The following is a 57671-nucleotide window of genomic DNA, read 5'->3' as shown; positions in this document are numbered from 1 at the left end:
GCGCTGGCTGCGCCAGGAGTTCGCCACCTCGCCGCGTTCCAGCACCACGTGGTCGATGGACCGCTCGGTGAGGAAGTGGCTCGCGGCGAGGCCCGCGTGACCGGCGCCTATGACGACGGTGGTGGTGTGGCGCTCGATGACGATCGTGCCTTTCAGGCGACCTCGACGGTGACGTCCGTCGGGTTGGTGAGGGCGTCGAACACGGCCGAGCGCTTCTGGGACTGGGCGACCAGAGCCTCGATCTCCTGCTTGGAGGCGTCCGCGTCGATGGTGAAGGTGACCTTGATGTCGTTGAAGCCGTTGCGGACGTCGCTGTCGGCGCCGAGGATGCCGCGGATGTCGTGCGAGCCTTCGAGCTTGGCCTCGACGGAGCGCAGCTGGATGCCGCGGTTCTGGGCGACGGAGGCGACGCCGGCCGTCAGGCAGCTCGCCAGGCCGACGAGGAGGTACTCGATCGGGGTGATGGCGTTGTCCTGGGCGGCGAACGTCTCGGGGTGGTCGGCGTCGAGGACGGTCTCGGTCTTGTGGCTCTGCTCCTCGCCGAGGCCGTAGTACTCCTTGATGGTGGTGGTGCTGTGGGTGCCGTCCTTCCACCTGGTGGTGGCGCGCCAGACGAACTGCCCGGCCTCTGGCTTGGACTTCAGCACCTCGCGGGCGTCCAGCAGCGCCTGTACGTTCACTCCGTTGGAGACCGTCGTCATGTCCGGTACCTCTCCCGTGCTCCAGGTAATTCAGATAGGTATTTGAACATACCCTGAGCGTGGCGGCTAGCATGGGGGCCATGTCTCAGCCAGCTACGACGCTCCCCGCCGGTGCCGTCGGTTCCGTCGGCGTCGTGGAAACGCAGTACCTCGACCTGCCGCGGCCGGTGAAACTCGACTGCGGCCGGGAGCTTCATCCGGTTCGTGTCGCATATGAAACCTATGGCACGCTATCGCCCCAGCGCGACAACGTGATCCTGGTGTGCCACGCGCTCAGCGGTGACGCTCACGCGGCGGGCCTGGCGAAGGCCCCGGAAGAGGAGAGCGCCCGCGACGGGTTCGGCGCCGAGGGCAGCGCCAAGGGGCTCGGCTGGTGGGACGGGATGATCGGTCCCGGCAAGGCGTTCGACACCGACCGCTTCTTCGTCGTCTCCACGAACCTGCTCGGCGGCTGCCGCGGGACGACGGGCCCGTCGTCGATCAACCCCGAGACGGGCCGGCCGTACGGGCCGGACTTCCCGGTCATCACCGTCTCCGACATGGTACGTACGCAGCGCGCGTTCCTGGACGAGCTGGGCATCGAACGGCTCGCGGCGGTGGCCGGGGGCTCGCTCGGCGGCATGCAGGCCCTGGAATGGAGCGTTCTCTACCCCGACCAGGTCGACGCCGTGGTGGCGATCGCCAGCACGCACGCGCTCCACCCGCAGGGGGTGGCCTGGAACGCGATCGCGCGCGAGGCGATCATGCGCGACCCGGCCTGGCAGGGCGGCCGCTACCACGGCACCGGCCGGACGCCCGACGGCGGCATGGGGGTGGCCCGGATGGTCGGCCACATCACCTACCTGTCCGCGCCCGCGCTGGAGCAGAAGTTCGCGCGCAGGCTGCAGTTCGCCGACGACATCCGCCACACGATCACCGAGCCGGAGTTCGAGGTGGAGAACTACCTCCGCCACCAGGCCGCCTCGTTCGTGAAGCGCTTCGACGCCAACACCTACCTCTACACCTCGCGCGCGCTGACCTACTTCGACCTCGCCCGCCAGCACGGCGGCGGATCCCTCACCCGGGCGCTGGAGAACGTGACCGCCCGGACGCTGCTGATCGCCTTCACCTCCGACTGGCTCTACCCGCCCTCCGCCTCGGAGGAGATCGAGCGGGCGCTACGCTCCCTCGGCAAGCCCGTCGAGCTCCAGGTGATCGACGCGCCGTACGGCCACGACTGCTTCCTGCTGGAGGAGGCGCGGCAGACGCCGATCATCCGCCGGTTCCTGAGCCCCGGCGAAGCCCGATGACGTCGAAGAAGAGGAATCCGTTGACCGACCAGCTCCCCGACACCGAGGAAGCCCGCGAGTTCGGCTTCGAGACCCGGCAGCTCCACGCCGGGCAGCGGCCGGACCCCAACACGGGCGCCCGCGCGGTGCCGATCTTCCAGACGACCAGCTACGTCTTCGAGGATCCCGAGTCCGCCGCGGCCTATTTCAACCTCAAGGAGTACGGGAACACGTACTCGCGCATCATGAACCCGACCGTCGCCGTCTTCGAGGAGCGGGTGGCGAACCTCGAAGGCGGCAGCGGCGCGGTCGCGTTCGCCAGCGGCATCGCCGCCCAGGCGGCCGCCCTGTTCACGCTGCTGGAGCCGGGCGACCACATCGTCTCGTCCTCGGCCCTGTACGGCGGCACGGTGAACCAGCTCAAGCACCTGCTGCGCAAGATGGGCGTGGAGCTGAGCTGGGCCGACCCCGACGACCCGGAGGCGTGGCGCAAGGCGGTCCGGCCGAACACCAAGGCGTTCTTCGGCGAGACGATCGGCAACCCCTCCGGGAACGTGCTCGACATCGAGACCCTGGCGGGCATCGCGCACGAGCACGAGCTGCCGCTGATCGTCGACAACACGTTCGCGACCCCGTACCTGTGCCGCCCGATCGAGTGGGGCGCCGACATCGTGATCCACTCGGCGACCAAGTTCATCGGCGGCCACGGCACCAGCATCGGCGGGGTCGTCGTCGAGGCGGGCACATTCGACTGGTCCAACGGGCGTTTCCCGGTGATCGCCGAGCCGTCGCCCGCCTACCACGGCCTGAAGTTCCACGAGACGTTCGGCGAGTACGGCTACCTGATGAAGCTGCGCGCCGAGACCCTGCGCGACCTGGGCGCGGCGCTCTCCCCGTTCAACGCCTTCATGTTCCTGCAGGGTCTGGAGACGCTGTCGCTGCGGATGGACCGGCACGTCCAGAACGCGCTGAAGGTGGCGGCGTTCCTGGAGTCGCACGAGCTGGCCTCCAACGTCAACTACCCGGGCCTGCCGGACAGCAAGTACCGGCCGCTGGTCGAGAAGTACCTGCCGCGCGGCGCCGGGGCGGTGTTCTCCTTCGACTGCGCCGGGGGCCGGGCCGGCGGGCAGAATTTCATCGCCGGTCTGACGCTCTGGTCGCACCTGGCGAACGTCGGCGACGCGAAGAGCCTGGTCATCCACCCGGGCAGCACCACGCACCGCCAGCTGAGCGACGACGAGCTGCGCGCGGCCGGCGTCGGGCCGGGCACGGTGCGCCTGTCGGTGGGCCTGGAGGACGCCGACGACCTCATCTGGGACCTGGAGCAGGGTTTCGCCCGGGTCGCCGCGACGGCCGGGAAGGCGGACAAGGCATGATCGAGCTCGACCGCTACCAGGACGCGCTGACCATCCAGCGCGTCCTGCACTCCAGCAAGACGATCGCCGTCGTGGGGCTGTCCGGCAACGAGCTGCGGGCCAGCTACTTCGTCGGCTACTACCTCAAGCGGCACGGCTACCGGGTGATCCCGGTCAACCCCCGCGAGACCGAGGTGCTCGGCGAGACCAGCTACCCGAGCCTGCTCGACGTGCCCGACCGGGTCGACCTGGTGAACGTGTTCCGGGCGCCGGACGCGCTGCCGGGCATCGCGCGGGAGGCCGTGCAGATCGGCGCCCGCTCCCTGTGGTGCCAGTTCGGCGTGATCAACGAGGAGGGCGCCCGGATCGCCGAGGACGGCGGCCTGAGCGTGGTCATGGACCGGTGCATCAAGGTCGAGCACGCCCGCTACGTGGGCCGGATGCACTGGCTCGGCTTCAACACCAAGCGGATCACCTCGGTCCGGGGCGGGATCCAGTAGGCACCTCAGCCCGTGCCGGTGGCGGCCAGGAGGCGGTCACGTCAGTCTGGTCGGCGCCTCAGTCCGTGTCGGTCGCGGCCAGGACGTGCAGCAGCAGGCGGTCGGTGTCGAGGGCCGCGACGCCCACGTCCCAGGCCACCTGGTGGAACCAGGCGGTCGAGGCGTCGAACAGCGCCCAAGACCGGTCGGCGGCCTCCTCGATGCGGGAGCCACCGGCCAGCGCCGTCATCGACTGCCAGGCCAGCAGCCGCCCGTAGGCGCCGCCCCGGCCGCCGCCGTAGGCGCCGCCGTGGGCGGCCGCCGCGAACAGCACCCGCATCACCTCCGACGGGGTGGCGGTGCGCACGCTCAGCTCGCCCTCGCCGTCGAGGCAGGCCAGCCCGAGCCCTTCCAGCAGGTCCGCGTCCAGCTCGGCCGGCATCGCCAGCCGGAACGCGCGCGCCTCGACGCGGCCGTTGGAGTCGCGCACCCAGTTCTCCACGGCGGCGGCGAGCAGGGCGGGGGCCAGCAGCTCGACGGCGGGCATCCGGTGACCCGGCCGCCGGGGGAAGCCGGAGCGCTCGTCGGGGCCGAACGGCATCGCGTGGGAGGCGCCGCGCACGCTGTAGGAGGGCAGGTCGAGCGCGTCCTCGAAGTCGAGCAGGGCGAGCGGGAGCACGGCCAGCGGGTGGTTGGCGTCGGCCAGGTGGGCGGCCACCCGGCGGGCGGCCCCCTCCTGGCCGATGTACGGGTGACGGAGCACCAGCTCCTGCGTCAGGCAGGCGAACAGTTCGGGCGCTCGCTCGTACTCCTCGAAGAGCGGCAGCAGGTGTTCGGGCGGCTGGGCCGAGGCGAGCAGCGCCGCGACCCGCCGGATCCGCGCCCCGCCGTCTTCCCGGTTCTCCTCGGCGGACGGCCCGCCTTCTTCTGGGTTCTCCTGGGAGGCCAGGCGTACGGACAGGGCCGCGAACTCGGCGCCCGGGGTCAGCGCCAGGGCCCGCTCGACATGGTCCAGGACGGCGTCGCGCTGCCAGCCGGGCTCGCCGCCGCGCAGGGCCAGGGCGAGCTCGTACAGCTCCCCGGCCCGGCCCTCGGCGGCGGCCCGTTCGACCAGGTCGCAGTGGCGACTGACGTCCTCGGCGCCGGCCAGGCCGGCCGGCAGCTCGTTCAGCGGCATGGGCGTCCTTGAGGTTGATCGGGAACGCAGCATACAAGCCGCCCCGATCTTCGGCGAGCCCCTGCCGATCAGGGGGTGAACGCCCCCGAGACGAGCTCGTCGAAGCGGTCCAGGTCCTCGGCGGGGCGGTCGAGGCCGCGCAGCGGGCCGTGGTCGGCCAGGTGCGCCTCGGCGTAGAGGCGGGCGACCAGGGCCTTGCGCGTGCCGTGACCCGCGCGCTCCTCCCAGCCCGCCTGCTCGACCAGCAGCGCGGCCGCGTACACGTCGGCCATGAACTGGGCCAGCGGGTACAGCCGGGCCTCGGCCACCTCCGGGCCGAGCGAGGACCACACGGTGATCGCCTTGCGCAGGTCGTCGATCCGGTCCCGGACCAGCGACCAGTCGCCGGACGGCGCGCCCTCGACGGCCTTGGTCAGGCGCTCCAGGAAGGGCTCGTGGGCGTTCTCGCGGTGCATGGCGCGGCGGACGTCGAGGCAGAGGATGTGGTCGCCGCCCTCCCAGACGGGGTTGACCTGGGCGTCGCGGAGCAGCCTGGCGACCGGCCACTGCTCGATGTAGCCGTTGCCGCCGTGCACCTCGATGGCGTCGCTGGCGGCGGTGACGCCGAGCCGGGAGGCGCGCAGCTTGACGAGGGCGGGGGCGAGGCGGAGGCGGGGGCCGACGTGGGCGTCGAAGACGAGGGTCTGGACGGCCTCGGCCTCCACGATCAGCTCGGCCAGCTTGCGGCGCATGAGCGGCTGATCGGCGAGCGGGCGGCCGAACGCCTCGCGGGCCCGGGCGTAGCAGAGCGACTCGACCAGGGCGCGCCGGGCGACGCCCGCGCCCATCATGGCGACGCCGAGCCGGGAGGCGTTGGTGAGCTTCATCATCGTGCCGAGCCCGGAGCCGGAGCCGGGGCCGGCCAGCAGGAACGCCTCGGCGCCGGTGAACTCGACCTCGGCGGAGGCGACGGAGCGGGTGCCGAGCTTGTCCTTCAGCCGCCTGATCCGCACCCCGTTGCGGGTGCCGTCGCGGCGCTCCCACAGCACCAGGAACGGCGCCACCGAGCCGTCGTGGCGGGCCAGCACCACGAACGCGGACCCGTTGGCGTTGGAGGCGAACCACTTCAGGCCGGTCAGTTTGAAGGCGTCGCCGTCGGGCTCGGCGACCGTCTCCAGGGCGGCCAGGTCGGATCCGCCGGTCCGCTCGGTGAACATCTGGGCGGCCTCGCCGGAGTAGTCGCCGTGCGCGAAGATCTCCCGTACCCGCTGTCTGACGTCCTCGGGGGCGAACCGTTCGGCGAGCGAGACGACCATCTCGCCGCCGGTGCCGAGCGCGCAGCCCATGCCGATGTCGGCCTGGTCGAGCAGGTAGGTCCAGGCGGCGGCGAGCGCGTCCGGGTCGGCGCCGTGCGCGCGGGCCTGCTCGGCGAAGGCGGGAGAGGTGAAGTTGTCGGCCAGGATCGCCTCGCGGGCGGCGTGGAACGAGGGCGGCATGACGACCTCGCTGATGTCGCGCCCCCACTTGTCATATTTCTCCAGCCTTGGCGGGTTGCGGTCGGTCTCCTCCGCGTAGGCGGCGACCGGGCCGCCCATGAGCGCGCCGAGCCGGTCGAGGTGCGGCTCGGCCCAGGCGTAGCCGTCGCCGAGGTAGCGGCGCATGAGCAGCTGGAGCGACGGGTCGCAGCGCCACCAGTTGCGCCCGGCGGCGCCCTGGTAGCGCTCGGTCGCGTAACGGTCGCTGGAGTCGAACGGTTCCACGAGATAACGGTTGTGACGCCCCATACCTCCGAACATTGTCAAAGACGGACGCCGAACACCACCCGCTTGCCCTGGTACTCGGTGAGGCTCCACACCTTGGTGCCGCGCACGGTCAGGTCCTCCGGGCCGATCGGCCACGGCCGCCGGTCCACCTTGCCGTCCTCGTACACGTACAGGGTGCCGTTGTTGCGCGAGCCGTTGGACTGGCTCAGGTACCAGCGGCCGTCGCGGGAGACGGCGCCCTGGATCTTCTCGTGCCCCATCACGTACGCGTCCCTGGGCTCGCCGTCGAGGTCCAGGTTCCAGCGGACGACCCGGCCGCGCGGGTGGTCGGCGGCGTACTCGCCGGAGATCAGCGTGTGCGGGGTGGTGCTGCGGTCCAGCCCGACGAAGGAGAACCGGGCGCCTTTGTCCGCGACGCGCCAGAAGTCGGTCTGCGGGATGACGTAGCGGTAGCCGAAGGCGTGCAGCCGGCCTCCGTGCCGGCCGACCCGCTGTCCGTCGCCGAGGTCGGGCTGGGCGCTGCTCAGGTCGAGGATCTTGCCGAGGTCGAAGACGCGCAGGCCCCTGCTGGTGTCGGCGACGTAGAGCAGGTCGCCGTAGCAGGCGACGCCGCCCGCGTGGATGTCGATCGGTCTGTACGAGCCGTCGGGGGCGGCCTCGACCAGCAGCGCGTGCCGGTACTTGAGCGTCGAGGGGCTGAGGAACGTCACCCTGATGCCGCGCTCGCCCTGCTCGGGCCGGTAGTACCAGGTGGCGAGGAAGACCGAGACCGGGAGCGTGCCGGAGTCCGCTCCGCAGGTCAGGCCCTGCGGGAACCAGTCGGCGGTCTCCTGGTCGCCCCGGTCGAACGCGTACCACACCGACGGCTTGGGCATCGAGCCGAACGCGGCGGGCGCGCCCCTGCGCACCGCGGTCCGGTTCGCGTCGGCCAGGACCTGTTTCACGGGCGTCGCGCGCAGCTCCCCGGCCAGCTTCGCCGCGCCCTCCGCGAGGGTCCCGGTGTCTTGTAAGAGCCGGAAGGGGGCCGGGTCGGTCGGCGTCATCCCCGTGTCAGCCATGAGTCCTCCGTTTTCCCATCTGTCCCAAGAGTCTGACGGAGGGGGTGACGAGATGGTTGCGTCACTCAGGGCCACAGGTGCACCGGGAGTCCCGACAGCGCCAGCTCGCGGTAGCGGCGCACCATGCGGCCCCGGTCGCCGCCGTACTCGGCCAGCTTCTCCCGCTGCCAGGCCGAGCCGGTGCGGCGCAGCCGGGTGCGCTGCTCGATCACGCCGAGCGCCCAGTCGACGTCGGTGACGGAGACGCCGTGGGCCAGCAGCGCGGCGCGCGCCTCGGGCAGCAGGCTCAGCACCAGGTCGGCGGCCTCGAACTCGCCGTCGCGGCCGGGCCACGACAGCTTGGCGCCCAGCCCGTGCATGGCGGCCCGGTAGAAGTTCTGGTACGCCTCCGCGAACCGGTAGCCGGTGAGGTCGCGCTCGGCCTGCGCCAGCGTGAGCCCGAGCAGGAACGCGGTGTTGGCGGCCATGTCGGCGCAGGACGGCCCGGCGGGCAGGGCGCGCATCTCGATGCGCAGGTGGCCGCCCTCGGCGGGGTCGTAGACGGGCCGGTTCCACTGCCAGATCGTGCCCTGGTGCAGCCGCAGCTCGGGCACGTCCGTCCGCTCGCCCTCCTCGGCGAGGTACGGGACGACCGGGTCGTAGTCGTTGACGTAGCGTTCGAAGAGCTCGTACGCGCCCTCGCGCACCCAGTCGGAGCCGAACGTCACCCGGCCGTCCCTGCGGTAGAGCCGCTCCACGTCGCGGTCGTCGGCCGCCTCCTCGAACAGCGCGATCCTGGTCTCCTCCCAGAGCGGGCGCCCCAGGAACATCGGGGCGTTGCCGCACGCGGCCAGGACCGGGCCGATGGCGAGCTGTGCGGCGTTGAACAGGCGGGCGAACCGGTCCGGCGGGACCCGCAGGTGCACCTGCCAGGAGGTGTTGGCGCTCTCCAGGACGACGTTCTCCACCCGCAGCTCCAGGTCCTCGATCTTGACCAGGAACGGTTCCAGCCGCAGCCGCCGCAGGCCCCTGCTCAGCGCATCGTAACGGTTCTCCTCGCTCATCGCGTCGAGGGTGAAGTCCTCGGTGTCCAACGTGGGCAGGATGCCGATGGGCAGCGCGCCGCCGCCCTCGACGGCCTCGTCCACCTTGCAGAGCGTCTCCTGGATCTCCGCCCCCATCCGCTCGAACGGCTGCCCGGCCAGCGGGATGGGGGTGAGGTTGACCTCCATGTTGTAGCGGCCCAGCTCCAGCACCACCCGCGGGTCGCCGAGGCGGTCGCGCACCTGGCTGTTGCGGGGCAGCGGGCGGCCCTTCCCGTCGATGAGGAAGAGCTCCAGCTCGGCGCCGATGGTGACCGGCCCCTCGCCGAAGCCGGGGCGGTCCAGCAGCTCCCGGAGCACGGCGAGCTGGTCGTGGAGCCGCTCGCCGAACTGCTGGAACTCGTTTTCCGTAAACCGTGCTTTATCCAGATCCTGTCCCATGCCCTGCCCTCTGTCCTGGGACGGGGGGTTGACACCTGCTTATCCCGCTCCGACCAGGCTTTGCGCAGGCTTCAGCGGGTCTAAGCTCAGGGGATGCGTGCTGTTGCCTTCGACGTCTTCGGCGGCGAGCTCGACCTGCGCGAGCTGCCCGACCCCGCGCCCGCCCCGCACGGGGCGGTGATCCGGGTCGAGTCCACCGGGCTGTGCCGCAGCGACTGGCACGGCTGGCAGGGCCACGACCCCGACATCCGCGCCCTGCCGCACGTGCCCGGCCACGAGCTGGCCGGAGTGGTGGAGGCCGTCGGCGCCGAGGTGCGCGAGTGGCGGCCCGGGGCGCGGGTGACGGTCCCGTTCGTCTGCGGGTGCGGGTCGTGCGCGGCCTGCCGGGCCGGCGAGCAGCAGGTGTGCGAGCGGCAGACGCAGCCGGGGTTCACCCACTGGGGCTCCTTCGCCGAGCTGGTGGCCGTCGACCACGCCGACGTCAACCTGATCGCGCTGCCGGAGGAGATGCCGTACGCGACCGCGGCCTCGCTCGGCTGCCGGTTCGCCACCGCGTTCCGGGCCGTCGACCAGGTCGCCGGGGTGCGGCCGGGCGAGTGGGTCGCGGTGCACGGCTGCGGCGGGGTCGGCCTGTCCGCCATCATGATCGCCACCGCGATGGGAGCCCGGGTGGTGGCCGTCGACATCAGCGCCGACGCCCTCCACCTGGCCGAACGGGCGGGGGCGACGCACTTCGTCGACGGCTCCGCGGGCGACTCGGCGAGCCAGGTGCGCGAGCTGACCAGGGGCGGCGCGCACGTGTCGATCGACGCGCTGGGCAGCCCCGCCACCTGCGCGGCGTCGGTGGAGAGCCTGCGCCGCCGGGGCCGCCACGTCCAGGTCGGGCTGCTGCCGGGCGGGGCGACGCCGGTGCCGATGAGCCGGGTGATCGCGCTGGAGCTGCGGGTGCTGGGCAGCCACGGCATGGCCGCTCACACGTACCCGCGGATGCTCGAGCTGATCAGGGCCGGCGTGCTCCACCCCGACCAGCTCGTCACCCGGACCATCGGGCTGGGCGACGCCGGCAAGGCGCTCGCCTCGATCGGCTCGGTTCCCGGCGTCACGATGATCAATCCGCGCTGCTGAAGGCGGCCCGCCAGCGGTGTTTCCGCCGGGTCTAGGGTGTGCCCATGGAATACATCCGGCTTGGTAGGACCGGTCTGCAGGTTTCGCGCGTCTGCCTCGGCATGATGAGCTACGGCGACCCGGCGAAACAGGAATGGGCGCTCACCCAGGACGCGGCCGAGCCGATCGTCCGCCGGGCGGCCGACGCGGGCGTGACGTTCTTCGACACCGCCGACGTCTACTCCGCCGGCGCCAGCGAGGTCGTCACCGGCAGCCTGCTGCGCAAGATCTTCCGCAGCCGCGACGACTACGTGCTGGCGACCAAGGTGTTCTTCCCGACCGGCCGCGGCGTCAACGACCGGGGCCTGTCGCGCAAGCACATTCACGCCGCGATCGACGCCTCCCTGCGGCGGCTCGGCACCGACCACGTGGACCTCTACCAGATCCACCGGTGGGACCCCGACACGCCCATCGAGGAGACGATGGAGGCGCTGCACGACGTGGTGAAGGCGGGCAAGGCCCGCTACATCGGCGCGTCCAGCATGTGGGCGTGGCAGTTCGCCAAGGCGCAGCACGTCGCCGAGGTGAACGGCTGGACGCGGTTCGTGTCGATGCAGAACCACTACAACCTGCTCTACCGCGAGGAGGAGCGGGAGATGCTGCCGCTCTGCCTCGACCAGGGCGTGGGCGTGATCCCGTGGAGCCCGCTGGCCCGCGGCGTGCTGGCCCGGGCGGGCGCCCCCGCCGACACCACCCGGACGGGCTCCGACGCGCGCATCGACGCCCTGTACGAGCCGGACGCCGACCGGCAGGTGCTGGACCGGGTGGCGGAGCTTTCGCGCGAGCGCGGCCTGCCCGCCGCGCAGATCGCGCTGGCCTGGCTGCTGCACCAGCCGGCGGTCACCGCGCCGATCGTGGGCGCGACCAAGGACCGCCACGTGGACGACGCGGTGGCGGCCGTGGCGGTGTCGCTGTCGGAGAAGGAACTGGCCTACCTGGCCGAGCCGTACCGGCCGCGCGAGGTCCGTTTCTGACACGTCCGATCGGTACAAGACGCGCGGGGGGCGGCTACCGGAGCATGGCGGTATGAGTCACGACCGTTCCGCGGCCGCCTCCTTCATGGCGGGCCATGCCCGGATTCTGGACCGGCGCCGGTTCGAGCTGCTGGAGGGCGGCGGCGACGTGGCCGGCGTGCTGTCCGCGCTCGACGCGTACCGCAACCCCGACGGCGGCTACGGGTGGGGGCTGGAGCCCGACCTGCGCTCGCCGGAGAGCCAGCCGGGCGCGGCGCTGCACGCCTTCGAGGTGATGGCGGAGATCGCGCCCGCGACGACGCCGCGGGCGGCGGCGCTCTGCGCCTGGCTGGAGTCGGTGACGTGCGACGACGGCGGGCTGCCGTTCGCGCTGCCGCTCGGCCTGCCCGCCGCGACCGCGCCCTGGTGGGCGGGCGCCGACCCGTCCGTCTCGTCGCTCCAGATCACCAGCGTGTCGGCGGCCGCGGCGCACCGGGTGGCCGCGCACGACCCCGCCGTGGCCGCCCACCCGTGGCCGCGCCGGGCCACCGCCTACTGCCTGGAGGCGATCGGCGCGCTGCGGGAGCCGCCGGGGGCGTACGTGCTGGCGTTCGCGGTGCGTTTCCTGGACGCCGTGTACGAGTCGTACCCCGAGGCGGCGGAGCTGCTGGCGCGGCTGGGAGAGCTGGTGCCCGCCGACGGAAGGGTCCCGGTGGAGGGCGGCACCGCGGACGAGGCGCTGCGCCCGCTCGACTTCGCCCCGTACCCGGACCGGCCGGCGCGCGAGCTGTTCGCGCCCGGCGTGATCGAGGCGGACCTGGACCGGCTGGCGGCCGAGCAGCGCGAGGACGGCGGGTGGACGGTCGACTACGCGCGCATCTCGCCCGCCGGGGCGCTGGAATGGCGGGGCGCGATCACCGTGTGGGCGATGGACGTGCTGCGCCGCAACGGCCGCTGATTTGTCGCGCCGATTTGTCTGAGGCGTTGCCTAAGCTGAGGCGCATGGCACGGGCAAACGAGGAGGCGGCCGCCGCCCTCCAGGAGTACGCGGAGCTGTTCGCGCTGACCGGCGGCGACGCCTTCCGGGTGCGCAGCTACCAGAAGGCCGCCAAGGCCATCGCCGGCTTCCCCGACGACATCGCGACGGCCGACGTGCGCAGCGTGCCCGGGGTGGGCCAGGCGATCGCGAAGAAGGTGGCGGAGTTCCTGGAGCGCGGGAGCTTCCGCCAGCTCGACGACCTGCGCGGCCGGGTGCCCGAGGGGGTCAGGCGGCTGACGCGGGTGCCCACGCTCGGGCCGAAGACGGCGATCCTGCTGTACGAGGAGTTCGGCGTCGACTCGCCGGCCGCGCTCCGCGAGGCGATCGAGGCCGGCCGGCTCAAGGGGGTCAAGGGGTTCGGCCCGAAGACGCTGGCCAACCTGCTCAAGGGCGTCGAGGAGCTGGAGCGGTCGGGGCTGCGGGTCCACATCGGCGTCGCGACGGCCCTGGCCGAGCAGGTGATGGCCTCGCTGCGGGCCGAGCGCGTCGCCTGCGCCGGGTCGCTGCGCCGGATGCGCGACACGATCGGCGACATCGACATCCTCGCCGTCGCGCCGCCGTCGATCATGGCGGAGTTCCGCGCCCAGCCGTACGTCGCCGAGGTGATCGCGGCGGGTGAGAAGAAGACGTCCGTCCGCACCACCTCCGGCGTCCAGGTCGACCTGCGGGTGGTGCCCGCCGAGTCGTGGGGCGCGGCGCTGCAGTACTTCACCGGCTCCATGGAGCACAACGTCGCCGTCCGGGAGCTGGCGGTCAAGAAGGGCTGGAAGCTCTCGGAGTACGGGCTGTTCGAGGGCGACCGGGTGATCGCCGCCGAGACGGAGGAGGACATCTACGCGGCGCTCGGCATGCAGTACGTGCCGCCGCCGCTGCGCGAGGACGGCGGCGAGGTGCGGGCGGCGCTGGCCGGCGAGCTGCCCGACCTGGTGGAGCTCGCCGACCTGCGCGGCGACCTGCACACCCACACCGACCTGACCGACGGCGTCGCCTCGCTGGAGGAGATGGTGGCGGCCGCCCAGGCCCGGGGCTACTCCTACTTCGCCGTCACCGACCACGCGCCCGACCTGACGATGCAGCGGATGACCCTCGACAAGGCGCTGGAGCAGCGCGAGCGGCTGGCCAAGCTGCAGGACCGCCATCCGGGGATGCGGCTGCTGCACGGCACCGAGCTCAACATCGCGCCCGACGGCTCGGTCGACTGGCCCGGCGAGGTCCTGCGCGGCTTCGACGTGCGGGTGGCCTCGATCCACTCCCACTTCACGATGGGCCGCGACGAGATGACCCGGCGCCTCATCGCCGCCTGCGAGAACCCGTACGTCGACATCATCGGCCACCCGACCACCCGCAAGATCGGCAGGCGCGGCATGATCGACGCCGACTGGGACGCCGTCTTCCGCGCCGCCGCCCGCACCGGCACCGCGATGGAGATCGACTCCTACCCCGACCGGTCCGACCTGCCGGCCGAGCTGGTGCGGCGGGCCCGGCACCACGGGGTGAAGTTCTCGATCGACAGCGACGCGCACGCGGTGCCGCACCTGGCCCACCAGCGGTTCGGCATCGGCATCGCGCAGCGGGCGTGGCTGACGGCCGACGACGTGATCAACACCTGGCCGCTGGACCGGCTGACGCGGTTCCTGGAGCGCTGATCCGGCCCGGTCCCGGGGATGTCCGGCCTCGGCCGTTCGGCGACCGCTGATTCGGGTATGTCCCCCTCCGTACTCCGGCTGAAGCGGTCCACTTCGCCGGCTCCCCCATGTCCGGACGCCCGCGGTGACTCAGGGGGAGGTGAAGGCGTTGAGGGGGACGCTGAGCGCGATCGTCAAACCGCTGCCGGCCGAGCTGTTCATCCGGCGCCCCGCCGACGCCGACAGCGGGCAGGCCGACAACGCGTATGACGACACCCTGGCGCACCGGAGCGGGAACGCCGAGATGCGCTGGGAGAGCATGGCCGGGCAGGGCTACCACACGCCCACCGACCGGTTCTTCGTGCGCCACCACACCCTCACCCCCCGGATCGACGCTGCCGAGTGGCGGCTGCGCGTTCACGGCGACGGGGTGCGGCGGCCGGTCGCGTTCGGCTACGACGAGCTGCTGAGCATGCCCGCCCGCACGATGGACGCGGCCGTCGAGTGCGCGGGCAACGGCAGGCGCTTCTACGGCACCCAGCAGGGCCTGCGGGCGCCGGGCGCGCAGTGGGGGCTCGGCGCGATCGGGGTGGCCCGGTGGCGCGGCGTGCCGCTGCGGGAGCTGCTGCGCGAGGCGGGGGTGCGCGAGGAGGCGGTCGACGTGGTGCCGGCCGGGCTCGACCCGCCGTTCGAGAGGTACGGGCGGGTACGCCGGCCGCTGCCCGTCTGGAAAGCGATGGACGATGTGCTGGTGGCCTATGAAATGAATGGCGAGCCGCTGCCGCCGGATCATGGATTTCCGGCCCGGCTGGTCGTTCCTGGATGGGCCGGAATCGCGTCGATCAAATGGCTCGGAGAAATTGAAGTATCCACTAACGCGGTTTTCACGGCGTGGAACACGGTCTTTTACCGGGGCATCGCCCGGCAGCCGGTGAAGAGCGCTTTCGAGCTCGCCTGGGACGCGCGGCTGCCGCTCGGCGAGCACCTGGTGCTGCGCGGCCGATCATGGTCCGGACGGGGGCGGATCGTCCGGGCCGAGGTCAGCTTCGACGGCGGCTGGAGCTGGCGTGACGCCGATCACCGGGGCGAACACCTGGTCGCGGCCTGGCTGCCGTGGCATGTGACGTGGGTGCCCGAGCATCCGGGGCGGCACGTGCTCATGGCCAGGGCCACCGACTCCTCGGGCGTCACGCAGCCGCTCGTCACCCCCTGGCATCCGGCCGGTTATCACTTCGACGCCGTGGTGCAACACCCCGTTCAGGTGGTGCTGGGTTAGGAAAATGTCACGCATCTCGGCTGAGCTGGGTATTCGGTCACCGCGCGGGCGACCCCCGGCAATTCATCTGAAAGACTCGCGCAGAAACACCATGGAAATACCCGTATGTGACGCTGACCACAATCTAGGAAAAGGGGAGAGCAGATGCGCCAGCTGACCGCGCTCGACGCGCAGTTCCTCGCCGTCGAGTCCGCGACGACCGCCGCGCACGTGGCCGGCCTGGCGATCCTGGACGCCGCCGACGGCCGCCTGAACCGCAGCGCGCTCGCCGAGCTCCTGCTGGAGCGCCTGCACCTGGCGCCCGCGCTCCGCCTCCGGCTGGTCGAGGTGCCGCTCGGCCTGGACCTGCCCTACTGGGCCGAGGACCCGGAGTTCGACATCGGCAACCACCTGTTCGAGCTGACGCTCCCCGCGCCGGGGGACGAGCGGCAGCTCGCGGAGGCGGTGGCGGAGATCCACGCCCGGCGGCTGGACCGGACCCGCCCGCTCTGGGAGATGCATCTGATCAACGGGCTGGCGGGCGGGAAGGCCGGCCTCTACACGAAGGTCCACCACGCGGCGATCGACGGGGTGTCGGGCGCGGAGACGCTCGCCGCCCTCCTCGACCTCTCCCCCGACGCGCCCCGCGCCCCCTCCCGGGGCGAGGGGGTGGTGTGCGAGCTGCCCGTCAAGATCGCGGGCGCGGACGAGACGCCGGGGCTGCTGGAGATGCTGGCCGGGGCCGCCGTGCACGGGGTGACCCAGCCGGTCCGGGCGCTGCGGTCGGCCGTGCGGGCGGCCGGCGACCTGGACGCCATCCCGCTGGCCGCGAACCTGCCCGGGGCCGGGCTGATCGCCAAAGCGGCCCGCCTGGTGACGCGCGAGCCGCGCGAACGGCCGCCGCTGCCCAGCCTGGCCGCGCCGAAGACCCCGTTCAACGGGCCGGTCAGCGGGCGGCGTCACCTGGCGTTCGGCTCGGTGTCCTGGAAGGACGTCAAGCTCGTCGCCCGGGCCAACGGCATGAGCGGCAACGACGTGGTCATGGCGATCTGCGCGACGGCGCTGCGGTCCTGGCTGGAGGAGCGGGCTGCGCTGCCGGACGAGCCGCTGGTCGCCGCCGTCCCCGTGGCGATGCGTACGCGCGACCGGCAGCGCATCGGCAACCACATCTCGGCCATGATCGCCCCGCTGCCGACGAACCTGCCCGACCCGAAGGAGCGGCTGCGGACGGTCGGCGCGACGATGAGCGCGGCCAAGCGCCGCTTCGCCGTCGCCCCGGCGAGCTGGGTGGGCGAGCTGTGCGCGCTGCTGCCCGCCCCGGTCACCGGGCTGGTCACCCCGGCGCTGTTCCGGTTCGCCGCGGCGGCCCGCCCGCCGGTCAACCTGATCATCAGCAACGTGCCGGGGCCGCAGTTCCCGCTCTACCTGTGCGGGAGCCGGGTGCTGTCCTACTACCCGATGTCGGTGGTGAGCGACGCGACGGGCGGGGTGACCATCACCTGCTTCTCCTACGACGGCATGCTCGACTTCGGCGTGGTGGCCTGCCCCGAGCGGATGGACGACGTGTGGAGCCTGCTCGGGCACCTGCGCCGGGCGCTGGACGAGCTGGTGGACAGGCCGGACGAGTACCGCGAGGAGGCGTCCTCCTGAGGCCGTGCCCCGGGAGTCCGCTATGAGAGCGATCGGCACCACGGACCTGACGGTGCACCCCGTGGCGCTGGGCACCAACGTGTTCGGCTGGACCGCGGGCCGGGAGGCGTCCTGGGCGGTGCTCGACGCCTACACCGGCGCCGGCGGGAACTTCGTCGACACCGCCGACAGCTACCCGTACTGGGCGACGGGCGAGTCCACCTCCGAGGCGCTGATCGGCGAGTGGATGGAGCGGCGCGGCAACCGCGACCGGCTCGTGCTGGCCACCAAGGTCGGCATGCTGGAAGGGCTCAAGGGGCTGGCGCCGCGGACGATCCGGACGGCGGTGGAGGCGTCGCTGCGCCGGTTGCGCACCGACCGCATCGACCTCTACTGGGCGCACGTCGACGACCGGGACACGCCGTTGGAGGAGACGCTGGGGACGTTCGGGGAGCTGATCCGCGAGGGCAAGGTGCGGCACGTCGGGGCGTCCAACTACGGTCCCGAGCGGCTGGCCGAGGCGCTGCGGGTGGCCGACTCGTGCGGGCTGCCCCGGTACGTGGCGCTGCAGCAGCCGTACAACCTGGTCGAGCGGACGTACGAGGGAGAGCTGCGGGACGTGGTCGCCCGGGAGGGGCTGTCCAGCACGCCCTACTACGGGCTGGCCCGCGGGTTCCTGACCGGCAAGTACCGGGACGGGGCGGAGGTCGACAGCCCGCGGGCGGCGACGGCGGCCCGCTACCTGCACACATCGCACGGGCGACGGACCCTGGAGGCGCTGGACGAGGTGGCGGCCGGGCGGCGGGCCGCGCCTGCCACGGTCGCCCTGGCGTGGCTGATCGCCCAGCCCACGGTCGCGGCGCCCATCACCAGCGCGCGCAGCGTCGAGCAGCTGCGGCCCCTGCTGGCCGCCGCGACCCTGACGCTGACGCCGGAGGAGCTGCGGCTGCTGGACCACGCGTCGCGCCCCACCCCGGAGGACCAGCCGTAGGACGGCGCGACCGGCGGTGACAGCCACAGGGGACGGCGCGACCCGCGACAACAGCCGCAGGGGGCGACGCGACCGGCGGTGACAGCCGCGGGGAACGGCGGGAGGGGTCAGCGGATGCGGCCGATCAGGGAGTCGCAGACCGCGCGCAGGGCGGCGGTGTCCGGGAGGCAGGCGTCCATGGTGGCCAGGGCGGCGGACAGGTGGCGACCGGCCAGGGTTTCGGCGGCGTCGCGGCCGCCGGCCTCCTCGACGAGGCGGGCCGCGCGCCGGACGGCCTCCTCGTCTCCGGGGGCGTCGTCGAGGAGGGCGGCCAGTTCGCGGGCGGGGGCGCCGCCGGCGGCGAGGGCGGCGAGCACGGGGTAGGTCTTCTTGCCGCGCCGCAGGTCGCTGTCGGCGGGCTTGCCGGTGACGCGGGGGTCGCCCCAGATGCCGAGGACGTCGTCCGCGAGCTGGAAGGCGACGCCCAGCTCGCGGCCCATCTCCCACAGGCGCGGGGCCAGCTCGGGCGCGCCGCCGAGGACGACGCCCGTGGCCGCGGCGGCGCCGAGCAGGGCGCCGGTCTTGCCGGCGGCCATCTCGGTGTACTCGGCGGTGGTCACCGCGCCGGTCCCGTGCCACGGGCGGTCCTCGAAGGCCATGTCGGCGGTCTGGCCCTGGACCAGCTCGACGAGGGCGTCCGACAGGTAGCGCATGGCCTCGCCGTCGCCGGCGAGCTGGGCGACGCCGAGCGCGAGCAGGGCGTCCCCGGCCAGCAGGGCCGGCCCCATGCCGTAAGCCTTCCAGAGGGCGGGGCGGTGCCTGCGCCGCTCGTCGTGGTCGATGATGTCGTCGTGGACGAGTGAGAAGGCGTGCACCAGCTCGACCGCGACGGCTGCGGGGATCGCGGATTCGGCGGTGCCACCGGCGGCCTCGGCGCTGAGGAGCGCGACGGCGGGGCGCACGCTCTTGCCGGAGTTGCCCTCGTACGGCCTGCCGTCGACGTCCGACCAGCCGAGGGAGAAGGCGGCCATCCTGGCGCTCCACGGATGCAGCCGCGACACCGCCGCACGCAGGGCTGGCTCGAACAGCCGCCGGCAGCGGCCGATCACCTCATCGCTGGCCGGTGCGGCCTGTTGTCCGAGTTCCACAGGTGCTCCTTCTCCTACGATCTTGAATCCACCTCCAAGATCATGTGATACTCCATACTAGATTCGGCTTTTGTCGGTATATGTCCCACCAGGTACCAGAGGGGACTGTGAGGTTGGAGGCACGGCAGTGGCGAACGACGCCACCGTGATCAGGACAGTCCCCTTCCTCACCCGACTCGCCCGGCACCGGAAGAACCCCGTGCACGCCCTGGAAGAGGTGGGCAGACAGGCCGGCGGCGCGCTGGTCCGGCTGGGTATGGGACCATTTCGACCCTACCTGGCGACCCACCCCGACCACGTACGGCACGTCCTCAGGACGAACCAGCCCAACTACGTACGCGAGGGAATGTTCTGGGATCCCTTGGTCCCGCTCATCGGCGAGGGCATCCTGTCGGACGGCCCCGACTGGGCGGAGAGCCGCCGGATCATCCAGCCGCTGTTCACCGCCCGGCACCTGAACACGCTGGCCGGCCGGCTGTCGGTGATCGTGGACGAGCTGATCGACGAGACCCTGGTGCCGGGCCGGCCGTTCGACGTGGCCGAGGCGGTCACCGCCATCGTCCACCCGGCGACCGTGCGGCTGTTCCTCGGCTCGTCGATCTCCGAGGCGGACATCGACCGGCTCGCCCCCGCCTACGACACGGGGGTCACGGCACGGGCGATCAGGCTCGCGCTGCCGTTCGTGCCCGAGCGGTGCCCGCTCCCCGGCGACCGGGCCTTCAACCGGGCGATCAAGACGATCGACGACGTGGTGTACCCGCGCATCCGGCACGCCAGGGCCCACGCGCACGAGGACGGCGACCTGGTGTCGCAGCTGTGCCGCGCCCCGTACACCGACCCGGGCGACCGGCGGGTCCGCGACGACATGGTGGCCGTGCACGGAGCCGCGACCGAGACCTCGGCCACCGCCCTCACCTGGGTGTGGCCGGTGCTGGACGCGCATCCGGCGATCGCCGCCAAGGTGTTCGAGGAGGTCGAGCGGGTCGTCGGGCGCGGGCCGGTCACGGTCGGCCACCTGCCGGACCTCACGTACCTGCGGATGTTCCTGGACGAATTACTCAGGCTCTACCCGCCGGGCTGGATCCTGCCGCGCAAGACGCTCGCCGCCGACGTCATCGGCGGCGTCGAGATCGAGGCGGGCGCGACGGTGGTGCTCAGCCCGTACCTCACCCACCGGCTCCCCCAGGTGTGGGAGCGGCCGGGCGAGTTCGACCCGGAGCGCTTCGCGCCGCAGGCCGCCGCCGAGCGCCCGCGCTACGCCTACTTCCCGTTCGCCGCCGGACCGCACGCGTGCGTGGGACCGCACCTGTTCATGATGGAGGCGCAGCTGGTGATCGCGGGAATCCTCAGCCGCTACCGGCCCGTGCTGCACGCCCCACGGCCGATCACCCCGCGGCTGACCTCGACGCTGCGCCCGCCGGCGGGCCTGTCCATGACCCTCGTGCCGGTGGGCCGCGCGTGACGTCTCATCCGTTTCCCCCGGCTCCCCCGTACGCCTCCCAGGACGGCTTGGAGCTGGGCAGGTGCAGCGCCCTGGCCGTGGCCTGCGCACGCGACCTGATCGGGCACGCCCGGCGGTACGAGGAGCTGTTCCCCGGCCGGACGTTCGACCAGGGCTTCTTCCTGGCGCTGGGGCTGGTCGGCGCGTTCGGGTCGCCGTGGGCCACGGCGGCGGAGCTGCGCGTGACCGGCCGGGCGTCGCTCTGGGTGTTCGCGGTGGACCGGCTGATCGACCACGTGGCCTCCTCCCGCGCCGAGGCCGCCGCGCTGGCCGCCGACTGCCTCGCCGTGGCGGACGGGGCCACGCCCCGGGAGCCCGTCACCCGGTTCCTCGCCGAACTGCGCGACGAGGTGGCCGCCGGGACCTCGGTGGACGCCTGGCGGGACCAGCTCGGGCGCATGCTGACGGCCATGATCCGCGAGTGGGACTGGCGCTCCGGCGAGCGGCCCTCGCTGGACGGATACCTGGACAACGCCGACAGCACCGGCTCGTCCTTCGTCAACGTGTCCCACTGGCTGGCCACCGGCGACGCCTGGACGCTGGACCACCTGGACCTGGTACGGGCGGCGAGCCAGGCGGCGCAGCGATATCTGCGGCTGCTGAACGACCTGGCCACCGCCGGACGGGAACGCGGCCACGGCGACGTGAACGCGCTCTCCCTCGGCGCCGGCCGCGACGAGGTCACCGCCCGGCTGGGCGAACTCTCGGACGCGGCCGTGCGGCTCATCGAACCACTCCGCGCGGGCAGCCCGCGCACCGCCCTCTACCTCGAACGGCAACTCACCTTCAACACCGGCTTCTACGGCCTGTCCGACTACTGGGGAGCGTTGTGAACGTCACCGGCCAAGCCTCCGACCTGCTGACCGGCCTGATGGCGCAGCCGTGGGGCCAAGTCACCGTCTCGATCTACGAGACCGGGCGCCTGGTCGCGCTGGCCCCGCGGCTCACCGGTCATCGCGAGCGTGTCGCCTACCTGCTGGCCCACCAGCGGCCCGACGGCTCCTGGGGCGCGCCCGACGGTTACGGTCTGGTGCCCACGCTGAGCGCCACCGACGCCCTGCTCGGCCTGGACCCGGCGGACGGGCCGCGCGGCGTGGCCGCGGCGGCGCGCGCGGGGCTGGCCGCGCTGCGCACGCTCCTTTCGCGCCCGGTCACGCTGCCCGACATGCCCGCGGCCGACCTGATCGTGCCCGCCCTCATCGAGCGGGTGAACGCGCACGGCGCCGCCGATCCGCTGCCGCTGCCCGCCGGGATGGACGCGGGCCGCCTCGGCCGGGTCAGACAGGTGGTCGCGTCGGGCGCGCCCCTGCCCCAGAAGCTCCTGCACGCCCTGGAAGTGGCCGGGGCGACCGTAATCGGCACGGTGCGGCCGACCCCCATCGGCACCGTCGGCGCCTCCCCCGCCGCCACCGCCGCCTGGATGACCACCGCGCAGACGACCGCCGTCCCGCCCGTCGGCGCTTGGGACGGCGGCTCTCCCGGCAGCGCTGGGAATGGCGGCTCTCCCGGCGGCGCCCGGGATGGCGGCCCTTCCGGCGGCGCCCGGGACGACGGCTCTCCCGGCAGCGCCCGGGATGGCGGCCCTTCCGGTGCCGTGCGGGTCGCGGAGGCGGAACTGGCGCGGGGTCATCTGGAGGCCGTGGTGGCGCGGTACGGCGGGCCCGTGCCGGTGGGGTTGCCGATCACCGTGTTCGAGCGCGGCTGGGTGCTGAGCTGGCTGGCGCGGGCCGGGGTGCCGGCGCAGGTGCCGCCGGAGATGACCGCCGATCTGCGGGCCGCCATCGGTCCCGCCGGGACGCCCGCGGGGTCCGGGCTGCCCGCCGACGCGGACACCACGTCGGTGGCCCTGTACGCGCTGGCGCTGCTCGGCCTGCCGTGCGAGCCGGACAGCCTGCTGGCGTTCGACACGGGCACGCACTTCTGCACCTGGCAGGGGGAGGACGGCTTCTCCGTCAGCGTGAACGCGCACGCGCTGGACGCCCTCGGCGCGTACGCGGCCGCGCGGCCCGACCGGGCCGAGGCGTACGCGCCGCTCGTGGCGCGGCAGGCGGCGCTGCTGGCCGAGCGCCAGCGTCCGGACGGGTGCTGGGACGACCGCTGGCACGCCTCCCCGTACTACGCGACGCTGAGCTGCGCGCTGGCCCTGGGCGAGTTCGGCGGGCCCGGCCACACCGAGCCGGTCCGGCGGGCGCGCGAGTGGGTGCTGTCCACGCAGCGTCCCGACGGCTCGTGGGGCCGCTGGGCGGGCACCGCGGAGGAGACGGCCTACGCCCTGCAGACGCTGCTCCTGCCGGTGGATCTTGACGGTGGCGGGGACATGGAAGCCGTCAGGCAAGGGTACGCATTTCTGCGACAAGTCGCTGATATGTATGACTACCCGGCCCTGTGGCATGACAAGGACCTTTACGCTCCCATAGCAGTGGTGCGCGCCGCAATTCTGGCCGCCCTCCATCTTGCACAGTCGCGAATGAAGATAGGACAAAGCCGGACATAGCGCACCAATCGGTGTTTTTCTTCCTTGAGCAGGGCTTCCAGCGTTGCTAGCCTGTTGCGGGCTCGAAATGGATCTTCGGCATCAATTCTGACATCGAGCTTGACACAATCCCCTCAACTGGACGGCATATATGCGTGTGCGCAACTCGCGCGTGCGGACGAAGGTGACAGCCCTGCTGGTGTCCCTGGTCGCGCTCTGGGCTTTCGCCGCGTGGGTCACGCTGCGCGAAGGTGTGAACCTGCTCGGCACCACCACGGTCGACAGCGGAGCGGTGGAGCCGAGCGAGCGGCTCCTGGCCGACCTGCAGCGCGAGCGCCGGCTCACCATGGCCGCGCTCGGCTCCGGGGCCGAAATGCCCGAGCGGTCCGTACGCGAGCAGCGGGCCAGGACCGACGCGACCCTGGCGGCCTCCAGGGAGGCCGCCGAGGGAGGTGCGCTGCGGTTCATGGCCGACAAGGCCCTGCTGGACCGCCTGGACGAGGCGTTGACAGCCGCCGAGGGCCTGGCCGCGACCCGCGAGGCGGTCGACGCCGGGCGGCTCGGCCGCACCCGGCTGGCCGCCGCCTACAACGACGCCATCGACTCCCTCTACCTGATGTTCGAGTCGGTGGCCGCGCTGGACGACAAGGAGATCGCCAGGGACGCCCGCACGCTCCTGGCGCTCAGCCGGGCCAGCGAGAACTTCGCCCGCGAGGACGCGCTGATGGCGAGCGTGCTGGCCGGGGGCGAGCTCACGCCCGCCGAGCACCTCGCCTTCGTGCAGGAGAACGCCGTCGCGCGCTTCACGCTGGAGACCACCGCCGCCCAGCTGCCCCCGGAGGAGAAGGCGGCCTACGACGCCTGGGAGCGGAGCCGCACCGTCACGCAGCTGCGCGAGCTGGAGCGGCGCCTGATCGGGCAGCTCGGCAGCGCCGCGCCGCCGCCGGTCTCGGCGGACGAGTGGCGCTCGGCCGCCGAGTCGGCCAGGGCCGGCCTCGAGGAGATCATCGAGGCGGGCGGCGACCGGCTGGTCGACCGGTCGATCCCGGGCGCGGTCGGCGTGGTCGTCCGCCTCGTCCTGGCCGGCGGCCTGGGCCTGGTGGCGGTCATCGCCTCGATCGTGCTGTCGATCACCACGACCCGTCAGCTGCTCGCCCAGCTCAGGAAGCTGCGCGACGCCGCGCACGAGCTGTCGGACCGGCGGCTGCCGGACGTGGTGGAGCGGATCGGCCACGGCGAGGTGGTGGACGTCTCCAAGGAGGTGCCCGACCTCGACTTCGGCGACGACGAGATCGGCCAGGTGGGGCAGGCGTTCAACACCGTGCAGCACACCGCGGTCCGCGTCGCCGCCGAGCAGGCCGAGCTGCGCCGGAGCATCCGCGACATCCTGCTCAGCCTGGCCCGCCGGACGCAGGGCCTGGTGCACCGGCAGCTCACCGTGCTGGACGTGATGGAGCGGCGCGAGACCGACCCGGAGGAGCTGAAGGAGCTGTTCCGGCTGGACCACCTGGCCATCCGGATGCGCCGCAACGCCGAGAACCTCATCGTGCTGTCCGGCTCCACCCCGGCCCGCACCTGGCGGCGCTCGGTGCCGATGCTGGACGTGGTGCGCGGCGCGCTGACCGAGGTGGAGGACTACACCCGGGTGACGATCGCCCCGATGGGCGACGTGGTGCTGGTCGGCCGCGCGGTCGGCGACGTCATCCACCTGCTGGCCGAGCTGATCGAGAACGCGGTCTCGTTCTCCCCGCCGTACACCTCGGTGCAGGTCAGCGGGCAGCTCGTGGCCAACGGGTACGTGATCGAGATCGAGGACCGCGGCCTGGGCATGAAGCCGGAGGACCTGGCCGCCGCCAACGAGCGGATCGCCGACCCGCCGGAGTTCCGCATCACCGGCACCGCCCGGCTGGGCCTGTACGTGGTGAGCCAGCTGGCCAGGCGGCACGACATCCAGGTCAGGCTGAAGGCCTCCCCGTACGGCGGCACGACGGTCGTGGTGCTGCTGCCGCAGGACCTGGTCGAGGTCGACGCCGGGCCGCCGCCGTCCGAGGAGGAGCCGCCGCCGGCCCTGCCGCGCAGGACGGTCGCGGTGGCGGAGCGGCCGGCCACGGCACACAACGTGCGCCGGCTCAAGGTCGCGGCCGAGCCCGCGCGCACGCCCGGCGTACCCGGGCCGCGGCCCGCGCCGAGCGAGCCTCCGCAGGACACGCGGCCGGCCGCGGAGCCCCGGGAGAGCGCCGAGCCGGAGGAGGCCGCGCCCGAGCAGCCGGGTTTCACGCCCGGCGGCCTGCCGATGCGGGTGCCGCAGGCCAACCTGGCCCCCGCCCTGCGGGAGGAGGGGCCGAACACGTCAGACGACACCGAGGAGGACGATGAGCGTTCGCCTGAGGAGATCCGCGCGATGATGGGATCGCTGCAGTCGGGGACACGCCTGGGCAGGTCCGAGGCGGCCAAACTGATGGACGATCAGGGAGGTGACACATGACCCCCGGCGCCGGCACCGACCTCAACTGGCTCCTCGACGACCTGGTGAAACGGATCGGCGACGTCGAGCACGCGATCGTGCTCTCCTCTGACGGGCTGCTGATGGCCTCGTCCGCCGGTCTGGTACGGACCGACGGGGAGCACCTGTCGGCCGTGGCCTCCGGGTTGCAGAGCCTGGCCAGAGGGGTCTCCGACCACGTGGGCGGCGGCCCGGTCAAGCAGACCGTGGTGGAGTGGAAATCGCAGTTCCTCATCGTGACCACGGCGGGCGAGCGCGCCTGCCTGGCCGTGCTCTGCGGCCCCCGGGCCGACATCGGGCTGGTCGCCTACGAGATGGCGATGATGGTGGCCCGCGTCGGCCAGTACCTGACCTCCGGGGCGCGGATCAAGACGGGGACCGAGCGGTGAGCGCCACGGACGGTCCCACCGACGAGCACTGGATAGACCCGGAGATCATCCGCCCGTACGTGGTGACGCGCGGGCGGACGGCGCCCACCAGCGGCAAGTTCGATCTCATCTCGATGGCGCTGGCGATCGGCCCGCCGCCGGGGCCGGAGGCCGGGCTGGACCCCGAGCACCATTCGGTCCTGCGGCTCTGCCGTGAGCCCAAGTCCGTGGCGGAGATCGCCGCCCACCTGAACCTGCCCGCGGGGACCATCCGCGTGCTGCTCGGCGACCTGTTCGACAGGGAACTCGTCTCGGCCCAGGAACCGCAACCCGAGGTTGACATGCATGACATGAAGATGTACAGGGCGGTGCTCGATGGCCTTCGATCGCTCTGAGCGGCCCCGCGTGCCGCGGGCCATCAAGATCCTCATCGCCGGCGGCTTCGGGGCGGGCAAGACCACCATGGTCGGCGCGGTCTCCGAGACCCGGCCGCTGCGCACCGAGGAGATCCTCACCGACCGCAGCGTCGGCATCGACGACCTGACCAGCGTCGAGGGCAAGCGGACCACGACCGTGGCGATGGACTTCGGCCGCATCACGCTCAACGACGAGTACGTGCTCTACCTGTTCGGGACGCCGGGCCAGGAGCGGTTCTGGTTCGTCTGGGACGAGCTGGCCGAGGGGGCGCTGGGCGCGGTCATCCTGGCCGACACCCGGCGGCTGTCCGACTGCTTTCCCTCGGTCGACTACTTCGAGCGGCGCGGCACGCCGTTCGTGGTGGCGGTCAACTGCTTCGACGGCGCTCCCTCGTACGAGGTCGACGAGGTGCGGCTGGCGCTGCAGCTCGCCCCCTCGATCCCGATCCTGCTGTGCGACGCGCGCAAGCGCGACTCCAGCCGCGAGGTGCTGATCACGCTGGTGAAGCACTCGGCGCGGCTGCGCGCGGAACCGGTGGGCTGACGACGAGCGGGGGCGGGCCGAAGCGGCCCGCCCCCGTGGTCTTCCAGGTGATCAGTCCTTGGCGGCCTTCTCCGCGCCGACGCCGGTGAGGGACCGGACCTCGATCTCGGCGAACTTGGCGGCGTTGTACTCCTTGCTCAGGACCGTGCCGAGGTAGCCGCAGAGGAAACCGACGGGGATCGAGATGATGCCCGGGTTGCTCAGCGGGAACCACGCGAAGTCCACGTCGGGGAGCAGGGCCCGCTCCGTGCCGGAGACGACCGGCGAGAAGATGACCAGCAGCAGGGCGGACACCAGACCGCCGTATATGGCGCTGACCGCGCCCGCCGTGTTGAACCTCTTCCAGAACAGGCTGTAGAGGATCGCCGGCAGGTTGCCCGAGGCCGCCACCGCGAAGGCCAGGGCCACCAGGAAGGCGACGTTCTGGTCCTGCGCGAGGATGCTCAGGCCGATCGCCACGGCGCCGATGACCAGGGCGGAGATCCGCGCCACCACGACCTCCTGCCGCTCGCTCGCCTGGCCGCGCCGGAAGACGTGCGCGTACAGGTCGTGGGCGAAGCTGGAGGAGGAGGCGAGCGTGAGCCCGGCCACCACCGCGAGGATCGTGGCGAAGGCGACGGCGCCGATGAAGGCCAGCAGGATCGTGCCGCCCACCGTGCCGAAGATCTCCTCACCGACCCGGAGCGCGAGCAGCGGCGCGGCCGTGTTGCCTCCCGGATCCTGGGCGGTGATCTCCTCCCTGCCGACGATGGCGGCGGCGCCGAAGCCGAGCACGAGCGTCAGCAGGTAGAAGATGCCGATGATGCCGATGCCCCAGAGCACGGACTTGCGCGCGTCCTTGGCGGTCGGGACCGTGTAGAAGCGGATGAGGATGTGCGGCAGGCCGGCGGTGCCGAGCACGAGCGCGAGGCCGAGGCTGATCAGGTCGATCTTGCCGGCGATGCCCTGCGCCTCGGTGCCGTACCGCATGCCGGGAATCAGGAACTGGTCGGGGTTGCCCGCGGGTCCGCTGGTCGCGGCGGCCTGGCCGAGCAGGCCCGACAGGTTGAAGCCGAAGTCGATGAGCACCAGCAGGGTCACCAGGGCCGCGCCGCTCATGAGGAGGACGGCCTTGACGATCTGGACCCAGGTCGTGCCCTTCATGCCGCCGAAGACCACGTAGATGATCATGAGGGCGCCGACGGCGACGATCGTCCACACCTTGCCCGCTTCGGAGGTGACGCCGAGCAGCAGGCCGACCAGCGCGCCGGCGCCGACCATCTGGGCCAGCAGGTAGAAGATGCTCACCACGATCGTCGAGGCGCCGGCGGCGGTGCGGACCGGGCGCGGGCTCATCCGGAAGGCGAGCACGTCGGCCATGGTGAACTTGCCGGAGTTCCGCATCAGCTCGGCCACCAGCAGCAGCGCGACCAGCCACGCCACCAGGAAGCCGATCGAGTACAGGAACCCGTCGTAGCCGTTGAGGGCGATGATGCCCGCGATGCCCAGGAACGAGGCGGCCGACATGTAGTCGCCGCCGATGGCCAGGCCGTTCTGCGCCCCGCTGAAGGACCGGCCGCCCGCGTAGTAGTCGGCGGCGGTCTTGGTCTGGCGGCTGGCCCAGACCGTGATGCCGAGGGTGGCCGCGACGAACGCCAGGAAGAGGATCGTCGACAGCGTGGTTGAGCTCACTGGGCCTTCTCCTCCACCTGGTTGCGCAGCTTGTCGGCGATCGGGTCCAGCTTCTTCTCCGCGTGGCGCGAGTACGCGTAGGCGATCCAGAAGGTGGACACGAACTGGAGCAGTCCCAGGATCAGCCCCACGTTGATGTCACCGAGCAGTTTGATCCCCATGAAGCCGCGCGCCCAGCCGGACAACACCACGTACAGCAGGTACCAAACCAGGAACGCCACCGTCATCGGGAACGTCCACCGCCGGAACCGCCGCTTCAGCTCTTGGAATTCACTACTCTCCTGTACCTGTTCATAGACAGACGCGTCGTGTTCTCTGGTCGTCACGAGACCTCCACAGTGATGAGGATCACGCTCACGTTAAGAGCGCGGGCTACCCTCCGAGGAGGTCCCGTGCGACGCCTATCGCCGAGCCGCCGACGAGCGGCGGTCAACTGGGAAGCGGCTGCGGTGAATGGTCAATCTCGCACGACGAACGGTAACTCAGCCCTTGACTGGGCCGGCCGTCGATCCTTCGACGATGAACCGGCGCACCGCCGCGAACAGCACCGACGTGGGGATCAGCGAGCCCGCCCGGCCGTAGTCGCCGCCCATGACCTGCTGGATGATGTCGGTGCTCCCCGCCGGGCCGCCCCCGGTCATCGCGTAGATCAGGTCTTCTGGTCGGCGCCGTCGAACGGGGGCGAGACCAGCTCGACGGTGACATAAGACAGTGTCCGAAGAGACAACGCTGTCAAGCGTCAGGGGTGTTTCAGCCGATCCGCTCCAGCGCTCCTCCGAGATCCTTGATCAGCGCCTCGGCCGGTTCGAGGCCGACCGCCAGCCGCACCAGCCCCACCGGGATGCCCATCGTGGCCCGCACGCTCTCCTCGGTGGTCAGCGCCGGCGCGTTGACCAGGCTCTCGAAGCCGCCCCACGAGACGCCGACGCGGAAGTGGCGCAGCGCGTCCAGGAAGGCCGCGACCTCGTCCCGGGCGCCGGTGGCCAGCTCGATGCTGAACAGGCTGGAGAAGCCGGACATCTGGCGCCGCGCCAGCGCGTGGCCGGGATGCGACGGCAGCCCGGGGTGGTTGACCCTGCGCACCGCCGGGTGGTCCTCCAGGAAGGCCGCCACCGCCAGCCCGCGCTCCTGGTGGGCGGCCATCCGCACCGGCAGGGTGCGCAGGCCCCGGATGACCTTGGCCGCGTCGTGCGGCGACATGGCGGCCCCGTAGAGCTGGTACTCGGTCCTGGCGAGCGGCCTGACCAGCCGGGACGGGCCCGCGACCACCCCGCCGACCAGGTCGCTGTGGCCGCCGGCGTACTTCGACAGCGAGTGCACGACCAGGTCCACGCCCAGGGTGAGCGGCTTCTGGAAGATCGGGGTGGACCAGGTGTTGTCCATCACGGTGACCAGGCCGTGCCCGGCCGCCCAGCGGGTGACGGCGGCGATGTCGAAGATCTCGTAGCGCATGTACGAGGGAGACTCGAAGTAGAGTAGGCGGGTGCTCTTCCTGATAGCGCTGTCACACGCGTCGAGATCGGCCGCATGCGTATGCGCCACACCGAACTTCTCCAGGTAGCGCAGGAACTGGGTGGTCGGCCCGTACACCGCGCCCAGCACCAGCACGTGGTCGCCCGCCGACACCAGCGAGGAGATCGTCGCCGAGATCGCGCCCATGCCGGAGCCGAAGCACTTGGCCCGCTCGGCCCGCTCCAGCGCGGCCAGCTTGCGCTGCGCGAGGTCGACGGTGGGGTTGGTGCCGCGCCAGTAGACGTACCGCTCGTCCTCGTCCTTGATCGCCTCGCCCAGCTCGCCCGCGGTCGCGAAGGTGAACAGGGAGTTCTCGAAGATCGGGGGGTTGACCGCACCCAGCATCCAGGGCTCGTCCTCGCCGAGGCGGCCGCAGATCCACTCATCGTCCATGGGGGCACACTATGACAGGGCCAGGAAACGGCCGGAACCCGACCATGGTGGACGTCGCACGCCACGCCGGCGTCAGCCTGAAGACCGTCTCGCGGGTGGTCAACCACGAGCCGCACGTGAGCGCCGCGCTGCGGCAGCGGGTGCAGGCGTCGATCAGCGCGCTCGGCTTCCGCCGCAACGAGGCGGCCAGCCGGCTGGCCCGCGGCGCCACCATGCTGACCCTCGGGCTGATCATGGAGAACATCTCCAACGAGTTCTACTCGCGGCTGGCCAAGGCGGTCGAGGCGGCGGCGGCCTACCACGAGGCGCTGGTGGTGTTCGGCTCCTACGAGGAGCGGCCCGAGCGCGAGCGGATGCTGGTGGAGTCCATGTACGCGCGGGGCGTGGACGAGCTCATCATCGTCCCCTCCCCCGCCGACCACTCCTGGCTGGCCGAGCACCCGGGGCTGCGCACGGTGTTCGTGGACCGGGTGCCGGCCGGGCTGGAGCGGGCCGACGTGGTGGCGCTCGACGACGCCCGGGGCGGGCGGATGGCCACCGAGCACCTGCTCGCCCGCGGCCACCGCCGCATCGCGCTCATCTCCGACGACGACGGGCTCAGCTCGGTGCACGACCGCGCGCGGGGCTACCGTGCGGCGCTGGCGGCGGCGGGCGTGCCGGTGGACGAGTCGCTGGTGGTGCGGGGCGTCTTCGACCCGTGGCGGGTCTCCGGCGAGGTGACCCGGCTGCTGGACCTGCCCGCGCCGCCGACGGCCTTCTTCGCCACCAACAACCGGGCCGCGATCGGCATCCTCCAGGCGCTCCGCGAGCGCCCGGAGCGTCCCGCGTACGTGGGCTTCGACGACTTCGCGCTGGCCGAGGTGTTCAGCCCGGGCGTCACCGTGGTCCGCTACGACGTCGCCCGGCTGGCGCGCAGCGCGGTGGACCTGCTGCTGGACCGCTCGGACGCGGGCCGCCGGGTCAAGGTGCCGGTGGAGCTGGTCGCCCGCGGCTCCGGCGAGGTCCCGCCGCCCTAGCGCGGGCCGTCGCGGTCGAAGGCGGTGGCGTAGCCGGTGCCGGGGTCGACGAGCACGCCGTAGCCCTCGGGGACGAGGTCGAGCAGGTCGCGGCCGGTGGCCGAGAAGTAGCGCGGCGGCTCGGTCTCGCCCTTGCCCGCCGCGTATCCGGCCAGCGCCTCGGGCATGGTGAACGCCGGCACCAGCCGCCCGACGGCGACGACGCCGGGGCTCCCGGTGGCCTGGCAGTAGAGCCGGGTGCGCAGGAACACCCGGAACGGCACGGTGCCGGGGCCGTCCAGCGAGACCTCGCGGCGCAGCATGTAGGCGAGCCAGCCGGTGCGCGCGCCGCCGGTGGAGGCCGGGTTCGCGCCGCCGGTGAGGTCCTGCACCTCGCCGGGGGTGAGGCCGGTGGTGAACAGGAAGGCCGCGAGCACGTCCTCCGGGGCGCGGCCGGGCTCGGGCCGCGTCAGGACGTCGACCCGGCCGCCCCGCTCGACCAGGGCGACCTCGTCGCCGGAGCTCAGCCGCAGCAGCAGCCGGGCAGGCGCGTCGTCGCCGGTCTCGGGGCGCTGGAAGTGCCGGCGGATGCGCTCGGTGACCTCCATGTGGCCCATCCGCACCCGCCCGATCACGGCGGAGTCCTCCCAGAGCGGGCCGAGCCGGGTGACGAAGGGCAGGTCGGGCCAGGGCCGCAGCTCGTCCATGTGGCGTCGTACCCGCTCCGCGAAGTCGCGCAGCTCCTCCTCGGCGCGGGGCGTCTCCGGCGGCGGGGGCAGGATCTCCGACAGCGGGGCGGCGGACTCCAGCGCCGCGCCGAGCGCGGCGTGCTCCTCCTCGGGCGAGAAGCCGTGCACGGGCTCCAGGATCAGGGCGAGCGCGCGGGAGCGGGCGAGGGCGTCGGTGAGCCGCTGCTCGTACTGGACGCTGTAGAGCAGCGCCCAGAGCACCCGCTGCCACGATTCCGGCGCGCTAGTCATCCCGGTAATCCTCTCTCCGCACGTCCCGGAAGTCGATGCCCGCCCGGCGCAGCACGTCGATGACCCGGTCCAGGTCCCCGGCGTCCGGCCGGTAGTGGCCGCTGTGGCGGGAGATGAGCTCCAGCACCCCGTCCCTGACCCGCAGGTCGCCGGCGCCCGCGACCTGCCTCCCGCGCAGGAAGCTGGAGTGGTGGAAGACGCCGACCTCGTGGTGGGTGCTGGCGTACAGGTTGCCGTACCGGTCCATCACGAAGATCGCCCGTTCGTCGTCCGGGGCCCAGTGCGAGGTGCCGCCGTCCGTGGAGTACGGGCGGCCGCGCACGTCGTACAGCCTGCCCTCATGGACGACGAGGCGGGTGGCCTCCAGCGAGCCGGGGTCCAGGTACTGGACGCCCCAGATGGTCTCGCCCTCGAACCTGCGGTCCATCCGGATCGTGTTCAGCGGCGGGCCGTCGGCGGCCGTCCTGGGCGGCGGGATCGGGGAGCCGCCGGGCAGCCGGGGGCCGGTGGCCGCCGCGTCGGCGATCCGTCCGGTACGGGTCGCGACGCCGCCGCCGACGAGCAGGTCGGGCAGGAGGCGGCCGAACCAGCGGGCCGGGTCCTCCGTCAGCGTCTCCCAGCCGGCGACCTCCTTGGCGAACTCCACCGGGTGCTCGGCGGCGAACTCCCCCGCCGCGTAGGCCCCGTGCAGCCGGTCCGTCATGCCGGAGGGGTCGGTGAGCAGCCCGCCGATCGAGTGTTCCCAGCCGAAGCGGGCCGCGCCGGCGACGGCCTCGGCCACGCCCTGGACGAGGGGTACGGCCACGTGCTCGGCGTAGTCGCGGGCCAGTTCCCCGGCGGCGGGCAGCCCGGCGAACGAGGCGACGCCGGCGACGTGCCCGGCCCAGGTGGCGCCGATGCCGGCCGCGGCGTCGGCGACCGCCTCGGCGACGGTGTCGAAGGGCGAGGACGGGGGCGGCTCCGGCCGCGGCGGGGGCGGGGTCTTGAGCAACTCGGCGCGGCGGCGGCGCAGGTCGGGGCGCTGGTCGGCGAGCCAGCCGCCGGCGCGGGCGACGTTGTGGCCGGGCGCGGCGTCCAGCCCGAGCCGGGCCAGGGTGGTGCTCAGGGCCTCGCCGGCCCGCTGCCAGGAGCCGGCGACCTCGGCCAGCTCGGCGTCGATGACCTGCATGAGGTCGGGGTCGCCGCCGACGAAGCCGCCGGGCGGCTCGCGCAGCGGCACGGGCGGGCGGCGCGGTCGCGGGGCGGGCACGCGGGCCGGCTCGCCGTGGGCGGTGACGAGGTGTTCGACCTGGCGGAAGGCCCGGTTGAAGGCCTGGCCGACCTCGGCGCACCGGTCCACCAGGCCGGCGTGCAGCCGGGCGGCCCGGGGGCCGAGCAGCGCGCCGTCGCCGAAGAGCCGGAACGCCCGGTCGAGCGCGTCGCCCTGCTCCTCGGCCAGGCGCGCGACGGTGCGCAGCGCCCGTGCGGCCTCGTCCGGGGTGGGCATCGGCGAACCCCCGCCTGTCGGTGGACATGCCGAGCGTAGAAAGACCACCCGATCGTTATCTGGTGATATTCCGGTTTTCTATGGGATCGCAGGCTTTTCGGGTCAGCCGCAACGCTCCATGATTCACCTTTCACGGGCTAAGCTCGCAAGTGGTCAAGATCACACGAAGGCGACCCCCCGTATGAATGACCAGGGAAACGCACGTCAGATGAACATGTGGCAGTACCTCAGGGAATACGGAATTCCCGCGGCGATCGGCGCCGTCGCCGCCACCATCACGCAACTGGTGATCACGGGGCTTTACGACGCGCTCCCGCCGCAGTTGAGTTGGGCGATCATCGGGGGCGGCGCCATTCTGGCCATCCTTTTATCCCATATAGCGGCAATCCGAGCATTTATCAGCAACCATCAGAAACTGCTCCTGGGCATTCTGGTGACGCTGGCCGGATTCTCCACGAGCCTCGCGGTCGCGCCCGCGCTGCGCGGGCGGCCGCCGTGCCCGGCCCCTACCGAGCTGCGCCTGGTCACCGCCCCGGAGAACGTGCCCGAGCTCAGGGCACGCGCCGCGCAGTACGCCGCGGCCAATCGCATCGACGGCTGCCCCTCCCTGCGGATGACGGTGGCCGCCGCCCCGCCCCCCGTCCACCTCCAGGACGCCTTCGCCAACAGCTGGGAGCGGCTGGAGGACCGGCGCGGCCAGCCGTACGCCCGCCTGTACGACCTGCAGCCCGACGCCTGGGTGGCCACCTCGTCGGCGGCCCCCGCCGAGCTGCGGGAGGGCGGGCTCAGGACGCTCGGCCGCGGCGGCGAGGACCCGCTCGTCGGGCAGGACCAGCTCGTGCTGGCGATGACCGAGCGCCGGCGCGAGGAACTGGACCGGCTCATGAAGAACCCGGACGTCTACCCGCTGAGCGAGGTGTGGGACACCCTGCGCACCAGGATGGGCATGACGATCGCCCGGCCGTTCCCCGAGACCTCGATGAGCGCGCTGCTGGGCACCGGCGACCTCTACCGGGGGCTCGGGCTCTCCCCCGCCGGGTACGGCAGGCTGGAGCAGGAGCTGGTCACCGACGGGCTGGGCGCCGACACGGTGAGCTCGCTGCTGTGCGCGTTCCACCGGCTCTCCGGGGACGACGCGGCCGGCGCGGCGCGGACCGTCCTGCTCGTGCCGGGCCACAGCGTGGCCGACTTCAACGCCGGCCGCGTCGACGGCTGCCCGGGCACCGGCCGGGGCGAACGGCTCATCGCGGTGCGCCACCACGAGTTCAGCACGCTCGACTACCGCTACGTCACCGTCACCTGGCCCGGCCAGCCGTCGCAGGAGAGACGGGCGCTGGTCGAGGGCTTCGGCGCCTGGCTGCGGCAGCACCCCCTGTTCCCGAACGTGCCGGTGGCGGGCCGCGCGCAGCCCGACGTGAAGGAGCTCAGCGCGCTGAAGAAGCTGCTGCTCGACGACCTGCGCCCGCAGCTCGACCTGCGGCTGATGGTCGACCTGTCGGGCTCGGCCGACCGGCCGGTGCGCGTCCGCGCCGCCGAGGCGCTGCGCGGCCAGAGCAGGATTCTCGGGCCGCGCGACCGGGTGGAGGTGTTCGGGCTGAGCAGCCCGCGCGAGGGCGGGCCCGCGGAGCTCGCCCCGCTCGCGTCGCAGAGCACCCGCAACCAGCTCGGCGTCGCCGCCGCCAAGATCGAGGACGCCCTCTTCGACCGGTGGGACGCGCCCGCCTCCTGGGGCGTCCGCCTGCTCGGCGCCGGGGACGAGGTGGTGCCCGCCCCCGCGCTGCTGCTCACCGACGGCCGCCTGTTCGACAACGAGGACGGCGACCCCGCGGCGGCGATCGAGGCCGCGCTGCGGGAGACGCCCTCCGTCTCCGGCCTGTACGTGATCGTCTTCGGGCAGAACCGCTGCGCCGTGCCGAAACTCGAAGAAGCCGCCACACCGTACGCGTGCGTCCCGGCGGACGGCGACGCGGCGGGGACAGTCACCCGGGCCGTCATCACGATGCGGGGCTGGCGATGAGGGCAAGACTGCGGCAGGCGCTCCAGAACCGGCAGGTGTCCTGGCGGGCGGCGCTGATCCTGTACGCGGTGGCCTTCGCCGCGGCCGCCGCGCTGGCCGCCGGATGGCAGGTGGTGCGCGGCCCGGACGGCGCCCCGCGGCAGCAGGCGGAGTCCCTGGCGCCCGTCACGCCGGTCCCGGTGCCCACGGCGCCCGCGGCCGACTGCGGCGGCGAGGACGACCTCGTGGTGGCCACCGGCGACGACATCAGCACCGGCAGCGTGCGGCGCGAGGTGTTCGACCGCTGGAACCAGGGGAAGAAACTGCCGGGCGACCCACCGGCCAAGCTCCTGGAGCTGTCGGGCAGCACCGACGTGCGGCGCGCCCAGATGGCGGCGCTGGCGCAGGCCGGCAGCTGCCAGTACGACGTGCTGGTGCTCGACGTGGCCTGGGTCGCCGAGTACGCCCGGCACGGCTACATCCGGCCCATCCCGCTGAGCGAACCGGACAGGTTCCTGCCGGGGCCGCTGCGGGCGGCGGAGATCGACGGCGAACAGTACGGCGTGCCGTTCGCCTCGGACGCGCCGCTGGAGTTCCGGCGCACGGACGTCCCGGCGGGCGGCTACCTGCTGCAGCTGAGCGACCGGGAGGCGGGCACGATCAACTTCCTGGAGATGATCGAGTACGGCGGCGGGCAGCTGCTCGACGGCGACGACCGGACAAGCCTGCGGCTCGGCGACGACACCTGGCGGTCGCTGGCCTCGCCCCGCCGCCGCACGTTCACGACCGGCGAGGACGTCCGCGTGCTCCAAGAGTCGTTCGACCTGGACGAGGACTCCAGCGTGGCGGCGTTCAAGGACGGGCGGATCGGCAACCACCGGGTGTCCTACATGCGCAACTGGCCGATCGTCTTCCACCAGCTGGCCGCCGACCCGCGCATGCGCGATTCGGAGGGTGAGCTCCTGTTCGAGGTGCGGGCGCCGGAGACGTCCGGCGGCGTGCTCGGCGGCTCGGTGCTGTCGCTCTCCGCGCACCTCCCGCCCGACAAGGTGGAGCCCGCCATGCGGTTGATCGAGTTCCTGGTCAGCAAGGACGAGCAGCACCGGCTGTTCGCCTGCGGCGGCTACGGGCCCGTGCTGACCGAGGTCTACGACGACTACCGGCAGGGCCGGGGCACGGTCTGCGGGGCCGGGCGGAGCTCGGAGCTCGTCGCGGTGACCCTGGCCGAGCTCGAGGACCTGGCCGAGCAGGTGGAGAAGTCGGTGGGGCTCGCCCTGCCGCGGCCGAAGTCGCCCTACTACGCGCAGTTCAGCGCGGCCTTCCGCCGGTGCGCGCGCGGGGTGTGGGAGGAGAAGGTGAAGGAGGAGACCTTCCTGTCGGCGGCGGACCTGCTGAGGTCGGCGCTGGACGGCCGCGTCCCCGACGGGCAGCCGCCCTGCTAGGTCCCCGACGGCCGCCCGCCCTGCTAGGAGGAGCGGGGCCGCCAGTCGCCGCGGTCGAGGTCGAGGTTCTCCGGGGTGTGCAGCCGCACCATGATCGTGGCGACGCTCCTGGGCACGCGGTGCGGGGTGCTGAGCGACACCACCACCATCACCAGGAACGCGATGGGCACCGTCCAGGCCGCCGGCTGGGCCAGCAGGGCGCCGAGCACGCCCTCGTACGGACCGCCGGTGATCGTGACGAGCACGGCGAGGCAGGCCAGCCCGCCCCCGCAGTAGAGCCCGGCGAGCGCGCCGGTCGTGGAGAGCCGCCGCCACCAGATGCCGAGCACCAGCAGCGGGCAGAACGACGAGGCGGCCACCGCGAAGGCCAGCCCGACCACGTCGGCCACCGGCAGCGCCCGCGCCCACAGCGCCAGCGCCAGCGGCACCGCGACCGCCATCAGCGTGGCGATCCGGAACGAGCGCACCCCGCCCTTGAGCAGGTCCTGGGCGATCACCCCGGCCACGGAGACGGTGAGCCCCGAGGAGGTGGACAGGAACGCGGCGAACGCCCCGGCCGTCACCAGGGCCGTCAGCAGGTCGCCGAGCGTGCCGCCGATCATCCGGGCGGGCAGCGTCAGCACCACCGTGTCCGTGCGGATCAGGTCGGGCGTGTACAGCCGGCCGAGCCAGCCGTACACGGCGGGCAGCAGGTAGAACGCGCCGAGCAGCGACAGCACGACGAGCGTGGTCCGGCGGGCGGCCCGCCCGTCGGGGTTGGTGTAGAAGCGGACGAGCACGTGCGGCAGCCCCATCGTGCCCAGGAACGTGGCCAGGATCAGCGAGTACGTCGAGTAGACCCCGTACTCCCTCGGCCCGCCCAGCGGGGTGAGCCAGTGACCGGTGTCCGCGGCGGAGAGCGGGGGCGCCCCGTCGGCGTTCCAGGCGAGCAGCAGGAACACCAGCGGCACGCCCAGCGCGGTCAGCTTCAGCCAGTACTGGAACGCCTGCACGAACGTGATGGACCGCATGCCGCCCGACAGCACGTTGAGCACCACCACCCCGGCGACCAGCAGCCCGCCCGCCCACACCGGCGCGCCGGTGATCGTCCGCAGCACCAGGCCGGCGCTCTGGAACTGCGGCATGAGGTAGAGCCAGCCGATGAGCACCACGAGCACGCTGGCGCTGCGCCGCACCACCATCGACTCCAGCCGCGCCTCGGCGAAGTCGGGCAGCGTGTAGGCGCCGGAGCGGCGCAGCGGCGCCGACACCAGCACGAGCAGCACCAGGTAGCCGCCGGTCCAGCCGACCGGCAGCCAGAGCATGTCGACCCCGTACGACAGGATGAGCCCGGCCACGCCCAGGAACGAGGCCGCCGACAGGTACTCGCCGCCGATCGCGGAGGCGTTCCAGAGCGGGCTGACGGTGCGGGAGGCGACGTAGAAGTCGGAGGTGGTGCGGGAGACGCGGATGCCGAACGCGCCGATGAGCACGGTCGCCACCACGACGATGACGACGGCGGCCAGGCTCATGTACGGTCGACCAGGTCGGCGAAGTGGCGCTCGTTCCGTTCGGCCTGGCGCACGTACAGCCAGGCCCCCAGCACGAACGCCGGATAGATCAGCCCCGCCAGCACGGCCCAGGGCAGCGGCACCCCGAGCAGATGCACCTCGGCCAGGTCGGGGATGAGCAAGAACAGCAGCGGCAGCCCGCACACCACGCAGAAGAGCACGGTGCAGACGAACATGGCGAGCCTGAACTGGGTGCGCAGCAGCGAGCGCATGTAGACCTCGCCGAGATGCGTCTGCTCGTCGATCTCCCGGGTGGCCGGGTAGCGGGGGCGGCGCGTGGCGGAGGTGCGCGGGCTGGTGACCACCACGCGGCGGTGGTGACGGGACTCTGGGCTCACTGAGGTCTCCTGGGGCAGTGGCTCACTGGGATCTCCCCATCCGGGGCGCGGCTCATTCAGGCCTGTTCCGCCTGGCTCGGCGGACCAGCAGGTCACGCAGCTCGCGGGTGTGGCGGCGGCTGACGGGGATCTCGGTGTCACCGACCCGGACCGTGCACTTGCCGGAGTCGATGTGCAGCTCGACGATGTGCTTGACCGCGACCAGGTGGCTGCGGTGCACCCGGACGAAGCCGGACGCCGCCCACCGCTCCTCCAGCGTGGCCAGCGGGATGCGCACCAGGTGGCTGCCGGTGGCGGTGTGCAGGCGGGCGTAGTCGCCGTGCGCCTCCACGTACAGGACGTCCGCGCTGGAGACGAAGCGCGTCACGCCGCCCAGCTCGACCGGGATCGTGTCGGTCTCGGTGCCGTCGACGGTCACGTCGGCCGAGACCGCCACCCGCCTGATCGCCTCTGCCAGCCGTTCCGGGCGTACGGGCTTGAGCAGGTAGTCCTCGGCCTTGATCTCGAAGGCGTCGACGGCGTGCTCCTCGTACGCGGTCACGAACACCACCCGGGGCGGGTTGGCGAACTGCGACAGCAGCCTGCCCAGCACCACCCCGTCGAGGCCGCGCATCCTGATGTCGAGGAAGACCGCGTCGATCGGCCTGCCCTCGGCGATGGCGCGGTCGAGCAGGCGAAGCGCCGCGGCGCCGTCGCGCGCGGTGGCCACCTCGCCGATCCGCGGGTCGGCGCGGAGCAAGTACGAGAGGTCCTCCAGGGCCGGAAGCTCATCATCGACCGCGAGAACCCGAAGTTGCGCCATGTACAGTGATAAAACCGACAACAAAGATCCAGGTCAACGGGCTGAGACGCCTGGGTGATACTTCGGCAACCTGACGTTGACCTTCGTGCCCGCGCCGCGGCCCGTCTCGACCACCAGACCATACTCGTCCCCGTACACCTGGCGCAGCCGGAGATCCACGTTGGCCAGCCCGACGCCGCCCGCCGGGACGATCTCACCCGCGAGGATCCGCCGCAGCCTGTCGGGGTCCATGCCGAGCCCGTCGTCCTCGACGCTGATGCGGCACTCGGCGCCGGCGTCCTCGGCCGTGATCGAGATCCGGCCGACGCCGTCCTTGCTCTCCAGCCCGTGCCGGACCGCGTTCTCGACCAGCGGCTGCAGGCACAGGAACGGCACCGCGACCGGCAGCACCTCCGGCGCGATGCGGAGCGTCACCTGAAGCTGGTCGCCGAAGCGGGCGCGCTCCAGGATCAGGTAGCGGTCGATGGAGCGCAGCTCCTCGGCGAGCGTGGTGAACTCGCCGTGCCGCCGGAAGGAGTAGCGGGTGAAGTCGGCGAACTCCAGCAGCAGCTCCCTGGCCCGCTCCGGGTCGGTGCGGACGAACGAGGCGATCGTGGTGAGCGAGTTGTAGATGAAGTGCGGGGAGATCTGCGCGCGCAGCGCCCGCACCTCCGCCTCCATCAGCAGCGTGCGGGACTGGTCGAGCTCGGCCAGCTCCAGCTGGGAGTCCACCCAGCCCGCCACCTCCTGGGCGGCCCGGACCAGCCCGGCTGAGGCGTGCTGGCCGTAGGCGGCGAGCGTGCCGACCACCCGGTCGTCGGTCGTCAGCGGCACCACCACGGCCTGCCGGACCGGGCAATCGAGCAGGTCGCAGGAGATGCTGAGCACCTGCGTACGGCCGTCCTCCAAGGTGGCGCGGGCGTGCCCGAACGCCTCCCCCGCGTGGTGCTCGCCCTCGCCGTCGTACACCAGCAGCCGCTCGCCGTCGGTGATGGCCAGCGCGGGCGAGCCGAGCAGCCGGCGCAGATGGCGCGAGGCGCGCTCGGCGCCGTCGGCGGTGAGCCCGGCCCGCAGCGGCGGCCCGGCGAGCGAGGCGGTGTGCAGAGTCTCGAACGTGGCGCGCTCGGCCGGGCTGGTGCCGAGGTCGCGCCGGCCGCGCATGACCTGCCAGAGCACGAGAGCGGGCACCGTCACGATCGCCGCCACGACCGCGATGCCGATCACGAACCCCACGGCTCACCCCGCGTCGAGCGCGCCGGCGACCCGGCCGGCGTAGTCGCGTGCCTCCTCGGGGGAGGCGTACTTGGTGCGCGGCCAGAAGAAGCCGCGCAGGCCGTCCTTGAAGTTGCGCGGCACGACGTGCACGTGCAGGTGGGGGACGCTCTGGCTGACGCGGTTGTTCATCGCCACGAAGGTGCCCGCGGCCCCCAGGCCCGCCTCCACGGCGCGGGCCACGGCGCGGACCCGGCCGAAGAACGGGCCGACGTCGGCGAGGTCGGTCAGCGTCTCGACGTGCGTCCTCGGCACGACGAGCACATGCCCTTTGAAGAGCGGGCGCGCGTCGAGGAACGAGACGGCCACCTCGTCCTCGTGCACCAGGGTGGCGGGCCGTTCCCCGGCGATGATCTCGCAGAACAGGTCGGTGCTCACCGGCGCACCTTACTGCACGGGCCGCCCGCTCCTCAGCCGGGCAGCTCCCCGGGCTTCGGCGGGTCCCGGGGGACGGCGTACGGCTCCTGCCCGACGGGCCTGCCCTCGGCCACCCGGCGCTCCCGGATCAGCTCGGCGTCCAGCTCGGCGCCGAACAGCAGCGCCATGTTGGACAGCCAGAGCCAGATCAGGAAGACCACGACCGCCGCCAGCGTCCCGTACGTCTTGTTGTAGGAGCCGAAGTTCGCCACGTACAGGGCGAAGCCGGTCGAGACGAGCACCCACAGCACGACCGCCAGCAGCCCTCCGGGCGTCAGCCAGCGCACGCCGGGCTGGCGCACGTTCGGCGCCGCCCAGTACAGCACCATGATCAGGCCGACCGCGATGAGCGCCAGCACCGGCCATTTGACCACGTTCCAGACGGCGACCGTGGTGCCCGTCAGGCCGAGCGCGTCACCGGCGACCCGGGAGAGCTCGCCGGTGAGGGTGACCGCGACGGCGGCGGCGGCCAGCAGCACCATCAGCATGATCGTGAGGCCGAGCCGGAGCGGGGTGAGCTTGTAGAAGGGGCGGCCTTCCTCGATGTCGTAGATCTCGTTGCAGGCCCGGATGAAGGCGGCGATGTAGCCGGACGACGACCAGAGCGCCACCGCCAGGCCGATGACCGCCACCAGGCCCGGCCGGTCGAACTGCCGCACACCCTGGAGGCCCTGGGTGAGCAGGTCGCGCACCTCGGCGGGGGCGAGGGTGACCACGTTGCCGACGAGCGCGCCCGCGTTCTCCTGGCCGAACAGGCCGAGCAGCGACACGAGCACGATCAGCGCCGGGAAGACGGACAGCACCGCGTAGTAGGTGAGCCCCGCGGCCAGGTCCTGGACGCGGTCGTTGCGGAACTCCAGGACGGTTCTCTTGGCGACGTGCCACCAGGACCGGCGTGACAGATCGGCGGGGCTCTCCGGTCTCGCCACGTCAGAAGCCCTGGAAGTACCACCTGGCGCGGTGCGTGCTCCGCCGCCTGACCGGGCGGCCTGTCCAGTCCGGGGTGACCGAGCCGGTCCAGACCCAGCTGACCACGCGGTCTGTCCAGTCCGGGCTGATCGGGCGACCGGTCAAAGCCCGGCTGATCGAGCGGGGTGTCCATGCCCGGCCGGCCGAGCGGCGTGTCCAGCCCCTGCTTGCCGGGCGATGTGTCCAAGCCCGGCCGATCGGGCGGCCTGCCCAGGTCCGGCCGGCTGAGCGGCCTGTCCGGGTCCGGCTGATCGAGCGGTCTCTCCTGGCTCGGGTCACGAGCACGGCCGCGACGGCGGCGGTCAGCGCCATCAGCAGCAGCGTGCGCTTCTGCGCGGGCCCGGCCCGGTCCTTGAGCTGCAGCGCCCTGCCGGACACCTCGGCCGCCGCGCCCTTCGTCGCACCGGGCACCTCACCGGCCCTGGACTTGGCCGTGCCCGCCTTGGACTTCGCGGTGCCGGTGATCCCGGCCGCCTTCGCCTTGGCGGTGGCCGCCATCTCCCCGGCCCGCTGCCTGGCCGATCCGGCCGCGTCGGCCGCGCGGCTCTTGACGTCCGCCTTGCGGGCCAGCGCGCTCACCGTGTCGCCGAGCTCGCGGCGGGTCTCCCTGATGCTCTCGCGGACCCGTTCCTCCTCGTCCAGGTCCTCCCCGCCGTGGCGGCGCGGGTGACGGGCCCGGTGGCCGGTCGCGGTGCCGCCGTCGCCGGTCTGGTAGGGCGTGGTCGACTCGGGGAGCCGTCCGCGGGTGCCGCCGCCGCCGCTCAGCGCCTCCTCCTCGGCGGCCCGCGCCCGGATCGCGTCCGTGCGGTCGTCGGGCTCCAGCGTGTCGGGGACGAACGTCTCGTGCGGCGTCCGCCGGGCCTCCGCCTCGTACGCGTTCTCGGCCGCGCCGGGACGGGTGGGCGGCACGTTGACGGACTCGGGGTCGGTCGCGGTGCCGATGGTGGCACGGCGCGAGCCCACCTCGCCCGCGTGCTGGTCGTCGGAGTACCCGGGGTTCGTCTCGCTCATCGGTGTGCCCCCTCCTTCACCGCGCCGATGTCGGCCTTGACGCTCGCGATCGTCTCCTCGGGGACGGGCGGGACGGACCGCTGAACCTGCTTCTTGCCCGCCAGACCCAGCACCGCCGCCGCGGCGAGCAGCACCACGGCCACGATCGCGGCCGCCAGCCACGCGGGCATCACCAGCGCGAGGAGCAGCACGACGGCCGTCACGAGCAGGGCACCGCCGAGGAATGCGATGACGCCCGCGGCGCCGACGGCTCCCGCGCCGATGCCGGCGCGCTTGCCCTTACGCGTGATTTCCAGCCTGGCCAGCCGGAGCTCGTCCCTGACCAGCCGGGAGACCTGCTCGGACAGGTCGCTGACTAGTTTCTGGGTGTCGTTCACGAGGTCGCCTCCTCCGTCGAGGAGTGCGCCTACCCACCGATCCCCGCTTCTATCACGCGCCCGCAGCCGTCAGAAGGCGCGTCTGGCCTGGGGTTTCAGCGCTTGGGGCCGCGCAGCAGCAGGTCGACGACCCGCACGATGGGCGGCTTGGGGGTGTCGCACCAGTTGCCGGGCTGCTTCGGCTTGCTCCACGGAGAGGGGAGCTCGCACGAGGGTCCCGGCGGCTTCGGTCGCTCGCACCACGATCCGGGAGGCTTCATACCTCCAGTCTACGTTTCCGGGGCGCGATGGTGAGCTGGGTCACCGGCGGCAGGTAACCTGCCTGGGTGCTGGTGGTACACGGCGTGTGGGCGGGGGACGGGCTGGCCTTCTGGGCGGAACGATCCGTCCGTGCAGGCGGTTCCGGTCTTCATCCGTACGCGGCGACGGCTCCCTCGCTGTGCGAGGCGCTGGGGGTGGACGGGGCTCAGCGGGAGCTGACGCTGCTGCTGCCGGGGACCGCCAAGGAACCGCTGCCCTCCCCCGAGACGGGCCGGGCGCCGACCACTTCCCGGCCTAGGCTGCGGGCCTGGCGTGTGCCTGCCGTGGTGCCCGCCGTCATCACCGCGCTGGAGGTGGTGGGCGCCTATGACGGCAGCGCCACCGTCCGTTACTGGGCCGCCATCGCCGATTTCGCCCGCGATCTCGTACGACGCGGCCGGGTGATTCCGCAGATCGTGCCGGAAAAGGCGACCCGAGACCCTGCGCACGGTGACCCGGCACAGCGGGCTGGGGAGCCGGGCGGCGCTGGGTTGTGGCGGGCGGTGTGGGAGCCGATGGTGACACGCGGAGACGCGGCGTACTTCCGGGAGCTGGCGTCGGCGATGCCGCCCGCGTGCCGTACCTCGGAGGTGGAGCGGGCTTCCGGGGAGGTGCTGTGGCAGGCGCTGGGGGTGTTCGCCGACGCGCTGGTGCGTGAGGCGCTGGATGAGCCGCTCGCGGAGCGGGCGGGGACGGCTCGTGAGCGGTGGCTGGCCGCGCTGACCGGTCCCGACGGCTCGTGCCCGGAGGTGCCGGGGCTGCGGGAGGAGCTGGAGCGCTGGCGCGAGGCGGTGATCGGCGCCGAAGGGGCGGTACGGGTGTGCTTCCGGCTGGTCGAGCCGGTGGAGGAACACGACGGCGCGTGGCGGGTGGAGGAGGACGACATCCGGGCCGCGGGGGCCGACGGTGAGTGGCGGATAGACCCGGCGGCGCAGGAGGTGGAGAGGGGCGGCGGTGAGTGGCGGGTGGAGCTGGCGTTGCAGGGGGTGGAGGACCCGAGCCTGTACGTGCCCGCCGCGAAGGTGTGGGGCGGGGAGCCGGTGGCCGGGGTGGCGGGGCCGGAGGGGGAGCTGCTGGCCGGGCTGGGGCGGGCGGTGCGGCTGTATCCGGGGCTGGAGCGGGCGTTGCGGGTGGCCGAGCCGGGTGAGCTGGTGCTGGACACCGCGGGCGCGTTCGGGTTCCTGAAGGAGGCGGCGCCGCTGTTGCAGGCCGCCGGGTTCGGGGTGCTGCTCCCCCGCTGGGCGGGGCGGAACCGGCTGGGGCTGAAGGTGACGGCCCGGAGCAGGGGGCCGGGGGCGGTGGCCGGTCAGGGGCTGGGGCTGCGGGAGCTGGTCGGCTTCCGGGTGGATCTGGCGGTGGCCGGGGAGACGATCGGCGAGGCGGAGCTGGCCGAGCTGGCCCGGCTGAAGGTGCCGCTGGTGCGGGTGCGCGGCCGGTGGGTGGAGCTGGACGAGCGGCAGCTGGCCGCCGCGCTCCGGGTGGTGGGCGGGGAGCGGGCCGGGGAGGCGCCGGCGGCGGAGCTGCTGCGGCGGGTGATCAGGGACGACGGGGAGCTGCCGCTGCTGGAGGTGGACGCCGACGGGGTGCTCGGCGACCTGCTGTCGGGCGAGGCGGAGCGGCGGCTGCGGCCGGTCCCGCCGCCCGGAGGCATCGAGGCGGTGCTCCGCCCGTACCAGGAGCGCGGGCTGGCCTGGCTGAGTTTCCTGTCGGAGCTGGGGCTGGGCGGGGTGCTCGCCGACGACATGGGGCTGGGCAAGACGATCACGACGCTGGCGCTGCTGGTCCACGAGGGGCGGGGGCCGACGCTGCTGGTGTGCCCGATGTCGCTGCTGGGCAACTGGCAGCGGGAGGCGGCCCGGTTCGCCCCGGGCCTGAGCGTGTACACGCATCACGGCCCGGGGCGGGACCCGGCGCGGCTGGGCGAGGCCGATCTGGTGCTGACCACGTACGGCACCGCACAGCGGGACCTGGCGGCGCTGCGGGAGGTCTCCTGGCGGCGGGTGGTGTGCGACGAGGCGCAGGCGATCAAGAACAGCGGGACGCTCCAGGCTCGGGCGGTGCGGGCGATCCCGGCGGCGCACCGGCTGGCGCTGACCGGCACCCCCGTGGAGAACCACCTGGCCGAGCTCTGGTCGATCATGGAGTTCGCCAATCCGGGGCTGCTGGGGACGCGGGCCGGGTTCCGGGAGCGGTTCCAGGAGCCGATCGAGGCTCGGCAGGACGAGCAGGCGGCGCGGGCGCTGAGGCGGGCGACGGGGCCGTTCATCCTGCGGCGGGTCAAGACCGACAAGTCGGTGATCAGCGACCTGCCGGAGAAGCTGGAGATCAAGGAGTGGTGCCCGCTCACCACCGAGCAGGCCTCGCTTTACCAGGCGGTCGTGGACGACATGCTGGGCAGGATCGACGGCAGCGAGGGGATCGAGCGGCGCGGCCTGGTGCTCGCGACCATGGCCAAGCTCAAGCAGGTCTGCAACCATCCCGCCCACCTGCTCAAGGACGGCTCCCGGCTGGCGGGCCGGTCGGGCAAGCTGCAGCGGCTGGAGCAGCTGGCCGAGGAGATCCTGGCCGAGGGCGAGAAGGCGCTGCTGTTCACCCAGTACGCCGAGTTCGGCGGCATGCTCCAGCCCTACCTGGCGCGGCGGCTGGACCGGCCGGTGCTGTGGCTGCACGGCGGGCTGCCGAAGAAGGCCCGCGACCGGCTCGTGGACCGCTTCCAGGAGGACGGCGAGCCGATGCTGTTCCTGCTGTCGCTCAAGGCGGCCGGCGTCGGGCTCAACCTGACCGCCGCCAGCCATGTCGTGCACATCGACCGCTGGTGGAACCCGGCCGTGGAGGAGCAGGCGACCGACCGCGCCTTCCGGATCGGGCAGCGCAAGAACGTGCAGGTCCGCAAGCTGATCTGCGCCGGGACGCTGGAGGAGCGGGTGGACGAGCTGATCGAGCGGAAGAAGGAGCTGGCCGAGCGGGTGGTGGGCGCCGGCGAGGACTGGCTGGCGGACCTGTCGACGCGGGAGCTGCGCGAGGTGTTCCGGCTGGCGCCGGAGGCGGTGGCGTGATGCGGTACGGCAGCCCGATCAGGGTCGAGGGCGGCATCCGGGCGCGGTCGAGGCGCGGCTCGATCGGGTCGGCGTGGTGGTCGCGGCGGTTCATCGACATCCTGGAGCGGATCTGCGACCGGGGGCGGCTGTCGCGCGGGCGCGGTTACGCACGGGCCGGGCAGGTGCTGTCGATCGACCTGTCGCCGGGCCTGGTCTCCGCGTCGGTGCAGGGCTCGCGGCGCGAACCGTACGAGGTGACGGTCGGGATCGAGGCCTACGGCGAGGAGCGCTGGGAGGTCCTGGAGCGGGCGATCGCGGAGCAGGCCGTCTACCGGGCCAAGCTGCTGGCCGGGGAGATGCCGGAGGAGATCGAGGAGCTGTTCGCCGCGCTGGGCGTGGATCTGTTCCCGCGCGATCTGGACATGGACTGCTCGTGCCCCGACTGGGGGTTCCCGTGCAAGCACGTGTCGGCGGTGCTCTACCTGCTGGCGGAGGCGTTCGACGAGGACCCGTTCCTCGTGCTGGCGTGGCGCGGGCGGGGGCGCGACGAGCTGCTGGGCTCTCTCGCCGCCCGGCCCGCGGCAGGGCCCCCGGGCGTGGCCGACGTGCCGTTCGCGGAGCGGCTGGCCGACTTCTACGAGCCGGGCGGCAGCGCGCGCCCGCCGGAACGCCGCCCGGCGGCGGCCGGGCTGCTGCCGCGGCTCTTTCCTCCGCCCGCGGACCTGGCGGATGCGCTCACCGCCGCCTACCGCCGGCTGGGCGGGGAACGCTGAGGTCGGCGCCGATCGCCCCCTCCCCCGCCGCGAAAGGTTGTAGAGGTCAGCGGTCTTCGAAGTCGGGGGGCACCATGACGCGGACGCCGTTCGGGACCACGCGGAGCCGTATCGGGGTGCGCAGCCGCACCTCGCCGTCGACGTCGGCGGCCATCGGCGGGTCGGTCTCCAGCAGCATCTCCCGGCCGATCACGAACGGGCCGCCCGCCAGGCTGCGCCACCGCCCGGTGGTGGCGCGGGCCAGCGTCTCGACCAGCAGCCGCAGCTTCTTGCCGGAGCCGAGCTGGTAGGCGACGAGCATGCCGTCGTCGATGCTGATGTCGCGGGCCACCTGCCAGCCGCCGTGGAAGCGGCCGTTGGCGATGTTGAGCTGGTGGGTGAGCAGCTCGTGGCGCTGCCCGTCGACGGTGATGTAGGCGCGGAACGGGCGGTGGCCGGGCAGGATCGTGAGCGCCGTCAGCGGGTAGGCGGGCCGGCCCACCCAGCGCTTCAGCCACGGCCGGACCTTCCCGGCCACCTCCACCGACACCCCGAAGCTGGCCAGGTTGGCGAACGGCCGCTCGTCGGCCAGGCCCAGGTCGATGTCGGCGACCTTGCCGGTGGCGAAGACCCGGATCGCGCTGGAGAGGTCGAGCGGCAGGCCGAGGCTGCGGGCGAAGTTGTTGGTGGTGCCGAGCGGCAGCACGCCGAGCGCCACGTCGCGGTGGGCGACGTGGCGGACGGCGGAGGAGAGCGTGCCGTCGCCGCCGCCGACGATCAGCAGGTCCGGGCCGGTCGCCAGGGCGGTGTCGAGCAGTTCGCGCAGCCGTTTCGGGTTGTAGACGCCGATCTCGGCCAGCGGTTCGAAGCCCAGCTCGTGGAGCTGGTCGATCACCTCGAAGTAGTGGCGGCGGCCGCGCCGTGAGCGAGTGTTGATCACCACTGCCACGCGCCGATCCTTCAGGATCGCCGCTGTGTGCTCGGCTTTGGTGCGCAGTTCGCTCATGGTCGACAATCGTAGGCGCAGCGGGCGCCGGCTCCGGACGGCCGCGGGTTACGGCCGTCCGGAGATCAGGATGGGGGGCTGGTCACTTCTTCGGCGGGGTGACCTGGACGATGGCGCCCAGGTTGCCGGGAAGCGGGGCGACCAGCTTGATCCGCACGCCCAGGGCCTTGCCCTCGTCGCCGGGGTCGCCGGAGCCGAGGACGTGGCCGCCGCCGATGTCGAGGCCGTAGAGCTCGGTGGCGGGGGTGCCGTCGACGTTCACCACGCGGGTGCTGTACGGCTGGTCGTCCTTGGCCGGGATGACGGTGGAGGCGTCGAAGTCCCGGTAGTACAGGCCGCCGTCCTGCACCTCCAGGCCGGGGTACCAGGTCTTGGCGTCGGTGAACTCCTTGACGCCCTTGAGCGCCTTGACCTGCGTGCAGTACTCGCTGAACGGCTCGCCCGGCCCCTCCAGGCACTCCTTGAACGGGTAGGTGTTCCGGAACGAGAACGCCGCGTTGGAGGTCTGGGTACGGCCTTCCATGTTCTTGTGCCGGGTCGGGTCCTTCTCCGCCGCGGCGCCGGTGCGGCGGAGCGGGTCGAAGTGGGCGTCGACGAGCAGCAGGGTGCCCTTGGCGCCGATGCTCGGCGCCGACTCCAGGTTGGTGACGAGCACGTTGTTGGTGTACGTGGAGTCGCGGTACCAGACGAGCAGGCCGGGCGCGTTGTACTTGACCTTCTCCACCTTCCAGGCCCCGTCGCGGGAGTACGTGGTGTCGTAGGCGTACTGCAGGCCCTTGTCGAAGCCGTCGAAGTTGCGCCACTCGGCGAGGTAGAAGCGCTGGATCTCGCGATCGCCGTTGTTGATCGTCCAGCCCTGGCCGCTGGTGTTGGTGAAGGTGCCGCCGGAGGCCCGCCAGCCGTTCTCGCCGCCCTCGACGTCGTCGCTCCACACCACCGTGCCGTCGCTGACGAGTTCGAAGTCGTCGGCGTGCCAGCCGCGCGGGGTGAAGGCGGCGTCGGTGTTGTACACCAGCCGCAGCTTGATCGTCTGGCCTGCGTACGGGGTGAGGTCGACGTAGTCGTGCCGCCAGCCGGGGGTGTCGCCGGTGATGCCGTACTTCTTGTCGCCGTAGGTGGCGAGGTTCTTGTTCGGGTCGGGGTAGTCGTCGGGGGTGGTGATCTCGTTGCCGGCCTCGTCGAAGACCTTCTGCTGGGCCCAGGTCCCGCCGCCGTCGGTGGACACCTCGACGAAGCCGAAGTCCCAGTCGGACTCGATCTCGTAGTTGTTCCACATCCAGAACCGCACCTCGGACCCGGCGGGCACCTCGACGTCGCGGGCCACCGAGATGTCGGCCCACTCCTGGTCCATGCCGGACCACCAGGCGTTGCTCCCGCTGTGCGGGTCGATCATCTTGAGCGGTTCGGAGGCCAGGTTCACCCGGACGCCGTCCTGGGTGAGCTTGGGCGTGCGCGAGGCCTGGCCGACGGTGACGAGGCCGCGGCGGTCGCCGGGGTCGAACACCTTGGGGTCGGCCCAGCCGAGCACCCACTTGCCCCACAGGCCCATGTGGGTGGGCATGGACTGGAAGATCGGGCCGGAGTGGGAGCCGCTGGACATCAGGTCCCAGAAGTCGACGGCGGAGCTGCCCGCGCCGGAGGTGTCGTACAGGTCGGGCAGGCCGAGGTCGTGGCCGTACTCGTGGGCGAAGACGCCGACGCCGGCGTCCTCGGGCTGCACGATGTAGTTGGAGATCTTCAGGTCGGTGCCGGGCACCTGGTAGCCGCCCGCGACGGCGCTGGAGTGCGCCCAGATGGCGTAGGTGCCCTCGGCGCCGCCGTCGGCGGACTTGTCCTTGCCGGCGTGGACCAGCACCAGGTGGTCGATCACGCCGTCCGGCTCGGCGAAGTCGCCGTCGCCGTCGGCGTCGGAGACGTCTTCGAGGTCGTAGTCGGCCCACGGGAAGTCGGGCTGGGCCTGGGCGAGCGCGTTGACGGCGTCGATGGCGAGCTGTCCGGGGCCGAGCGGGTTGTCGGGGTGGCCGGACATGTCCTGGGGTGCGCCTCCGCAGGCCGCCGCACCGTACCAGGCCTCGGAGTGCGGGACCTTGAGCCAGCCGACGGCGGAGCCGGTGACGGAGTAGGCGCCCTTGGACATCTCCTCGTACATCTTCTTGAGCGTGAAGCCGGAGACGTCGATGCCGGGCCTGCCGTCGCGGGGGTCCTTCAGGTCCTTGCGGACGCGTTCGGTGATGCCCCGGTCGGTGTAGAGCATCTTGTTGAAGTGCTCGGGGCTGAAGTCCTGGACCCAGAAGGAGTTGTTGTCCTTGTGGGGCAGGGTGGCCGGGTCGGGGATGTTGTTGTGCAGGGGGCCGTTCTTGAGGGTGCCGGGCGGTTCGACCACGCAGTCGTCGGGGGCGCTGTCGACGGTGCGTAACCGGTTGTAGCCGGAGAAGTCGTCCCCGGCGTTCTCGTCGAACTCGACGAGCAGCGTCAGGAGCTTGGCTGTTCTGGTCTGCTTGGACTTCTTGAAGATGAAGTCGATGGGGTTGCGGCCGGTCCTGAGGGCCTCCGCCTCGCGGGCGGCGAGCACCCGCGCGGCCGCTGGGTTGCCCAGGCTGTGTTTCTGGTCGATCTCCCGTGCCCGGGACCGCGAGCGCCGGTTGGCGCCGGGGGCTCCCGGCTCCTCGGGCGTGGCCTCGTCCCGGGGCGGGGCGTAGTTGATGTAGTAGTCGGACGGCCCCGGGTCGTAGCGCGCCACGGAGGACGCTTGCGCGCTGGGCGCCGTCAGGGTGGCGCCCAGCAGGGCCACTGCCGGGATCGTGACTAAGAGACGCGACTTTCCATACACCGAGTACCCCTTCCGCCCGGGGTCGCCGGGCCATGGCCGGTGGATTGGGCAAGCCGGACGGTAGACCCGAAATAAACTACGAGTAAAGACGCGCGTCGATATGTGACAAAATCAAGACATTCACCACAAGAGTTACGGCACGCTCAACTAAGCCGTCGTCGAACAGCCGAAGATCAGCCCTCCAGGCGCCTGCGCGCCTCGTGCGCTTCTTTCAGCTCCGGCTTGCCCTCCGGCGGGTAGTGCAGGTCGAAGGCGGGCCGCTCCGAGCGGATGGGCGGAATGTAGGAGAAGTTGTGGCGGGGCGGCGGGCAGCTCGTCGCCCATTCGAGGGAGTTGCCGAAGCCCCACGGGTCGTCGACCTTCACCCAGCGCGGTTTGCGCGAGGTGATCCAGACGTTGTAGAGGAACGGCAGCGTGGAGGCGCCGAGCAGGAACGCGCCCGCCGAGGAGATCTCGTTGAGCGTCGTGAAGCCGTCACCGGCGGAGTAGTCGGCGTAGCGGCGCGGCATGCCGAGCGCGCCCAGCCAGTGCTGCACCAGGAACGTCAGGTGGAAGCCGATGAACAGCGTCCAGAAGTGGAGCTTGCCGAGCCGTTCGTCGAGCATCCGGCCGGTCATCTTGGGCCACCAGAAGTAGAAGCCCGCGAACATGGCGAACACCACGGTGCCGAAGACCACGTAGTGGAAGTGCGCCACCACGAAGTAGGAGTCGGTGACGTGGAAGTCGAGCGGCGGCGAGCCCAGGATGACGCCGGTCAGCCCGCCGAGCAGGAACGTGACCAGAAAGCCGATCGCGAACAGCATGGGCGACTCGAAGCTCACGTGCCCGCGCCACATGGTGCCGATCCAGTTGAAGAACTTCACCCCGGTCGGCACCGCGATCAGGAACGTCATGAACGAGAAGAACGGCAGCAGCACCTGGCCGGTGGGGAACATGTGGTGCGCCCAGACCGTCATCGACAGCCCGGCGATGGCGATGGTCGCCCCGATCAGGCTGATGTAGCCGAAGATCGGCTTGCGGCTGAAGACCGGGATGACCTCGGTGATGATCCCGAAGAACGGCAGCGCGATGATGTACACCTCGGGATGGCCGAAGAACCAGAACAGGTGCTGCCAGAGGATCGGCCCGCCCGTGACCGGGTCGAACACGTGCGTGCCGAACCGCCGGTCCGACTCCAGCGCGAGCAGTGCGGCGGCCAGCACCGGGAAGGCCATCAGCACCATCATGCTGGTCAGCAGCACGTTCCAGGTGAAGATGGGCATCCGGAACATCGTCATGCCGGGCGCCCGCATGCCGATGATGGTGGAGATGAAGTTGACCGAGCCGAGGATCGTGCCGAGACCGGCCAGGGCCAGCCCCATGACCCACAGATCGCCGCCCACGCCGGGCGAGTAGGCCGCCGAGGAGAGCGGTGTGTACCCGAACCAGCCGAATTCGGCCGCGCCGCCCGGGGTGAAGAACCCGCTCACCGCGATCAGGCCGCCGAACAGGAACAGCCAGTAGCTGACCATGTTGAGCCGGGGGAAGGCCACGTCCGGCGCGCCGATCTGCAGCGGCATCACCACGTTCGCGAACCCGGCGAAGAGCGGGGTGGCGAAGAGCAGCAGCATGATCGTGCCGTGCATGGTGAACAGCTGGTTGTACAGGTGCGCGTCGGTGACCTGCAGCCCGGGCGCCAGCAGCTCGGCCCTGATGACCAGCGCCATGACCCCGCCGACGAGGAAGAACCCGAACGAGGTGATCAGATACAGATAGCCGATCACCTTGTGGTCGGTGGACGACAGCCAGGACGCGAGCCTCGTCCCGGTACGCCGGCGCCTGACCTGCTCGATCGACGGTTCGCGAACGGTGGTCACGGCTGCTCCCTCCATCAGAGGAGTGCATCTCTACCCATTCCACGCCAGCGATCGCGTCACGTGAAGCCGTTTGCGAAAGATTGCCGGTGAGCGCCGTTTTCTCGGATGGCGGACTCCGTGCCGGCGCGGCCCGCGGATCTTCTATCCTTCGGTAGCGACCCGATCGGAGGAGAAGACCTGTGACCGCTTCCCGTGAATACGCCGCCCTCGCCGAGCGCGGGCTCAAGCTCGATCTCACCAGGGGGAAGCCGTCGCCGCGTCAGCTCGACCTCTCCAACGGCATGCTCCGCCTGCCGGAGTCCTACCACACCGCCGACGGCACGGATGCCCGTAACTACGGCGACCTCCAGGGCCTGCCCGAGCTGCGCGAGCTGTTCGGCCCGCTGCTGCAGGTGCCGCCGGAGCAGCTGGTGGTGGGCGGCAACGCCAGCCTGGCGCTGATGCACGACACGGTGGTGCACGCGCTGCTGAGCAGGCTGCCCGGCGCCGCCCGCCGGTGGGTGGAGGAGCCGGAGATCACCTTCCTGTGCCCGGTGCCCGGCTACGACCGCCACTTCACGATCTGCGAGCGGCTCGGCATCACGATGGTGGCGGTGCCGATGGGCCCCGGCGGCCCCGACATGGACGTCGTCGAGCGGCTCGTCGCGGCCGACCCGCGGGTCAAGGGCATGTGGTGCGTGCCCAAGTACAGCAACCCGTCGGGCGTCGTCTACAGCGACGAGACCGTGCGCCGGCTCGCCGCCATGCAGACCGCCGCCCCCGACTTCCGGATCTTCTGGGACAACGCCTACGCCGTCCACCACCTCACCGACACCCCGGCCGAGCTGGCCGACCTGCTCGCGCTCTGCGCCGAGCACGGCAACCCCGACCGGGTCTTCGTGTACGGCTCGACCTCCAAGGTGACGCTGGCCGGGGCGGGCGTGTCGTTCTTCGGCTCGTCCCCGGCGAACGTCGAGTGGTTCCTGGCCAACACCCGCAAGCAGTCGATCGGCCCCGACAAGCTCAACCAGCTGCGCCACGTCGAGTTCCTGCGCGACGCCGACGGGGTGGCCGCCCACATGCGCCGCCATGCCGAGCTGATCGCGCCCAAGTTCGAGCTGGTCGAGCGGGTGCTGTCGAAGGAGCTGGGCGGCCTGGCGAGCTGGACCAGCCCGCAGGGCGGCTACTTCATCAGCCTGGAGGTGCCGCACGCCGCCGAGGTGGTGGCCAAGGCCAAGGCGGCCGGCATCGCGCTCACGCCCGCCGGGGCCACCCACCCGTACGGCAAGGACCCGGAGGACCGGGTGATCCGGATCGCGCCGACCTACCCCGAGCTGGAGGAGCTGGAGCAGGCCATCCTCGGCCTCACCGTCTGCGTGCGGCTGGTGGCCGGGGAACGCTCCTGATCAGCGGGTCGCGCGGGAGCGCCGGAAGCCGAAGATGTACTCGCGCGTCTCGTGCGGGTGGAAGGTGACGTCGACCCCGGGCTCGAAGGCGACGTTGTCGCGGGAGCAGTAGCAGAGGCTCTCCCAGACGGCGTACGCCTTCTCCCGGGCGGGCGCCTCGGCGACGTCGCGCTTGCGCGCCCCGTACGCGCCGAGCACGAGCAGCAGCCCGACCCCCCAGAACACGCCGGTCAGGCAGAACGGGGCGAGCAGCACCTCGGTCCAGCCGGTGAACTTGCCCATCGCGATCACCAGTGACGCGACCAGGTGGAGCAGGGCGGCCAGGCCGAGCAGGAGGTAGCCCTGGTTCCTGGTCCAGGGCGTGTAGTGGCGGCTGGGGAACGACAGCCAGACCGCGAGCTGCGTACGGCTCATGAGGTGTTTCGACGCGCCCAGCGCGGCGCGGGCGGGCAGGTCGGCGACCTCCCGTTCGCCCGGCAGCCTGACCCTGCCGATCCGGTAGGTCGTCCCCGCGGCCACGACCCCCGGAACGGCCCTGACCTGGTCTGTCAGCCCGCACGCCGGACACTTCACTTCCACCCGCCGCAGTCTCTCCGTAAAACGACACTCCATGCAAACCGTAAGGTTCTTCATGTGAGACCCATCGACACGCTGGTGAGATCCCTGCCCGAAGGCCGGGTCGTGACCGACCCGGACGTCATCGACTCCTACGCCCGCGACCGCACGTTCGTGCAGCCCGGCAAGCCTCTCGGCGCGGTGCTGGCCCGCTCCCGCGACGACGTGGTGACCACGCTGCGCTGGGCGAGCGAGCACCGGGTCCCGGTGGTGCCGCGCGGCGCCGGCACCGGGCTGGCGGGCGGGGCCACCGCGGGCGACGGCGCGCTCGTCCTCTCGCTGGCCAGGATGGACGCGATCAGGGAGCTCTCCCCCGCCGACCAGATCGCCGTGGCCGAGCCCGGCGTGATCACCGCCGATCTCGACAGGGCCGCCCGGGAGCACGGGCTGATGTACGCGCCGGACCCTTCCTCGTACGAGATCTCCACGATCGGCGGGAACCTGGCGACGAACGCCGGCGGGCTGCGCTGCGTGAAGTACGGCGTCACCCGCGACTCGGCGCTCGGGCTGGAGGTGGTGCTGGCCGACGGGCGGATCCTGAACACCGGGCGGCGCACCATGAAGGGCGTCACCGGCTACGACCTGACCGGGCTGTTCGTCGGCTCGGAGGGCACGCTCGGCGTGATCACCGCCGCCACCCTGCGGCTGCGCCCGGTTCCGGCGTCGGAGCCGGCCACGTTCGCGGCCGAGTTCGGCTCGCTGCGCGACGCGGGCGCGGCGGTGTCGGCGATCATGGCGGCGGGGTGCCAGCCGTCGCTGATGGAGCTGCTCGACCGGGCCACGCTGGAGGCCATCGACGACTGGCGCAACATCGGCCTGGAAGCGGGCACGAACGCCATGCTCATCGGCCAGTCCGACGCCTCCGACGCGCAGGCCGTCGCCGCCCGCATGGAGGAGCTCTGCCTGGCCAACGGCGCCACGTTCGTGGCGGTCTCGTCCAGCCCGCAGGAGACCGCGGAGCTGATCGGGCTGCGCCGGATGGCCTACGAGGCCAAGGAGCGGCTCGGCGCGTGCCTGGTCGAGGACGTGTGCGTGCCGCGCTCGGTGCTGCCCGACATGATCGGCGCGATCGAGGCCGCCGCCGCCCGGCACGGCGTGCGCATCTGCACGGTCGCGCACGCCGGCGACGGCAACCTGCACCCGACGTTCATCTTCGAGCACGGTACGAGCGAGCCGCCGCCCGAGGTGTGGGCCGCGGCGGACGAGGTGTTCACCCGGGCGCTGGAGCTGGGCGGCACGCTGACCGGCGAGCACGGCGTCGGGGTGCTCAAGCAGCGCTGGCTGGAGCTGGAGACCGGGCCGGTGGCGCGGGAGGTGCAGCACGGCATCAAGGCCGTGTTCGACCCGCTCAACATCCTGAATCCGGGCAAGGCGATCTGACGGTTCACCAAGACGTGACCTCTGTCACGATCAAGACAACGACCTGCGCAAAAACACTGACATGTACCCGTCAGACCTGAAAGATATTCCTGGTAGGGGCACATACCAAAATTCACACTGGTAGCGTTTTGCCCCAGGGTTGAGTCTGTATGGGGGTCCGGGGTGAGTCAGTTCCAGCCGTTGATGGCGGACGACCCGCAACGGCTGGGCGCGTTCGAGATCGTCGCCCGGCTCGGGGAGGGCGGCCAGGGTGTGGTCTACCTGGGCAGGACCGCGTCAGGCGAGCAGGTCGCCATCAAGCTGCTGCACAACGCGCTGACGGCCGACCAGGACGCCAGGAACCGCTTCCTGCGCGAGGTGGCCGTGGCCCAGCGGGTCGCCCGGTTCTGCACCGCGCCGGTGCTCCACGCCGACCTGGAGGGCAGCCGGCCGTACATCGTCAGCGAGTACGTGCCCGGCCCGTCCCTGCGCGAACTGGTGATCAACGA

Annotated in this window: 51 protein-coding genes (2 of these 51 cut by a window edge); 25 read left to right on the top strand and 26 right to left on the bottom strand. The window is 72.2% G+C overall.

Features of this window, described 5'->3' with window-relative positions:
- Positions 1–111 carry the 5' portion of an NAD(P)-binding domain-containing protein gene (locus AB0J42_RS07085; protein WP_364289866.1) on the bottom strand. The gene continues 1104 nt to the left of window position 1, outside the view, so 111 of the gene's 1215 nt are visible here — the first part of the coding sequence; it begins with the start codon at positions 109–111; its stop codon lies beyond the left edge, outside the window.
- Between the two features lie 41 nt (positions 112–152).
- On the bottom strand, positions 153–701 hold the full coding sequence (locus AB0J42_RS07080; RefSeq protein ID WP_364289810.1) for an OsmC family protein: 549 nt from the start codon (positions 699–701) through the stop codon (positions 153–155).
- Between the two features lie 80 nt (positions 702–781).
- On the opposite strand from AB0J42_RS07080, the gene AB0J42_RS07075 reads away from it, so the two are divergent.
- The 3 genes from AB0J42_RS07075 to AB0J42_RS07065 are packed head-to-tail and all read left to right on the top strand — an operon-like array spanning position 782 to position 3824.
- A complete protein-coding gene (locus AB0J42_RS07075; protein ID WP_364289808.1) occupies positions 782–1990 on the top strand; it encodes a homoserine O-acetyltransferase in 1209 nt (402 codons plus the stop codon).
- A gap of 20 nt (positions 1991–2010) precedes the next feature.
- The gene (locus AB0J42_RS07070) at positions 2011–3345 is read left to right on the top strand and encodes an O-acetylhomoserine aminocarboxypropyltransferase/cysteine synthase family protein (RefSeq protein WP_364289806.1); all 1335 of its coding nucleotides are present in this window, start codon (positions 2011–2013) and stop codon (positions 3343–3345) included.
- A complete protein-coding gene (locus tag AB0J42_RS07065) occupies positions 3342–3824 on the top strand; it encodes a CoA-binding protein (protein ID WP_364289804.1) in 483 nt (160 codons plus the stop codon). The genes AB0J42_RS07070 and AB0J42_RS07065 overlap by 4 nt, the downstream gene beginning before the upstream one ends.
- Positions 3825–3882: 58 nt before the next feature.
- Here AB0J42_RS07065 and AB0J42_RS07060 read toward each other — a convergent pair whose 3' ends face one another.
- The 4 genes from AB0J42_RS07060 to AB0J42_RS07045 all read right to left on the bottom strand — a co-directional run bounded on the left by AB0J42_RS07060 (position 3883) and on the right by AB0J42_RS07045 (position 9243).
- Positions 3883–4980 carry a DUF6183 family protein gene (locus AB0J42_RS07060; RefSeq protein WP_364289802.1) on the bottom strand — a complete coding sequence of 366 codons (1098 nt, stop codon included), beginning with the start codon at positions 4978–4980 and terminating at the stop codon, positions 3883–3885.
- Positions 4981–5048: 68 nt separating this feature from the next.
- A complete protein-coding gene (locus tag AB0J42_RS07055) occupies positions 5049–6719 on the bottom strand; it encodes an acyl-CoA dehydrogenase family protein (protein WP_364289800.1) in 1671 nt (556 codons plus the stop codon).
- 38 nt (positions 6720–6757) lie between these two features.
- Complete coding sequence (locus AB0J42_RS07050; RefSeq protein WP_364289798.1) at positions 6758–7780, bottom strand: hypothetical protein; 1023 nt, start codon at positions 7778–7780, stop codon at positions 6758–6760.
- A 65-nt stretch (positions 7781–7845) separates the two neighbouring features.
- On the bottom strand, positions 7846–9243 hold the full coding sequence (locus AB0J42_RS07045; protein WP_364289796.1) for a glutamate--cysteine ligase: 1398 nt from the start codon (positions 9241–9243) through the stop codon (positions 7846–7848).
- 93 nt (positions 9244–9336) lie between these two features.
- On the opposite strand from AB0J42_RS07045, the gene AB0J42_RS07040 reads away from it, so the two are divergent.
- From AB0J42_RS07040 to AB0J42_RS07010, 7 genes are all read left to right on the top strand, one after another.
- The gene (locus AB0J42_RS07040) at positions 9337–10368 is read left to right on the top strand and encodes a zinc-dependent alcohol dehydrogenase family protein (RefSeq protein WP_364289794.1); all 1032 of its coding nucleotides are present in this window, start codon (positions 9337–9339) and stop codon (positions 10366–10368) included.
- A 44-nt stretch (positions 10369–10412) separates the two neighbouring features.
- Complete coding sequence (locus AB0J42_RS07035; protein WP_364289792.1) at positions 10413–11381, top strand: aldo/keto reductase; 969 nt, start codon at positions 10413–10415, stop codon at positions 11379–11381.
- A gap of 52 nt (positions 11382–11433) precedes the next feature.
- Positions 11434–12318, top strand: coding sequence for a hypothetical protein (locus AB0J42_RS07030; protein ID WP_364289790.1), 885 nt, complete (start codon positions 11434–11436; stop codon positions 12316–12318).
- Positions 12319–12362: 44 nt separating this feature from the next.
- A complete protein-coding gene (gene polX, locus AB0J42_RS07025; RefSeq protein ID WP_364289788.1) occupies positions 12363–14045 on the top strand; it encodes a DNA polymerase/3'-5' exonuclease PolX in 1683 nt (560 codons plus the stop codon).
- A 148-nt stretch (positions 14046–14193) separates the two neighbouring features.
- Positions 14194–15300: a sulfite oxidase gene (locus AB0J42_RS07020; RefSeq protein WP_364289786.1), complete on the top strand. Its 1107-nt coding sequence runs from the start codon at positions 14194–14196 to the stop codon at positions 15298–15300.
- Between the two features lie 144 nt (positions 15301–15444).
- Complete coding sequence (locus AB0J42_RS07015; protein WP_364289784.1) at positions 15445–16929, top strand: wax ester/triacylglycerol synthase family O-acyltransferase; 1485 nt, start codon at positions 15445–15447, stop codon at positions 16927–16929.
- 22 nt (positions 16930–16951) lie between these two features.
- Complete coding sequence (locus AB0J42_RS07010; RefSeq protein ID WP_364289782.1) at positions 16952–17899, top strand: aldo/keto reductase; 948 nt, start codon at positions 16952–16954, stop codon at positions 17897–17899.
- A 107-nt stretch (positions 17900–18006) separates the two neighbouring features.
- On the opposite strand, the gene AB0J42_RS07005 is transcribed toward AB0J42_RS07010, so the two are convergent.
- The gene (locus AB0J42_RS07005; RefSeq protein ID WP_364289780.1) at positions 18007–19026 is read right to left on the bottom strand and encodes a polyprenyl synthetase family protein; all 1020 of its coding nucleotides are present in this window, start codon (positions 19024–19026) and stop codon (positions 18007–18009) included.
- A gap of 127 nt (positions 19027–19153) precedes the next feature.
- Between AB0J42_RS07005 and AB0J42_RS07000 the strand changes: the two genes are divergently transcribed.
- From AB0J42_RS07000 to AB0J42_RS06970, 7 genes are all read left to right on the top strand, one after another.
- Positions 19154–20488, top strand: coding sequence for a cytochrome P450 (locus AB0J42_RS07000; RefSeq protein ID WP_364289778.1), 1335 nt, complete (start codon positions 19154–19156; stop codon positions 20486–20488).
- Positions 20485–21360: a terpene synthase family protein gene (locus AB0J42_RS06995; protein WP_364289776.1), complete on the top strand. Its 876-nt coding sequence runs from the start codon at positions 20485–20487 to the stop codon at positions 21358–21360. Before AB0J42_RS07000 ends, AB0J42_RS06995 begins: the two co-directional genes overlap by 4 nt.
- Positions 21357–23021 carry a prenyltransferase/squalene oxidase repeat-containing protein gene (locus AB0J42_RS06990; protein ID WP_364289774.1) on the top strand — a complete coding sequence of 555 codons (1665 nt, stop codon included), beginning with the start codon at positions 21357–21359 and terminating at the stop codon, positions 23019–23021. Before AB0J42_RS06995 ends, AB0J42_RS06990 begins: the two co-directional genes overlap by 4 nt.
- Before the next feature lie 130 nt (positions 23022–23151).
- Positions 23152–25485 (top strand): nitrate- and nitrite sensing domain-containing protein, encoded by a 2334-nt coding sequence (locus tag AB0J42_RS06985; protein ID WP_364289772.1) that lies wholly within the window; start codon positions 23152–23154, stop codon positions 25483–25485.
- Positions 25482–25892: a roadblock/LC7 domain-containing protein gene (locus AB0J42_RS06980; RefSeq protein WP_364289770.1), complete on the top strand. Its 411-nt coding sequence runs from the start codon at positions 25482–25484 to the stop codon at positions 25890–25892. The genes AB0J42_RS06985 and AB0J42_RS06980 overlap by 4 nt, the downstream gene beginning before the upstream one ends.
- On the top strand, positions 25889–26266 hold the full coding sequence (locus AB0J42_RS06975; protein ID WP_364289768.1) for a DUF742 domain-containing protein: 378 nt from the start codon (positions 25889–25891) through the stop codon (positions 26264–26266). The genes AB0J42_RS06980 and AB0J42_RS06975 overlap by 4 nt, the downstream gene beginning before the upstream one ends.
- A complete protein-coding gene (locus AB0J42_RS06970; RefSeq protein ID WP_364289766.1) occupies positions 26247–26831 on the top strand; it encodes an ATP/GTP-binding protein in 585 nt (194 codons plus the stop codon). Before AB0J42_RS06975 ends, AB0J42_RS06970 begins: the two co-directional genes overlap by 20 nt.
- Before the next feature lie 51 nt (positions 26832–26882).
- On the opposite strand, the gene AB0J42_RS06965 is transcribed toward AB0J42_RS06970, so the two are convergent.
- The 4 genes from AB0J42_RS06965 to AB0J42_RS06950 all read right to left on the bottom strand — a co-directional run bounded on the left by AB0J42_RS06965 (position 26883) and on the right by AB0J42_RS06950 (position 30407).
- Complete coding sequence (locus AB0J42_RS06965; RefSeq protein WP_364289764.1) at positions 26883–28502, bottom strand: cation acetate symporter; 1620 nt, start codon at positions 28500–28502, stop codon at positions 26883–26885.
- Complete coding sequence (locus AB0J42_RS06960; RefSeq protein WP_364289762.1) at positions 28499–28828, bottom strand: DUF485 domain-containing protein; 330 nt, start codon at positions 28826–28828, stop codon at positions 28499–28501. The genes AB0J42_RS06965 and AB0J42_RS06960 overlap by 4 nt, the downstream gene beginning before the upstream one ends.
- Positions 28829–28984: 156 nt before the next feature.
- Positions 28985–29143, bottom strand: a complete 159-nt coding sequence (locus tag AB0J42_RS06955; protein WP_364289760.1) for a hypothetical protein — start codon at positions 29141–29143, stop codon at positions 28985–28987.
- A gap of 109 nt (positions 29144–29252) precedes the next feature.
- On the bottom strand, positions 29253–30407 hold the full coding sequence (locus AB0J42_RS06950; protein ID WP_364289758.1) for a PLP-dependent aspartate aminotransferase family protein: 1155 nt from the start codon (positions 30405–30407) through the stop codon (positions 29253–29255).
- An 11-nt stretch (positions 30408–30418) separates the two neighbouring features.
- On the opposite strand from AB0J42_RS06950, the gene AB0J42_RS06945 reads away from it, so the two are divergent.
- Positions 30419–31423: a LacI family DNA-binding transcriptional regulator gene (locus AB0J42_RS06945; protein ID WP_364289756.1), complete on the top strand. Its 1005-nt coding sequence runs from the start codon at positions 30419–30421 to the stop codon at positions 31421–31423.
- Here the strand turns inward: AB0J42_RS06945 and AB0J42_RS06940 are convergent.
- Both AB0J42_RS06940 and AB0J42_RS06935 read right to left on the bottom strand, forming a co-directional pair.
- A complete protein-coding gene (locus AB0J42_RS06940) occupies positions 31420–32382 on the bottom strand; it encodes an SseB family protein (RefSeq protein WP_364289754.1) in 963 nt (320 codons plus the stop codon). The genes AB0J42_RS06945 and AB0J42_RS06940 overlap by 4 nt on opposite strands.
- Complete coding sequence (locus tag AB0J42_RS06935; protein ID WP_364289752.1) at positions 32375–33868, bottom strand: hypothetical protein; 1494 nt, start codon at positions 33866–33868, stop codon at positions 32375–32377. Before AB0J42_RS06935 ends, AB0J42_RS06940 begins: the two co-directional genes overlap by 8 nt.
- A 208-nt stretch (positions 33869–34076) precedes the next feature.
- On the opposite strand from AB0J42_RS06935, the gene AB0J42_RS06930 reads away from it, so the two are divergent.
- Positions 34077–35885, top strand: a complete 1809-nt coding sequence (locus AB0J42_RS06930; RefSeq protein WP_364289750.1) for a hypothetical protein — start codon at positions 34077–34079, stop codon at positions 35883–35885.
- On the top strand, positions 35882–37306 hold the full coding sequence (locus AB0J42_RS06925) for a hypothetical protein (RefSeq protein ID WP_364289748.1): 1425 nt from the start codon (positions 35882–35884) through the stop codon (positions 37304–37306). The genes AB0J42_RS06930 and AB0J42_RS06925 overlap by 4 nt, the downstream gene beginning before the upstream one ends.
- Before the next feature lie 23 nt (positions 37307–37329).
- On the opposite strand, the gene AB0J42_RS06920 is transcribed toward AB0J42_RS06925, so the two are convergent.
- The 9 genes from AB0J42_RS06920 to AB0J42_RS06880 all read right to left on the bottom strand — a co-directional run bounded on the left by AB0J42_RS06920 (position 37330) and on the right by AB0J42_RS06880 (position 44281).
- Complete coding sequence (locus AB0J42_RS06920; protein ID WP_364289746.1) at positions 37330–38817, bottom strand: cation acetate symporter; 1488 nt, start codon at positions 38815–38817, stop codon at positions 37330–37332.
- Positions 38814–39194 (bottom strand): hypothetical protein, encoded by a 381-nt coding sequence (locus AB0J42_RS06915; protein ID WP_364289744.1) that lies wholly within the window; start codon positions 39192–39194, stop codon positions 38814–38816. Before AB0J42_RS06915 ends, AB0J42_RS06920 begins: the two co-directional genes overlap by 4 nt.
- Positions 39195–39246: 52 nt before the next feature.
- Positions 39247–39996, bottom strand: coding sequence for a LytTR family DNA-binding domain-containing protein (locus AB0J42_RS06910; RefSeq protein ID WP_364289742.1), 750 nt, complete (start codon positions 39994–39996; stop codon positions 39247–39249).
- 33 nt (positions 39997–40029) lie between these two features.
- A complete protein-coding gene (locus AB0J42_RS06905) occupies positions 40030–41208 on the bottom strand; it encodes a histidine kinase (protein ID WP_364289740.1) in 1179 nt (392 codons plus the stop codon).
- Between the two features lie 3 nt (positions 41209–41211).
- Entirely contained in the window at positions 41212–41625 is a 414-nt protein-coding gene (locus AB0J42_RS06900; RefSeq protein ID WP_364289738.1) for an HIT family protein, read from the bottom strand.
- Between the two features lie 32 nt (positions 41626–41657).
- Entirely contained in the window at positions 41658–42593 is a 936-nt protein-coding gene (locus AB0J42_RS06895) for a YihY/virulence factor BrkB family protein (protein ID WP_364289736.1), read from the bottom strand.
- A 1-nt stretch (position 42594) separates the two neighbouring features.
- A complete protein-coding gene (locus AB0J42_RS06890; RefSeq protein WP_364289734.1) occupies positions 42595–43644 on the bottom strand; it encodes a DUF3618 domain-containing protein in 1050 nt (349 codons plus the stop codon).
- Positions 43641–44021 (bottom strand): phage holin family protein, encoded by a 381-nt coding sequence (locus AB0J42_RS06885; protein WP_364289732.1) that lies wholly within the window; start codon positions 44019–44021, stop codon positions 43641–43643. Before AB0J42_RS06885 ends, AB0J42_RS06890 begins: the two co-directional genes overlap by 4 nt.
- Before the next feature lie 95 nt (positions 44022–44116).
- Complete coding sequence (locus tag AB0J42_RS06880; RefSeq protein WP_364289730.1) at positions 44117–44281, bottom strand: hypothetical protein; 165 nt, start codon at positions 44279–44281, stop codon at positions 44117–44119.
- Between the two features lie 66 nt (positions 44282–44347).
- Between AB0J42_RS06880 and AB0J42_RS06875 the strand changes: the two genes are divergently transcribed.
- Positions 44348–47377, top strand: coding sequence for a DEAD/DEAH box helicase (locus AB0J42_RS06875; protein ID WP_364289728.1), 3030 nt, complete (start codon positions 44348–44350; stop codon positions 47375–47377).
- Entirely contained in the window at positions 47377–48132 is a 756-nt protein-coding gene (locus AB0J42_RS06870) for an SWIM zinc finger family protein (protein ID WP_364289726.1), read from the top strand. The genes AB0J42_RS06875 and AB0J42_RS06870 overlap by 1 nt, the downstream gene beginning before the upstream one ends.
- A gap of 46 nt (positions 48133–48178) precedes the next feature.
- Here AB0J42_RS06870 and AB0J42_RS06865 read toward each other — a convergent pair whose 3' ends face one another.
- The 3 genes from AB0J42_RS06865 to ctaD all read right to left on the bottom strand — a co-directional run bounded on the left by AB0J42_RS06865 (position 48179) and on the right by ctaD (position 53803).
- Entirely contained in the window at positions 48179–49117 is a 939-nt protein-coding gene (locus AB0J42_RS06865) for a diacylglycerol kinase family protein (protein WP_364289724.1), read from the bottom strand.
- Between the two features lie 82 nt (positions 49118–49199).
- On the bottom strand, positions 49200–51908 hold the full coding sequence (locus AB0J42_RS06860; RefSeq protein ID WP_364289722.1) for an immune inhibitor A domain-containing protein: 2709 nt from the start codon (positions 51906–51908) through the stop codon (positions 49200–49202).
- Positions 51909–52120: 212 nt separating this feature from the next.
- Entirely contained in the window at positions 52121–53803 is a 1683-nt protein-coding gene (ctaD, locus tag AB0J42_RS06855) for a cytochrome c oxidase subunit I (RefSeq protein WP_364289720.1), read from the bottom strand.
- 179 nt (positions 53804–53982) lie between these two features.
- Here ctaD and AB0J42_RS06850 point away from each other — a divergent pair, with 179 nt between their 5' ends.
- Positions 53983–55188 carry an aminotransferase class I/II-fold pyridoxal phosphate-dependent enzyme gene (locus tag AB0J42_RS06850; RefSeq protein ID WP_364289718.1) on the top strand — a complete coding sequence of 402 codons (1206 nt, stop codon included), beginning with the start codon at positions 53983–53985 and terminating at the stop codon, positions 55186–55188.
- Here AB0J42_RS06850 and AB0J42_RS06845 read toward each other — a convergent pair whose 3' ends face one another.
- Positions 55189–55767 carry a hypothetical protein gene (locus AB0J42_RS06845; RefSeq protein ID WP_364289716.1) on the bottom strand — a complete coding sequence of 193 codons (579 nt, stop codon included), beginning with the start codon at positions 55765–55767 and terminating at the stop codon, positions 55189–55191.
- Positions 55768–55821: 54 nt separating this feature from the next.
- On the opposite strand from AB0J42_RS06845, the gene AB0J42_RS06840 reads away from it, so the two are divergent.
- Positions 55822–57183, top strand: coding sequence for an FAD-linked oxidase C-terminal domain-containing protein (locus tag AB0J42_RS06840; RefSeq protein WP_364289714.1), 1362 nt, complete (start codon positions 55822–55824; stop codon positions 57181–57183).
- Positions 57184–57345: 162 nt separating this feature from the next.
- On the top strand, positions 57346–57671 hold the beginning of the coding sequence (locus tag AB0J42_RS06835) for a protein kinase (RefSeq protein WP_364289712.1). Its footprint extends 2254 nt past the window's final position; the window shows 326 of its 2580 coding nt (coding positions 1–326); it begins with the start codon at positions 57346–57348; its stop codon lies off the right edge, out of view.

It is taken from the genome of Nonomuraea sp. NPDC049649 (assembly GCF_040675175.1).
Taxonomy (GTDB): domain Bacteria; phylum Actinomycetota; class Actinomycetes; order Streptosporangiales; family Streptosporangiaceae; genus Nonomuraea.
This window is presented reverse-complemented; position numbering and strand designations above follow the sequence as displayed.

Bases quoted from the DNA above. Each gene is read 5' to 3' on its own strand.
- AB0J42_RS07080 (WP_364289810.1), bottom strand. From the start codon at position 701: ATGACGACGGTCTCCAACGGAGTGAACGTACAGGCGCTGCTGGACGCC.
- AB0J42_RS07075 (WP_364289808.1), top strand. From the start codon at position 782: ATGTCTCAGCCAGCTACGACGCTCCCCGCCGGTGCCGTCGGTTCCGTC.
- AB0J42_RS07065 (WP_364289804.1), top strand. From the start codon at position 3,342: ATGATCGAGCTCGACCGCTACCAGGACGCGCTGACCATCCAGCGCGTC.
- AB0J42_RS07060 (WP_364289802.1), bottom strand. From the start codon at position 4,980: ATGCCGCTGAACGAGCTGCCGGCCGGCCTGGCCGGCGCCGAGGACGTC.
- AB0J42_RS07050 (WP_364289798.1), bottom strand. From the start codon at position 7,780: ATGGCTGACACGGGGATGACGCCGACCGACCCGGCCCCCTTCCGGCTC.
- AB0J42_RS07045 (WP_364289796.1), bottom strand. From the start codon at position 9,243: ATGGGACAGGATCTGGATAAAGCACGGTTTACGGAAAACGAGTTCCAG.
- AB0J42_RS07040 (WP_364289794.1), top strand. From the start codon at position 9,337: ATGCGTGCTGTTGCCTTCGACGTCTTCGGCGGCGAGCTCGACCTGCGC.
- AB0J42_RS07035 (WP_364289792.1), top strand. From the start codon at position 10,413: ATGGAATACATCCGGCTTGGTAGGACCGGTCTGCAGGTTTCGCGCGTC.
- AB0J42_RS07030 (WP_364289790.1), top strand. From the start codon at position 11,434: ATGAGTCACGACCGTTCCGCGGCCGCCTCCTTCATGGCGGGCCATGCC.
- polX (WP_364289788.1), top strand. From the start codon at position 12,363: ATGGCACGGGCAAACGAGGAGGCGGCCGCCGCCCTCCAGGAGTACGCG.
- AB0J42_RS07015 (WP_364289784.1), top strand. From the start codon at position 15,445: ATGCGCCAGCTGACCGCGCTCGACGCGCAGTTCCTCGCCGTCGAGTCC.
- AB0J42_RS07010 (WP_364289782.1), top strand. From the start codon at position 16,952: ATGAGAGCGATCGGCACCACGGACCTGACGGTGCACCCCGTGGCGCTG.
- AB0J42_RS06985 (WP_364289772.1), top strand. From the start codon at position 23,152: ATGCGTGTGCGCAACTCGCGCGTGCGGACGAAGGTGACAGCCCTGCTG.
- AB0J42_RS06980 (WP_364289770.1), top strand. From the start codon at position 25,482: ATGACCCCCGGCGCCGGCACCGACCTCAACTGGCTCCTCGACGACCTG.
- AB0J42_RS06970 (WP_364289766.1), top strand. From the start codon at position 26,247: ATGGCCTTCGATCGCTCTGAGCGGCCCCGCGTGCCGCGGGCCATCAAG.
- AB0J42_RS06955 (WP_364289760.1), bottom strand. From the start codon at position 29,143: ATGACCGGGGGCGGCCCGGCGGGGAGCACCGACATCATCCAGCAGGTC.
- AB0J42_RS06950 (WP_364289758.1), bottom strand. From the start codon at position 30,407: ATGGACGATGAGTGGATCTGCGGCCGCCTCGGCGAGGACGAGCCCTGG.
- AB0J42_RS06945 (WP_364289756.1), top strand. From the start codon at position 30,419: ATGACAGGGCCAGGAAACGGCCGGAACCCGACCATGGTGGACGTCGCA.
- AB0J42_RS06940 (WP_364289754.1), bottom strand. From the start codon at position 32,382: ATGACTAGCGCGCCGGAATCGTGGCAGCGGGTGCTCTGGGCGCTGCTC.
- AB0J42_RS06935 (WP_364289752.1), bottom strand. From the start codon at position 33,868: ATGCCCACCCCGGACGAGGCCGCACGGGCGCTGCGCACCGTCGCGCGC.
- AB0J42_RS06930 (WP_364289750.1), top strand. From the start codon at position 34,077: ATGAACATGTGGCAGTACCTCAGGGAATACGGAATTCCCGCGGCGATC.
- AB0J42_RS06925 (WP_364289748.1), top strand. From the start codon at position 35,882: ATGAGGGCAAGACTGCGGCAGGCGCTCCAGAACCGGCAGGTGTCCTGG.
- AB0J42_RS06920 (WP_364289746.1), bottom strand. From the start codon at position 38,817: ATGAGCCTGGCCGCCGTCGTCATCGTCGTGGTGGCGACCGTGCTCATC.
- AB0J42_RS06910 (WP_364289742.1), bottom strand. From the start codon at position 39,996: ATGGCGCAACTTCGGGTTCTCGCGGTCGATGATGAGCTTCCGGCCCTG.
- AB0J42_RS06890 (WP_364289734.1), bottom strand. From the start codon at position 43,644: ATGAGCGAGACGAACCCCGGGTACTCCGACGACCAGCACGCGGGCGAG.
- AB0J42_RS06880 (WP_364289730.1), bottom strand. From the start codon at position 44,281: ATGAAGCCTCCCGGATCGTGGTGCGAGCGACCGAAGCCGCCGGGACCC.
- AB0J42_RS06870 (WP_364289726.1), top strand. From the start codon at position 47,377: ATGCGGTACGGCAGCCCGATCAGGGTCGAGGGCGGCATCCGGGCGCGG.
- AB0J42_RS06865 (WP_364289724.1), bottom strand. From the start codon at position 49,117: ATGAGCGAACTGCGCACCAAAGCCGAGCACACAGCGGCGATCCTGAAG.